Annotated in this window: 59 protein-coding genes, 2 tRNA genes and 2 pseudogenes (2 of these 63 running past the window's edge); 58 read left to right on the top strand and 5 right to left on the bottom strand. The window is 61.0% G+C overall.

Annotated elements, in window-relative coordinates:
• From BMON_RS00735 to BMON_RS00685, 14 genes are all read left to right on the top strand, one after another.
• Nucleotides 1-329 carry the 3' portion of a MerR family transcriptional regulator gene (locus BMON_RS00735; RefSeq protein ID WP_033513477.1) on the top strand. It extends 31 nt beyond the left edge of the window, so only the last 329 of its 360 coding nucleotides appear in the window; the start codon falls outside the window, past its left edge; its stop codon occupies nt 327-329.
• Nucleotides 326-616 (top strand): hypothetical protein, encoded by a 291-nt coding sequence (locus BMON_RS00730; RefSeq protein ID WP_033513475.1) that lies wholly within the window; start codon nt 326-328, stop codon nt 614-616. Before BMON_RS00735 ends, BMON_RS00730 begins: the two co-directional genes overlap by 4 nt.
• On the top strand, nt 597-1,010 hold the full coding sequence (locus tag BMON_RS09795; protein ID WP_152595812.1) for a GIY-YIG nuclease family protein: 414 nt from the start codon (nt 597-599) through the stop codon (nt 1,008-1,010). Before BMON_RS00730 ends, BMON_RS09795 begins: the two co-directional genes overlap by 20 nt.
• Nucleotides 1,011-1,568: 558 nt before the next feature.
• Nucleotides 1,569-1,847 (top strand): hypothetical protein, encoded by a 279-nt coding sequence (locus tag BMON_RS00725; RefSeq protein WP_033513474.1) that lies wholly within the window; start codon nt 1,569-1,571, stop codon nt 1,845-1,847.
• The gene (locus tag BMON_RS00720) at nt 1,831-2,658 is read left to right on the top strand and encodes a hypothetical protein (RefSeq protein ID WP_033513472.1); all 828 of its coding nucleotides are present in this window, start codon (nt 1,831-1,833) and stop codon (nt 2,656-2,658) included. The genes BMON_RS00725 and BMON_RS00720 overlap by 17 nt, the downstream gene beginning before the upstream one ends.
• Nucleotides 2,655-2,876: a hypothetical protein gene (locus BMON_RS00715; protein ID WP_033513471.1), complete on the top strand. Its 222-nt coding sequence runs from the start codon at nt 2,655-2,657 to the stop codon at nt 2,874-2,876. The genes BMON_RS00720 and BMON_RS00715 overlap by 4 nt, the downstream gene beginning before the upstream one ends.
• Entirely contained in the window at nt 2,873-3,256 is a 384-nt protein-coding gene (locus tag BMON_RS09790; RefSeq protein WP_152595811.1) for a hypothetical protein, read from the top strand. Before BMON_RS00715 ends, BMON_RS09790 begins: the two co-directional genes overlap by 4 nt.
• The gene (locus BMON_RS00710; RefSeq protein ID WP_033513470.1) at nt 3,253-3,543 is read left to right on the top strand and encodes a hypothetical protein; all 291 of its coding nucleotides are present in this window, start codon (nt 3,253-3,255) and stop codon (nt 3,541-3,543) included. The genes BMON_RS09790 and BMON_RS00710 overlap by 4 nt, the downstream gene beginning before the upstream one ends.
• The gene (locus BMON_RS09785) at nt 3,540-3,692 is read left to right on the top strand and encodes a hypothetical protein (RefSeq protein ID WP_156098605.1); all 153 of its coding nucleotides are present in this window, start codon (nt 3,540-3,542) and stop codon (nt 3,690-3,692) included. Before BMON_RS00710 ends, BMON_RS09785 begins: the two co-directional genes overlap by 4 nt.
• A 193-nt stretch (nt 3,693-3,885) precedes the next feature.
• A complete protein-coding gene (locus BMON_RS00705) occupies nt 3,886-4,647 on the top strand; it encodes a hypothetical protein (protein WP_152595810.1) in 762 nt (253 codons plus the stop codon).
• Between the two features lie 361 nt (nt 4,648-5,008).
• Nucleotides 5,009-5,212 carry a hypothetical protein gene (locus BMON_RS00700; RefSeq protein WP_033513468.1) on the top strand — a complete coding sequence of 68 codons (204 nt, stop codon included), beginning with the start codon at nt 5,009-5,011 and terminating at the stop codon, nt 5,210-5,212.
• A gap of 115 nt (nt 5,213-5,327) precedes the next feature.
• A tRNA-OTHER gene (locus BMON_RS00695) sits at nt 5,328-5,398 on the top strand.
• A 380-nt stretch (nt 5,399-5,778) separates the two neighbouring features.
• On the top strand, nt 5,779-6,000 hold the full coding sequence (locus BMON_RS00690) for a hypothetical protein (protein WP_033513466.1): 222 nt from the start codon (nt 5,779-5,781) through the stop codon (nt 5,998-6,000).
• 27 nt (nt 6,001-6,027) lie between these two features.
• The gene (locus tag BMON_RS00685) at nt 6,028-6,252 is read left to right on the top strand and encodes a hypothetical protein (RefSeq protein WP_033513465.1); all 225 of its coding nucleotides are present in this window, start codon (nt 6,028-6,030) and stop codon (nt 6,250-6,252) included.
• 66 nt (nt 6,253-6,318) lie between these two features.
• On the opposite strand, the gene BMON_RS00680 is transcribed toward BMON_RS00685, so the two are convergent.
• Nucleotides 6,319-6,561 carry a hypothetical protein gene (locus BMON_RS00680; RefSeq protein WP_033513464.1) on the bottom strand — a complete coding sequence of 81 codons (243 nt, stop codon included), beginning with the start codon at nt 6,559-6,561 and terminating at the stop codon, nt 6,319-6,321.
• A 604-nt stretch (nt 6,562-7,165) separates the two neighbouring features.
• Between BMON_RS00680 and BMON_RS00670 the strand changes: the two genes are divergently transcribed.
• The 21 genes from BMON_RS00670 (at nt 7,166) to BMON_RS00565 (ending at nt 28,696) form a co-directional block, all read left to right on the top strand.
• Nucleotides 7,166-7,699, top strand: coding sequence for a hypothetical protein (locus tag BMON_RS00670; RefSeq protein ID WP_033513462.1), 534 nt, complete (start codon nt 7,166-7,168; stop codon nt 7,697-7,699).
• Nucleotides 7,700-7,707: 8 nt separating this feature from the next.
• A complete protein-coding gene (locus BMON_RS00665; protein ID WP_237745268.1) occupies nt 7,708-9,375 on the top strand; it encodes a hypothetical protein in 1,668 nt (555 codons plus the stop codon).
• Nucleotides 9,344-10,810, top strand: coding sequence for a phage portal protein (locus BMON_RS00660; protein ID WP_081882721.1), 1,467 nt, complete (start codon nt 9,344-9,346; stop codon nt 10,808-10,810). Before BMON_RS00665 ends, BMON_RS00660 begins: the two co-directional genes overlap by 32 nt.
• Complete coding sequence (locus BMON_RS00655) at nt 10,770-11,711, top strand: hypothetical protein (protein ID WP_237745267.1); 942 nt, start codon at nt 10,770-10,772, stop codon at nt 11,709-11,711. The genes BMON_RS00660 and BMON_RS00655 overlap by 41 nt, the downstream gene beginning before the upstream one ends.
• An 85-nt stretch (nt 11,712-11,796) precedes the next feature.
• Nucleotides 11,797-12,351, top strand: coding sequence for a hypothetical protein (locus BMON_RS00650; RefSeq protein ID WP_152595809.1), 555 nt, complete (start codon nt 11,797-11,799; stop codon nt 12,349-12,351).
• A gap of 18 nt (nt 12,352-12,369) precedes the next feature.
• Nucleotides 12,370-13,341, top strand: a complete 972-nt coding sequence (locus BMON_RS00645; RefSeq protein ID WP_033513458.1) for a major capsid protein — start codon at nt 12,370-12,372, stop codon at nt 13,339-13,341.
• Complete coding sequence (locus BMON_RS10090; RefSeq protein ID WP_161786347.1) at nt 13,338-13,514, top strand: hypothetical protein; 177 nt, start codon at nt 13,338-13,340, stop codon at nt 13,512-13,514. The genes BMON_RS00645 and BMON_RS10090 overlap by 4 nt, the downstream gene beginning before the upstream one ends.
• Before the next feature lie 7 nt (nt 13,515-13,521).
• Nucleotides 13,522-13,968 (top strand): Gp19/Gp15/Gp42 family protein, encoded by a 447-nt coding sequence (locus BMON_RS00640; protein ID WP_033513456.1) that lies wholly within the window; start codon nt 13,522-13,524, stop codon nt 13,966-13,968.
• Nucleotides 13,969-13,978: 10 nt separating this feature from the next.
• A complete protein-coding gene (locus tag BMON_RS00635; protein WP_052122241.1) occupies nt 13,979-14,416 on the top strand; it encodes a DUF6093 family protein in 438 nt (145 codons plus the stop codon).
• Between the two features lies 1 nt (nt 14,417).
• A complete protein-coding gene (locus BMON_RS00630; protein ID WP_033513454.1) occupies nt 14,418-14,789 on the top strand; it encodes a hypothetical protein in 372 nt (123 codons plus the stop codon).
• Complete coding sequence (locus BMON_RS00625) at nt 14,786-15,178, top strand: hypothetical protein (protein ID WP_033513452.1); 393 nt, start codon at nt 14,786-14,788, stop codon at nt 15,176-15,178. The genes BMON_RS00630 and BMON_RS00625 overlap by 4 nt, the downstream gene beginning before the upstream one ends.
• 72 nt (nt 15,179-15,250) lie before the next feature.
• Nucleotides 15,251-15,763: a phage tail tube protein gene (locus tag BMON_RS00620; RefSeq protein WP_033513450.1), complete on the top strand. Its 513-nt coding sequence runs from the start codon at nt 15,251-15,253 to the stop codon at nt 15,761-15,763.
• A 97-nt stretch (nt 15,764-15,860) separates the two neighbouring features.
• Complete coding sequence (locus tag BMON_RS00615; RefSeq protein ID WP_033513449.1) at nt 15,861-16,349, top strand: hypothetical protein; 489 nt, start codon at nt 15,861-15,863, stop codon at nt 16,347-16,349.
• A 107-nt stretch (nt 16,350-16,456) separates the two neighbouring features.
• Complete coding sequence (locus BMON_RS00610; RefSeq protein ID WP_033513448.1) at nt 16,457-16,717, top strand: hypothetical protein; 261 nt, start codon at nt 16,457-16,459, stop codon at nt 16,715-16,717.
• 4 nt (nt 16,718-16,721) lie between these two features.
• Complete coding sequence (locus BMON_RS00605) at nt 16,722-20,006, top strand: phage tail tape measure protein (protein WP_051917685.1); 3,285 nt, start codon at nt 16,722-16,724, stop codon at nt 20,004-20,006.
• 2 nt (nt 20,007-20,008) lie between these two features.
• On the top strand, nt 20,009-21,433 hold the full coding sequence (locus tag BMON_RS09095; RefSeq protein WP_051917684.1) for a phage tail family protein: 1,425 nt from the start codon (nt 20,009-20,011) through the stop codon (nt 21,431-21,433).
• Nucleotides 21,434-21,493: 60 nt separating this feature from the next.
• The gene (locus tag BMON_RS00590; RefSeq protein ID WP_033513446.1) at nt 21,494-22,429 is read left to right on the top strand and encodes a hypothetical protein; all 936 of its coding nucleotides are present in this window, start codon (nt 21,494-21,496) and stop codon (nt 22,427-22,429) included.
• On the top strand, nt 22,426-26,604 hold the full coding sequence (locus BMON_RS09090) for a collagen-like triple helix repeat-containing protein (RefSeq protein ID WP_156098604.1): 4,179 nt from the start codon (nt 22,426-22,428) through the stop codon (nt 26,602-26,604). Before BMON_RS00590 ends, BMON_RS09090 begins: the two co-directional genes overlap by 4 nt.
• Before the next feature lie 97 nt (nt 26,605-26,701).
• The gene (locus tag BMON_RS00575) at nt 26,702-27,112 is read left to right on the top strand and encodes a hypothetical protein (protein ID WP_033513443.1); all 411 of its coding nucleotides are present in this window, start codon (nt 26,702-26,704) and stop codon (nt 27,110-27,112) included.
• 111 nt (nt 27,113-27,223) lie between these two features.
• Nucleotides 27,224-28,447 (top strand): GH25 family lysozyme, encoded by a 1,224-nt coding sequence (locus BMON_RS00570; protein ID WP_033513441.1) that lies wholly within the window; start codon nt 27,224-27,226, stop codon nt 28,445-28,447.
• 9 nt (nt 28,448-28,456) lie between these two features.
• A complete protein-coding gene (locus BMON_RS00565) occupies nt 28,457-28,696 on the top strand; it encodes a phage holin (protein ID WP_033513440.1) in 240 nt (79 codons plus the stop codon).
• A gap of 95 nt (nt 28,697-28,791) precedes the next feature.
• Here the strand turns inward: BMON_RS00565 and BMON_RS09780 are convergent, their stop codons facing one another.
• Nucleotides 28,792-28,956, bottom strand: coding sequence for a hypothetical protein (locus BMON_RS09780; protein WP_156098603.1), 165 nt, complete (start codon nt 28,954-28,956; stop codon nt 28,792-28,794).
• A 44-nt stretch (nt 28,957-29,000) separates the two neighbouring features.
• Between BMON_RS09780 and BMON_RS09775 the strand changes: the two genes are divergently transcribed.
• Both BMON_RS09775 and BMON_RS00560 read left to right on the top strand, forming a co-directional pair.
• A complete protein-coding gene (locus BMON_RS09775) occupies nt 29,001-29,261 on the top strand; it encodes a hypothetical protein (RefSeq protein WP_152595806.1) in 261 nt (86 codons plus the stop codon).
• Nucleotides 29,262-29,359: 98 nt separating this feature from the next.
• Nucleotides 29,360-29,803, top strand: a complete 444-nt coding sequence (locus BMON_RS00560; protein WP_033513439.1) for a hypothetical protein — start codon at nt 29,360-29,362, stop codon at nt 29,801-29,803.
• A gap of 407 nt (nt 29,804-30,210) precedes the next feature.
• Here the strand turns inward: BMON_RS00560 and BMON_RS00555 are convergent.
• Nucleotides 30,211-30,283 (bottom strand) — tRNA-His (locus tag BMON_RS00555).
• A gap of 644 nt (nt 30,284-30,927) precedes the next feature.
• On the opposite strand from BMON_RS00555, the gene rpsL reads away from it, so the two are divergent.
• From rpsL to gmk, 10 genes and pseudogenes are all read left to right on the top strand, one after another.
• A complete protein-coding gene (gene rpsL, locus BMON_RS00550) occupies nt 30,928-31,299 on the top strand; it encodes a 30S ribosomal protein S12 (protein WP_033511931.1) in 372 nt (123 codons plus the stop codon).
• 5 nt (nt 31,300-31,304) lie between these two features.
• Nucleotides 31,305-31,774, top strand: a pseudogene (gene rpsG, locus BMON_RS00545) (30S ribosomal protein S7).
• Between the two features lie 28 nt (nt 31,775-31,802).
• On the top strand, nt 31,803-33,932 hold the full coding sequence (gene fusA, locus BMON_RS00540; RefSeq protein ID WP_033511934.1) for an elongation factor G: 2,130 nt from the start codon (nt 31,803-31,805) through the stop codon (nt 33,930-33,932).
• Between the two features lie 170 nt (nt 33,933-34,102).
• Nucleotides 34,103-35,302: an elongation factor Tu gene (tuf, locus tag BMON_RS00535; RefSeq protein WP_033511939.1), complete on the top strand. Its 1,200-nt coding sequence runs from the start codon at nt 34,103-34,105 to the stop codon at nt 35,300-35,302.
• 204 nt (nt 35,303-35,506) lie between these two features.
• Nucleotides 35,507-36,070 (top strand): elongation factor P, encoded by a 564-nt coding sequence (efp, locus tag BMON_RS00530; RefSeq protein ID WP_033511940.1) that lies wholly within the window; start codon nt 35,507-35,509, stop codon nt 36,068-36,070.
• A 15-nt stretch (nt 36,071-36,085) separates the two neighbouring features.
• Nucleotides 36,086-36,631: pseudogene (gene nusB, locus BMON_RS09375) on the top strand (transcription antitermination factor NusB); the annotation flags it as partial.
• A gap of 246 nt (nt 36,632-36,877) precedes the next feature.
• Complete coding sequence (gene carA, locus BMON_RS00520; protein ID WP_033511941.1) at nt 36,878-38,098, top strand: glutamine-hydrolyzing carbamoyl-phosphate synthase small subunit; 1,221 nt, start codon at nt 36,878-36,880, stop codon at nt 38,096-38,098.
• Nucleotides 38,091-41,477, top strand: a complete 3,387-nt coding sequence (carB, locus tag BMON_RS00515) for a carbamoyl-phosphate synthase large subunit (protein WP_033511943.1) — start codon at nt 38,091-38,093, stop codon at nt 41,475-41,477. Before carA ends, carB begins: the two co-directional genes overlap by 8 nt.
• A gap of 71 nt (nt 41,478-41,548) precedes the next feature.
• Nucleotides 41,549-42,406, top strand: a complete 858-nt coding sequence (pyrF, locus tag BMON_RS00510) for an orotidine-5'-phosphate decarboxylase (RefSeq protein WP_237745278.1) — start codon at nt 41,549-41,551, stop codon at nt 42,404-42,406.
• A complete protein-coding gene (gene gmk / locus BMON_RS00505; RefSeq protein ID WP_407711947.1) occupies nt 42,393-43,037 on the top strand; it encodes a guanylate kinase in 645 nt (214 codons plus the stop codon). Before pyrF ends, gmk begins: the two co-directional genes overlap by 14 nt.
• 35 nt (nt 43,038-43,072) lie before the next feature.
• On the opposite strand, the gene ilvD is transcribed toward gmk, so the two are convergent.
• Entirely contained in the window at nt 43,073-44,929 is a 1,857-nt protein-coding gene (gene ilvD / locus BMON_RS00500) for a dihydroxy-acid dehydratase (RefSeq protein WP_033512176.1), read from the bottom strand.
• 170 nt (nt 44,930-45,099) lie between these two features.
• Here ilvD and rpoZ point away from each other — a divergent pair, with 170 nt between their 5' ends.
• The 5 genes from rpoZ (at nt 45,100) to fmt (ending at nt 51,288) form a co-directional block, all read left to right on the top strand.
• Nucleotides 45,100-45,384, top strand: coding sequence for a DNA-directed RNA polymerase subunit omega (rpoZ, locus tag BMON_RS00495; protein WP_033511946.1), 285 nt, complete (start codon nt 45,100-45,102; stop codon nt 45,382-45,384).
• Nucleotides 45,385-45,675: 291 nt separating this feature from the next.
• The gene (gene metK / locus BMON_RS00490; protein ID WP_051917682.1) at nt 45,676-46,929 is read left to right on the top strand and encodes a methionine adenosyltransferase; all 1,254 of its coding nucleotides are present in this window, start codon (nt 45,676-45,678) and stop codon (nt 46,927-46,929) included.
• 34 nt (nt 46,930-46,963) lie between these two features.
• Complete coding sequence (locus BMON_RS00485) at nt 46,964-49,204, top strand: primosomal protein N' family DNA-binding protein (RefSeq protein ID WP_033511948.1); 2,241 nt, start codon at nt 46,964-46,966, stop codon at nt 49,202-49,204.
• Between the two features lie 225 nt (nt 49,205-49,429).
• A complete protein-coding gene (locus BMON_RS00480; protein WP_033511950.1) occupies nt 49,430-50,134 on the top strand; it encodes an HAD family hydrolase in 705 nt (234 codons plus the stop codon).
• A gap of 158 nt (nt 50,135-50,292) precedes the next feature.
• Entirely contained in the window at nt 50,293-51,288 is a 996-nt protein-coding gene (gene fmt, locus BMON_RS00475) for a methionyl-tRNA formyltransferase (RefSeq protein WP_033511953.1), read from the top strand.
• A 13-nt stretch (nt 51,289-51,301) separates the two neighbouring features.
• Here the strand turns inward: fmt and serB are convergent, their stop codons facing one another.
• Nucleotides 51,302-51,910 carry a phosphoserine phosphatase SerB gene (gene serB, locus BMON_RS00470; protein WP_033512179.1) on the bottom strand — a complete coding sequence of 203 codons (609 nt, stop codon included), beginning with the start codon at nt 51,908-51,910 and terminating at the stop codon, nt 51,302-51,304.
• Between the two features lie 224 nt (nt 51,911-52,134).
• Here serB and BMON_RS00465 point away from each other — a divergent pair, with 224 nt between their 5' ends.
• From BMON_RS00465 to BMON_RS00440, 6 genes are all read left to right on the top strand, one after another.
• Nucleotides 52,135-52,821, top strand: a complete 687-nt coding sequence (locus BMON_RS00465) for a DedA family protein (protein ID WP_123644842.1) — start codon at nt 52,135-52,137, stop codon at nt 52,819-52,821.
• 101 nt (nt 52,822-52,922) lie between these two features.
• Nucleotides 52,923-54,446, top strand: a complete 1,524-nt coding sequence (arc, locus tag BMON_RS00460) for a proteasome ATPase (protein ID WP_237745277.1) — start codon at nt 52,923-52,925, stop codon at nt 54,444-54,446.
• Nucleotides 54,443-56,080 (top strand): depupylase/deamidase Dop, encoded by a 1,638-nt coding sequence (gene dop / locus BMON_RS00455; RefSeq protein ID WP_081882718.1) that lies wholly within the window; start codon nt 54,443-54,445, stop codon nt 56,078-56,080. The genes arc and dop overlap by 4 nt, the downstream gene beginning before the upstream one ends.
• Nucleotides 56,081-56,177: 97 nt before the next feature.
• The gene (locus tag BMON_RS00450) at nt 56,178-57,008 is read left to right on the top strand and encodes an inositol monophosphatase family protein (RefSeq protein ID WP_033511957.1); all 831 of its coding nucleotides are present in this window, start codon (nt 56,178-56,180) and stop codon (nt 57,006-57,008) included.
• A gap of 66 nt (nt 57,009-57,074) precedes the next feature.
• Nucleotides 57,075-57,272, top strand: coding sequence for a ubiquitin-like protein Pup (locus tag BMON_RS00445; RefSeq protein WP_033511959.1), 198 nt, complete (start codon nt 57,075-57,077; stop codon nt 57,270-57,272).
• Nucleotides 57,272-57,671 carry the start of a proteasome accessory factor PafA2 family protein gene (locus BMON_RS00440; protein ID WP_033512184.1) on the top strand. 1,160 nt of this gene lie beyond the right edge of the window, so 400 of the gene's 1,560 nt are visible here — the first part of the coding sequence; it begins with the start codon at nt 57,272-57,274; its stop codon lies beyond the right edge, outside the window. Before BMON_RS00445 ends, BMON_RS00440 begins: the two co-directional genes overlap by 1 nt.

The following is a 57,671-nucleotide window of genomic DNA, read 5'->3' as shown; positions in this document are numbered from 1 at the left end:
GCCGTGTCCTCACCCAACCGGTGGCCGACAGCACAGGCCGATGGCCCTACGAGACGGAAGTGCAGCACATCGACCCGCAGGTGCTCGACTTCATGCTCACCGACCCGGGATGCATCCACTACATTGACGTCTGCCGGAAGCCCAGGGGCATGAACGCCACGCAGGCAGCCGCCTACATGCACATCAGCATCGACAGCATGTACTACCGGATCGAAGCGGGTACCGGGCCACGCATGACCAATCGGCATCCACCACGATTCGACCACCGGGATCTCGACCAGTGGCTCGACCAGGAGTACCTGGAACAGGCAAAGAAGGGAAAAACATGAATGCAAATGATTGCAGTATACCGGCCGAAGTCACCATCACAACCAACACCGGAAAGCCCAAAACGATATTCGTCTGGCTGGATGTCTTCGGGATTGAATTCACCTCGCTGGTAGTGTTCGCGGACCTCATGGCGCAGGCCTACTGGTTCGCCCTCATGGTGACGATATCGACCGTCTACTGGGTTTGGAGACTGGGGCACGACCTCAAGGACTTCCGGTGGACGGTAACCGAACGGAAGTACACAGCGCCAAGGAAAGGAGAGAACCATGAGGATACGGACGATTAAACCGGAATTCTGGCGCAGTGATGATATCGATGCGTTGTCCGTGTTTGACTGCTATTCAGGACCGCTCCCATCACAGCGATCTTGCGATGAATTGATTCCAACTAAGTACGCTCGTGGGTTTGTGTATTTTGCTTTTTGCGGCGACGAACTTTCTTATATAGGGAAGACCTGGCATGTGAAAGACAGGCTGGATAAGCACAGACGCAAGGCGTGGTGGCATCTAGTTACATGGCTTGAGGTAGTTGGTTTGGATGCAAATGATTTTTATGAGACCGAAATTCGAGAAGGATTTCTCGAGGCTCTTTGTATCGCCAATCTCAACCCATCACGGAATATTTTAAGGCCCAAGCACTATATGAATAGGGAATTGACGGTGACATATGGCAAGGATTAGGACAATCAAGCCTGAGTTTTGGCGGTCTCCATCCACTGCGAAAGCGTCTCCATGGGCAAGACTTCTTTATATAGCGATGTGGAATTGGGCTGATGACCACGGACGCGCGGAGTGGACTCCCATGGAGCTGATGTCATTCGCTTTCCCACACGACTCGGAATCACCGACGTTTATCACGGAATTTCCGCGCATACTCACGGAAGTTGCAAACACCTTCTCGGTGGAGTTCTACATCAACGATGAAAGGCGTTTCTACTCGATCACCCGGTGGGATGAGCATCAGAGGAACGAACGTCGCGCTTCGTCAAGGTTTCCAGCGCCTGACGACCCGGAATCGGCTCCAGACAAGGAGTTCTACGGCAATCACGGTTTTACCGACAATAGTCGCGGAGATTCCGCGCATACAGACGGTGGTTCAGCCTTGGAACAGGGGAACAGGGGAACAGGGGAACAGGGGAACAGGGGAACAACATACCCGCGAAACAAGTTTCGCGTTCTCGCTCGAAACTTCCCGACGACTGGACCCCGAAGCGATCCCACTACGAACTCGCAACCAAGATGGAATCCGAAGGCAAAGCGAAGGTTGATGTTGATGATCTGGCTGCCCAGTTCCGTGACACTATCGCCGCCACCGGCAACAAATACAAGTACAAGGATTTCGACAGGGCGTTCTCCACTTGGATCCGCAGGCACGCCGACGAACCGAGGCGGGGGAGACCTTTCGGCGTCTATCTCACCAAGACGCAGAAGGCTCAGGCCGAATGGGACGAGGACCGGCGCATCCACGACCAGCTGGCCGCGGAGGAAAGGATGACCCAACATGCTGTCGAAAACTGACTGCTGGGACCTCATGACCGCGATCAAGCACCTTGACCATCGGACGGCAGACCAGAACGACGCGATCCTCTTCGGCCAGATCATCAACCAGGCGTGCGGCCCGACGCTGTCTCAGTGCCTCGCCGCATTGGCTGAATGGCATACCCGGCATCATGACTTCGGGATGATAGCCCCGGAGGACATCGTCGAGATCATCAAAGCCCATCGTCCGAGCACCAGACTTTCGGAGGCGGAGATCGGTCGGATGCTGGAGCCGCTCGACCTGACGGCGTATGAACTCTGGGCGGCTCGGCGGTCGTTGATCGCGAACGTGGACCGTGGCATGCCAGCACGGCAGGCGCTTTCGACAGCCTTGGACATGTCTCGCGGACGTCAGCTTCCGTCGGCGCCGGCGAAGCCGAAGCGGACGCACACCCCCCCATTTCGCCGGCAGACTCGGCAAAGGGGACATCAACCAAATACTAGGAAAGGAACCAGAATGACAGGAACAGGGCACACGGAAGCCGCTGGACGGCAAAACAAGGCATATACGCCAACCACCGAGGAAGTGAGATCGCACTACGCCGCCCACCGTCTCGTAACGCTTGAAGGGGATGACAACGACCTGCCAACAAGCTACGTAGTCCGTCGACTTGACCAAGTTTACGGGCCAGAGTTCGACCGCTGGCTCCGAAAAGTGAAAGCCGAAGCATGGGGTGAAGGGCATGCGCGCGGTTGGATGGATGCCATGGAATCAGTCCAAGCCGATACGGCAGTAAGCAGAGCTCTCGCCGGAGTGAGTCCCAACCCCTACGAAAGCGAGGAAGCATGAGCATCTTTCAACCATCGTTCGATGGAATCGCACCGGTGACGGATATCGAATTGGATCGGGCTTTCGACGTTTACGAAACCGATGAGAAATACCTGGCGATGGTCGGCAGCGCGAACACGATACCCGATTACCAGCCGCGGCAGGAAGCACTCAAACAAGCCTCAAGATACGCACTGCGAAAAGCAATCAACAACGTTCTGAAAGGACGAGAATCATGACACAGGAATACGAACCAATAGAAATAACCGAGAGCACACCGGAACCAGAGTGTGATGACACGTTTCTTCTGGATGTCCATGACGATTTTGGCAGAGGTCATTTTTGTGGAGTTATCGCAATCAACGTGGAAGGAGGTTGGATGACAACGGGTTCATCAAAAATATTTGATTGGGAACAGTTCAGGAAAGCATACGTCGGTTGGCGTATTCAGTCCTTCGCTGCTCATGATACTCAGATACGAGCAGAAGCGTGGGGTGAAGGGCATGCGCGCGGTTGGATGGATGGTGTGGAGAATGCCGAACCGGCATCTCCAAACCCGTATCGCAAAGAAAACTATCTCTATAAATCGAACGGTTTACAGCGTGAGGAGCAGCAATGAGTATCGCAACAGATGAAGCGGAGGAAAAGATCGAGCGAATTCCTTGTATCTATAATTCCGATGATTTGCGTAAAGCTTATGTTGCCGGTCGTACCGCTGAGCCTACCGAAGGGGAGATCGAGGCTGGTGCGATTGCGATATTCAGCCGGCTCACCACGTCAGCACATCATATGAGCCACGATGATTACGTTGCCGCCTGGCATTGCATCGCGCCGGAGCAGCGTGAGGAATTCATGGCGCAATCCAAAGCGGTGCTCGAAGCCGCTCGTAAGGCAGTATCGGAATGACCAAGCGTAACGAAACCCGCTACAACGAGGCGCAGGATGCCATGCGCGATGGTGCGGACGACGAGCAGATACGCCGTGACTACGGGTTCAGCCCACAGGTCATCGCCGCGCTACGCGCGACGTTAGAAGACAAGGGGCCGGAATTTTGAAAGATTACTGTTTCAATGAAATTCGCATTATCCATCACAGAAATGGTGAAACGCAGTTTTTGGCAGATGGCTATGACATGGCTTACGGGGTTGAATCCGGCAGTATAAAAATCGAACCTCCAGATTCTTCCTTCCCGTTGGCCAGGATTCATGTAACCCTTCTCGCCCGACACCTAGAAACCGAGGTTGTTGAATGATTACGACTCGACCTGTCATCGTCGGCTGCGCTTTGTGTGGTGCTGAGACTGCAGGAACGCAGGTTTGCGGCAAGTGCGTGACCAAGCTGTCGCACATGCTGCACCACTTGGCTGTGCGACTGCCTGACCTTCGTCAGATCGCGGCGAAGAAGGCGAGCGTCATGGTGCGCGAAAGCAACCACGGTTCTCGAACCGTCGCCCCCGTGCCGGTGAACGTGGGCGCATGGCAGTTGCAGCAGAATCTCATAGAATACGCCGTACAGCTCGGCAAGGCATTGGGACTGCACTTTGTCCGGGTGAACGCAGAAAGCCTGCTCAGTGTGGCATCACGACGCTCGCAGAAGCTCATGAGCCGAAACGACGCGGTGCAAATCTACAAGCTGGCCGAGAATTCCGTCCACAGGCTCGACAGACAGTTCGAACCACCGTCAGACCGAATCCTCATCGGCCAATGCGACCACTGTGGCGCTGGCATATGGTCAAGCGAAGACGATCTGGCGGCAGGCTGGCAGCCATGCACATGCGGCACGACCGTCAACATCCGGCAGATACAGGAGCAGCGCATGTTCAAACTCGCCATATCCGACGCTCAAGGCACAGCAGCAGCACTCAGCAAACTGTTGAAAGGATGCGGTGTTGATATCAAGCGGAAAACGATCAGCGAGTGGAAGCGACGCGGCATCATCAAGAGCGTAGGCAGTCAGGACAGCAAGCCAGTGTTCCTGCTCTGGGACGTGTGGCGAGCGTACACACGCTAACTGTGGACGTTATTTGCATTCGCCAACTGTGGACGCCATACTAGCTAAAGTTGGTTATTTTCATAGATGGACATACCAACACCCCCATAATTAGAGCCCGGCCATGTTTGAGCCGGGCTCACTTGTAAGTTACTCGAAGTTAGTCAAGCTCCTCGCAATCCTTGCAATGACGATAACCATTGTCACCAGACTGCTTGTTGTACCAAGGAATCTGCTTACCAGTAGGGCAATCGTCATGATCGTGATACACATCAGGATCACTGGGGTTACTTGAATAATATCTTGCGACCTTCATAATTCACCTCCTCTCCAATGAGGAATCCAACAGACAACAACTATAGCCCGAAAGGCAGGTGGCGTGATGCCAAAAGAAAAGTTCTACGAGTCGGATTATGAGCACCCGAAGGTCCAAGGAGACGACAACGAACCTGACCTAACCGTGCAATGGGGAGACGAACCACCCTACATCAAAGGAGCGATGACACTGAACAGTCGCTCCGCCATCAACCGCCTCATACGCAGCCTGCGCCGCGCGCGAAACCAGCAGTTCGGCAAAGACCAATAACCATTCTTGCCGTCATATAGCGGGCGGCAATATTCTTTCCGCACTGCTCCTCGACCGGTTGTCGACATACGCTCCTTGGCCTGGAGCATTCCGGTCATGCATAAGGCGGAAGGACTCCTCTGTAGCTCAACGGATAGAGCACGTAATGTTAGTGCGCGCGAGCGGGTTCGACTCCCGCCAGAGGAACGAATGATGCACGGTTAATGGATCCGAGTGCATCCCGTATAGGTTGATCGCTATGCGACTGCCCACCATTGGTGGGCACCACCATAATCCTCACTAGAGGTCAGGCACGCTGAAATGCGGTGCTCCCCGAGAGCATTCAAGCCTCTGCCCGCACATGTCGGTCGCACGGTGCGATGACGGTCTCCAAAACCGTCAGACTTGGTCCGACTCCAAGCCGACGTGCCATGGTTCTCGCGTATCAGGGATAACAGCTGGGTTGCCGAATGGCAGTAGGACGCAAGTCTTAGAATTCCTTCGCTCCCAAGTGAGAACCACACTCTTGCCTGGTGGACTTTACAACCTTTCCCCACCAGGCACCATACTTCACACGGAGGCACACGATGATGGCACCGCACACCGAGATAGAACTATCCATCACCGCCCCCGAAAGCGACGATGAACCGCTGTGCAGCTTCCACGTGAAGGTGCCGCTGCGCATCAAACCCACCACCGAACGCGGATACCAATACCAGACCGTCGAAGTCAGTGTGGACGAGACCAGCCTGCAACACCGCTTCCAACGAGCCACACAAGCATTCATGGACGCATTCGAAAAAGAGTAAACACTTCAAGACCGACGGAGGCAAGCGATGAACGAGGATGAAGCCGAAGCCTTCAGCGAGAAGATACGCAAAGCACTCGAACAGGTCCTGCCATACGGCACACCATTCGCCTTCGTATGCGACACCACGCCGCTCGAGGAAATCAACAGCGACGGCAACGGACGCATCAGCTGGGTATCACCTAAGACCCAAGCGCCATACGTCACCGTCGGACTCTTCAGCATGGGCGCAGACTGCTTCGACTTCGAATAACACTTGCCCTGCCTCGCCACAATCCCACAGCCCACACAGGCCGACGAGAGCAGGGCAACATTACATTCAACTCGGCCAGATCGTCGAGCCCTTTGACTCGGCCGCAGGCTCTGGTGTCTTGACCGGCTCCGGCTCCGACACTTTGCCCGGCACCACTTCCGGACCCTTCGGTTTCACGAGCAGACGGGACTCATTGATCCCATTCCTCACCGCCGCCTTGATGACGAAATACCCAACCACCAACCCCACCAACATGGCCACACCCATCACCAACGGCACCCACGAGTAATCCGGCTCCGAGTAATACATGACAACCCCCATTCAATAGACACACATGACAAGCACAGCATACCGCCGGAAAGGTCACGCCCATGCCCATGCGCCGATGCGCCTGGCCCAACTGCCCACAACTCGTACCAGTCGGACAACGCTACTGCCAACCCCACGCAACCATCCACGACAGGCAGCGCGGCACCGCCAAGCAACGAGGCTACGGCAAAGCACACCAAGCACTACGACAACAATGGGCCAACGCCATCGCACACGGACTCACACCAACCTGCAACCGATGCGGCCAACCAATCACACGCGGCCAAGCATGGGACCTCGACCACGCAGCAGACCGGCAACACTATCGCGGACCAGCACACGCTCACTGCAACCGCAGCGCAGGACAAGCAAACAGCACAAGAATGCGCGAACATTGGACGAAATAACACACTAAAAACCTAAAAACAAAAACAATTAACTTAAAAAGCATTCTCCGAAAACCAGACCGGAAAAATTCCGACGCACCCCCACCGGGGTGACCCCACCTGGCACCCTTCAGGACCGCCGGAGAGGTGGCTCGCAAGTGCGGAGGGTTCAAAGTTTTCGCAAGGACCGTTCTCGAAGCATGGAATGTGAGGTCAGCATGGCTCAGGGTGGCGCTCGAGCGCGTTCCGGTCCTGCGTTCGACCCGAATTCCGAGCGTTCCGAACGCATGGGCAGATCGTTGCTCCCTTTGGATGCGAAAGGATATCGCTATAAGCCACGCGCTTTCCCATTGAGCCGATACATCATCTGGGATTCCTATAAGGATGAGGATGGTTTCCATAAGGAGAAGGACAAGGATTCCACCGAAGCGTGGAATGAGCGCGAGCAGCAACTTTGGCGTGAACTTTGGAAGCTTCCGCAGGCTATTGCATGGCATATGCCGGAATATGCGTATCTGTTCAACACGGTTGCCTTGTACTGCCGTCAGTTCGTGATTTGTGAGTCTCCTGATGCGAAGGCGGCTGACCGTTCCACGTTGCAGCGCTACGCGGACACGATTGGCCTGACCCCGCAGGGTTTGCGGCTCAATGGTTGGCAGATTGTCGATCAGCAGACCAAGCCGAAATCTTCTGCTAAGGATTCGAAGATCATTCAGTTCCCAAGTGCACGGGACCGGTTCACTGATATTTAGGAGGCTTCATGGCGGTTGCGTCTTTGCCGAAGTCTCTGGGTTTCCTGTTCGCCGATTGGACGCAGTGGCATTGCGTTGTTCCTTCCGGCTATGACCTGAACAAGCCGTTTGTGCTGACTGGGTGGCAGCTGCGTAACGCCGTCGAGTTCTACCGTGTGAAAGAGGATACGAAGTTTAATGCTTCGAGGCCGTTGCAGGGTGCCGCCTTTCGTTGGCGTCGCGGACAGATCGTCGGCGGTCAGAAGCTTGGCAAGTCGCCTTTCGGTGCTGCAACCGCCTGTTTCGAGGGTGGTGGTCCTTGCGTGTTCTGTGGCTGGGCCAAGGGTGGCGAGGTGTACCGCTGCTCCGACTGGGGTTGTGGATGCGGGTTTGAATACCGCTATCAGCCGGGCGAGGCGATGGGCATGCCAAGGCGAACAGCCCTGGTGCAGTTGCTCGCCAACTCGGAGGAACAGACGGCGAACGTGTACCGCCCATTGCAGACGATGGTTCGTAACGGCAAGCTTGACGACTTGATGAAAGTGCGGGAGGGCTTCATACGCCTGCCTAACGGTGGCCGCATCGACCCAGTGACCGCGTCCGCACGCTCCAAGCTCGGCAATCCCGTGAACTTCGCCTTGTGCGACGAGTCTGGCGTGTACACGAAGCGTTCTGGCATGTTCGAGGTCGCCGATACCGTGCTTCGTGGCGTTTCCGGCATGGATGGCAGGATGCTTGAGCTTACGAACCCATGGGATCCGATGGATGCCTCGTTCGGGCAGGCTACCTATGAGAGTCGCTCGACCGATATTATGAAGTATTTTCCGCGCCATGATCCTGACCTTGACTTCACCGACAAGGATGATCGGCGCAAGATTCTCGAATTCGTGTATCAGGGAAGCCCCTGGGTGAATCTGGACAGTGTGGAGGCTACGGCTTCCGAGCTTCTTGAACGTGATCCGGCGCAGGCGAGACGTTTCTTCGGATGCGAGCTGGTTCAAGGTTTGGGCGCTTACATGCCCGAAGCTCTCTATGACGCAACCGAGAAGGATCGGCCAGTGCCTCCCGAGGGTTCTGAGATTTGTCTTGGCTTCGATGGTTCGCAGTCGGGGGATTGGACGGCGCTTCGAGCTGAGGCTGTTGACGGCTGGCGTTGGACTCCCACCTATGGTGCCGCGAAGCGCCCGTCGTACTGGAATCCGAAGGAATGGGAGGGTCGCATACCGCGCAGTGAGGTCGATGCGTGCGTGAGTGACATGTTCCATCATTACCGCGTGAAGCGCTTCTACTGTGACCCTCATCCATGGGAGACGCAGGTCGACGCGTGGAGCGAACGCTACGGCGAGGATGTGGTCGTCCAATGGCCTACGAATCAGCCTGGGCGCATGTACAACGCGCTTGTGAGATTCCGCGAGGATACGGCCGACAAGACGACATCCCATAGCCCCGATCTGACAGCGAAGCTGCACATGATGGCAGCTCGCATGGTTGCCAAACCCGGTGACAAATTCGTTCTAGGCAAACCGTCAGAGAATCAGAAGATCGATATTTCCATGGCTGACATCCTAGCCCATGAGGCTGCTTGCGATATGCGTGCCCTGGGGTGGGGCATGAATAGCAACAAGGTTTTCCTGCTTGGACAGACCACAAAGATTGGAGGTGCGCATGGAGGCGGTAACGGAGTTGTCTTCGGATGAATCTGCACTGATGCGACACTTGTATACAAGGCTTCAGACCTTGCGTAAGGTCCATGAGGATCTTGACAAGTATTATCGTGGCGAGCAGCACATCCAGACGATAGGCCTTGCCGTGCCGCCTGAGCTGCGAGTGTTCGAGTTTCCCCTGAACTGGCCTCGCGTCACTGTGGATACCGTGGTGCAGCGTCAGCATGTGCGCTCTTTCAGCCTTCCCGATGATCCAGATTCCAACGACTACCTGTCGGAGGTCTGGGAAGCGAACAACATGGATTCGCAGAGCGTCTTAAACCATCTGGAAACGCGCGTGCAGGGTCATGGATTTGTTTCTGTCGGCACCAACGAGGATGACACCGAACATCCGCTGATTACCGTGGAGTCATCCCGTTCGATGATCTCCGAGATCGATCCACGCACGCGAAAGATTACGGCAGCTCTACGAATCTACTACGATCCGTTGGAACGTGCTGCACCCACGGAGGCTACGCTCTACTTGCCTGATTCGACCATCTACCTGCAGCGCGTCAAGGGATGGCAGTGGGCTATAGAGGATCGTGACGACCATAAGCTGCATCGTGTGCCTGTCGTGCAGTTCCTTAACCGTCCCCGTGTTGGCAATTTCATTGGTGAATCCGAGATGAAGGATGTGCTCAAGCCCACGGATATGGCGGCTCGAGCGCTCATGGATTTGCAGGTTGCGATGGAGACTCATGCGGTTCCCGGTAAGTGGGCTACCGGCGTGAACAAGGATGATTTCATCGATGCGGCCACTGGCAAGATGGCGGCTTCATGGCAGGCGTATTACACGGCCATGACTGTCACACAGGATTCCTCTGCACGTTTCGGACAGTTCCAGGCATCGGAGTTGACGAATTTCAAAACGGTGATTGACATGCTTGCCGAACAGGTGAGTTCCGTGACCGGCCTGCCTATGCGCTACTTCGGACAGAACACGGCGAACCCTGCAGCCGAGGGTGCCATCCGCGCTGATGAGGTTCGACTCGTGAAGAACGTCGAGTTGAAGAACATGACCGATGGTGACTGTTGGGCTGACGTGATGGCCTTGGCCTACCGGTTCGGCAAGGGCGAGTGGCTTGACGGCAATCGGATCCGCACTGACTGGGATGACCCGAACACGCCTACATTCTCGCAGAAGGCGGATGCGATACAGAAGCTTGTCGCTTCTGGAATTCTCAGCCGTGAGGGTGCCTGGGACGAGCTTGGCTGGTCTCAGGCTCGCAAGGATTTGGAACGGCAGCGGTTCGATGAACTTGATGCGGCGCAGTGGGAGAATCTTTTGAAGCCGGAGGCTACGAGTGCGGACAATGGCGGGGCAGGAGATGCCCAAGGTGGCGGTATTGCAGGGCAGGTACCTGCGGTCGGTCAGCAACAGGGCAGTGGCGCAGATAGTCAAGGCGTGGCGGCAAAACCGGTCTGACGACTTCAATCAGGCTTACGCGGACGCTTACGCGCCCATGCTTTCAGCATTGGATTCAGCTCAGCAGGACGTGGCCGAATACATGGCTGACACAACACCAGATGTGATGCAAAGCCTGGGCAGCAAGAACATAGGTAGTGGAGAATTCGCGTTTGACACTTCAAGGCTTATCGGATGGGCTGGCAACGGGCAGAACACCTTCGTCAACCTATGGAGCAGCGTTCTGCTTGGCAAACAATCGGTAGCGAACGGAAATTCCTTGAATATGGCACTTTCCACCATTGAGAACAGTCTGGCGCTACGTTCGCGCACGGTCCTTGCCGACACTGCCCGAACTTCCTCGATGATGGCTGCGAAGGCGCATAGTTTCACGGCACACTATGTGCGTATGCTGACGCCGCCATCCTGCGGGCGCTGCGCGATCCTTGCCGGCATCCCTTCGGGGAAGAAAGCGTTCGAGCGGCATCCGCATTGTGATTGTGTAGCGGCATGGAGCACCGATGAAAGCGCTCTGGCCAAGCATTATGCGAACGCGACCGACTATCTGAACTCGCTGAGCTCTGAGGATCTCGCCAAGACGCTTGGATCACAAGCTAATGCACAGGCATGGCATGATGGTGCAGACCTGAATCAGCTGGTAAACGCCTACCGTAAGAGCGGGAACGTCCGACCAGCACAGCTTTACGGCAGATCCATTAAATACACGTCTGAGGGCACCACGAAGCACGGCTGGGCGTATTCCCGTATGAAACAGGCCGGATATGTCAAAGGGCATGTGGAATACGGTTCGAAATACTGGCGTGCCGACCGGCCCAGATTGATGCCTGAAAGCATCTATCAGATCGCAGGCAGCGATCACGCTCAGGCGATGAGACTTCTCAACAATTACGGGTGGCTGTAAACAGCCTCTCTTATCTAATTTTTACCGCTCGTGCGATGCGAGTGGCTTTTGCCATGCGATGTGGCGCAATCAACAAGGAGAAACTATGCATACACGTTGGAATTCTCTACGGCATGTCCGCATGATCGTCGCTGATGGCGGCGAAGGCGGAGGAGTTGCAGAAGATGGTCAGGGCGATCCTGAGCCAAAGCCGGACGAGAGCAACGCGGAACAGCAGGGCAACGAGTCCGAGAAGCTTGGCGAGAACGGGCTGAAAGCACTCAAGGCCGAACGTGAGGCGAACAAGGCCGCGAAGGCCAAGCTGGCCGAATACGAGGCTCAGATCCAAGCATTCAAGGACAAGGACAAGACCGAATCCGAGAAGGAAGCCGAACGGTTGCAGGCATTGGAGAAATCCAATTCCGAGAATGCGCTCAAGGCCTTGCAGTATGAGGTTGCCGCTGAAAAGGGTATCCCTTTGAAGCTCGCCACTCGGCTCAACGGTTCCGACAAGGATTCCATGCTCGCTGATGCAGATGAACTTCTTCCGTTGATTCAGCAAACCAAGCCGAATATTCCCAAACCCGACAAGAGCCAGGGCAGGGGTGGCAAGCCAAAGCCTGCGTCCCTGTCCGCCGCGATCGCCGGTCATCTGAAATAACCCTTAAGGAGGGTACAAATGGCAGTAACTTTGGCAGAAGCCAAGAACAATGCGCTCGAAGACTATGATCCCATGGTCATCGATGAGTTCCGCAAGAACTCGGAAATCCTTGATTCCCTCATCTTCGATGATGTGGTGAGCCCCGCTGGCGGCGGCGCGACGCTTACCTACTCATATCGTCGTCTCGCAACCCAGCCGACCGCTGCGTTCCGTGCGATCAACAGCGAATACGCACCGCAGGAAGTCACCACGCAGAAGTTTTCCGTCGATCTGGCGGTTCTCGGTGGCAGCTTCGAAGTCGATCGTGTGCTCGCCAACCTCGGACCGGAAGCTTCCGGTGCCATCGCATTGAACATCACGCAGAAGGTCAAGGCTGCGACCACTCTGTTCCAGGACACCGTGATAAACGGTGACATCGCCAAGAACGCGAATGCTTTCGATGGGTTGGATAAGGCGCTGACCGGTTCCAGCACGGAGGATAAAACCTCCAATCCGGATTGGACGGACATTTCGGACAACGGCTTCAAGATCCTCGATTCGCTCGACGCGTTCCTGAGCCTGCTCGATGGTGATCCGACCGTCCTGGTCGGTAACGCCAAGGCATTGGCAAAGGTCCGCGCCGCAGCACGTCGCACCAGCCAGTACGTCAAGGATCCCGTTGAGGATCTGGTCGGCGCGAACGGGCGCCCTGTCACTCGAGAGACCTATGGCAACATCCTGCTCGTGGACGCCGGAGCCAAGGCTGGTACTAATGATCCGATCATCCCCGTGGATCCGTCTAAGGGCACTTCGGATGTGTACGCCTACCGTGTCGGTCTGGACGGCTTCCATGGCGTCTCCGTTGCTGGTGGACAGCTCGTGCAGACTTGGCTGCCAGACTTCACCACTGCAAATGCGGTGAAGAAGGGCGAGGTCGAACTTGGCCCCATCGCCGTCGCGTTGAAGGCCACTAAGGCCGCCGCCGTTCTTCGCGGGGTGAAGGTGCAATGAGCTGGACGGTGAAGACCCCGGTCAAGGGCTTCACTGGCGATGTCGCAGGTGTTGATTTCCAAAATGGTGTCGGCACCTGCACTTCCGACATCTCGTATTTCCAACGTCATGGATACGAGATTACGGAAGACAAGCCAGCAAAGCCAAAGTCAACTGCCACAGCGAAAAAGTGAGGTAGCCATGCCAGACGATCCACTCGTAGCCCGATATGCATCCGTCGCCGATGTCGCTGCCGAACTTGGTGAGGATATCACCACTGACAGCGCACGGGGCAAGCAGATTCAACGGTGGCTCAACAGGGCGGAGCGCATCATCCGCGCTCGAGTGACCGAACTGGACGACTGGGCGAATGCCGATGGTGGCTACAAAGCTACCGTGAACGACGTGGAAGTCTCGGCCGTGGAACGCAAAGCCAGAAACCCTGACGGCATGCGTTCCATGATGACCCAGATCGATGATGGCAACTTCCAGCAGACGGTGGATGCCTCGAGGTCTACGGGCGAGATTGTCATCCTTGACTCGGAGTGGTCGCTGCTGCTGAGAAGCTCGTCCACAACGGCGTTCAGTGTAGTCGACAAGGCGCAGCCTGACGCATTCCCATTGCCTCACTACCCATTCGGCTACTAGGAAGGCGCATATGGACATTTCAAGCATGGTGCAGGCTGCCCTGCCGAAGATGCGTGCCAACGCCGAATCTCTCATGTCGGACTCGTTCGACGTGATGCGTCCGACTGGCAGGAATGTGGTCGATCCAGACACTGGCGTTGATTCGCCGGAGCTGGTGCTGTTCGCGCAGTCGAAGGGGAAGATCCAGACTGCCGGTGGCATCGCCTCGCAGGTGGTCACCGCATCCGGTGACAGCAGCAACGTGGGCGGCAACGTGCCCGTATGGAGCCTATACATCCATTTCCCGATGACACTCGTGGGTTTGCGGGAGAAGGATGTGGCAGTCTGCACGGCCTCAACCGATTCTGACATGGTTGGCAAGCGTTTCAGACTGGTGAACCTGCAGTCCGAAAAGACGCATGCCACCGCCAGACGGTGGAACGTACAGGAAATGCCCGAAGGAGACTGACATGGCACTCATTGACGTATCCCAAGTGAATGCGCTCGCCCAAAAGCTCGCGGCGGCACCATTGAAGAAACATGCATTGGTTGCTGCGGCGGTGAAGAAGGGCGCGCAGAACATCAAGGAAGCCATCCAGGAGGATGTACGGTCCTCATCCAACCCCGGATTCCGCCGCATCCCCATCCACTACGACATGAAATCCGAGGGCGTGCGCATCGAAGCCGACATCGGACCGGAGGAGGGTGGTGCCGGGTCTCTGGCCAACATCGCGTTCTTCGGCACGAGCCGTGGCGGCGGCGGCCATGAATTCTACGGTCACGGCGCTGACGAGCTTGACCCGACAGCCCAGTATGTGGCCAAGGCGGCCGAAGGACTGTGAACGGCTACGCTAGAGCACGCGCCGCCATCATCGGACTACTGCCCGACCTCAAAGGGTGGAAAGTGTACCCCGATGGCATAGCTACCGGTGCGAAACCGCCATGGGTCGTCGTGTCCATGAGCGAGGACGGGCGCGAACGCTCCGAAGGCGGACGGACCACGAACCATCTCGGCAAACTCGACATACGTGTTGTTTCCTTGTCGGAACTCGGCATCGGCATTGTATGCGACAAGCTCACCGAAGCGCTCGATGGTGCGCACGCCGACGGCGTGTCAGCGCTCATAGCGGATGTTGATTCTGGCGTGTACGCATCCGAACTCGTCGACACGGACTCCTCCACTCCGTACCTCATGCGGGTACTGACCTGGCGCACCGGATGGCCGGCATGACATACCGAACACGACGACAACCAACACAGGCTATGGCACAACGCCATGACCTCAACTATATAAGGAGCAGTAATGGCTAGTAATGTATCCGCATATCTCGAAGAGGGCGTCAAGTCCGTTTTCGTCAAGACGCTGGCGGACATGAAAACACCAAAGATCAGCGAATTGACCGGCGTTGGCGCGACCGAACTTTCGTTTTATATCGTGCCTAACGGCTGGAAGCCGACGCGCTCGCAAGACAGCATCGACGATGGTCGTGAGGGTACCGCGACGGTGGGAAAGATCCTAGGTCCGAAAAAGTTCGACAATGGCGAGGTTGAGGTGCTTGATAACGTCAACCGCAAAGATGCCGACAATGCCGCCGTGGTGACACTCACCGAGGGGACGCAGGGCTATATCGTACGTCGTCGCGGACCTGAGGCGTCTGTCGACTGGGCCGCCGGTGATGTGGTGTCCGTCTACAAGGTCGCGATTGGTATGAAGAACCCGGTGGCTCACGCTTCCAACGCGCGCCAGACCAGCACGATCAGCTTCGCGATCGACCCATCGTCACTCATTGAAACCGCCACGGTCGCCACCGCCTGACCAGCAACACTTCCCGCCGTATGGTCTCCCACTCTCCCATGCGGCGGGAACCTCTTTACCAACTTGAGAGTGCCTACTTTGAAAGAGCGTGGAAAACATGGGTATCACAGTAAACAAGCCTGGGAAAACCGTCGATATCGTCACCGACATGGTGGCATTGCAGTCCAGCGTCGACGCGGCCAACGACCTCAACCAGGCGCGTGCGGACAATAAATCAGCAACGGACATCCAGGCGAAGAAGGCAGCATTGAGGAAGCTGGTCGCCAAGGTCGACGAGTCGACCATCCGGATGCGCATCCATGGTCTGAACGCATCGAAGTGGAATATGATCGTCATCGCCAACCAGAGCGTCGAAGGCGACCGCATCGTCAAGGATTGGCCGAAGATGGTCGCCGATGCCATCCCGCAGATGCTCGAATCCGCTGTCTGGAAAACGTCCGGTGATGCCATCGAATTCGCTGACGGCGACCTCGCCGAACTGCTCGACAGTCTCACTGACGTGCAGACCATGGACCTCATCGTGGCAGTGCAGGAGCTCAACACCCCCACCGCCTCGGTCCCAAAAGCGGTCCGCGACCTGATCTAGCCGGTCGCCTCGCCGAACACCCCGGACTGGTCGAGGAACTCCGCTGCGCCCACGGGCTCGGCATCAGCTACAAACGTTTCCTCGGCTGGACCCCCACGCCCGGCGACATGGTCGAATGGGATGAGACGGAACGGGCATGGATGCTCGCCCTGCAAACCTACGAGACGGCCCGTAAATGTCCCGTGTGCGGCATGGACATCACGTTCTGCCACGACCAGGAGAAAGTGCACCGGGCATTCAAGGGTGCCGACGTGGAGACGTGTTTCGTCGGTGAGATGCGTGAACAGGCCATGCGCCGTTTCGCCGATAGCGGCGAAGTCAAGGCCCCCAACTCGCAGACCACGAAACTCAACATGAGAAACGGATGAAGTCATGGCACTGAACGAGAACATCGTCATCCGCCTCATGGCGGACACGTCGAACTACACGACCAAGATGCAGGCCGCCTCCACCCAAGCGGAGACCATGGCCAAGGCCATGGAAAAACCCATGACCACAGGTCAACGAATGGAGGCCGGCTTCACCAAAGCAGGCCTCGCCGTAGGGGCCCTCTCCGCCGCCATCGGCGTCGCCGCCGTCAAGAGCTTCATCGACTTCGACGCGAAAATGAGCGAAGTGGCGACCAACTCCGGTGCCACTGGATCCTCACTCAACGCGCTACGCGAAGCCGCACTCAACGCCAGCCGCACCACAATCTACAGCGCCGAGGATGCCGCGGACGCCATCAACGAACTCGCCAAAGCCGGCGTCAGCGTCACCGATATACTCGGAGGCGGTCTGCACGCCGCACTCTCACTCGCCGCCACCGACAACATGAGCGTCGGCGACGCCACCCAATACATGGCATCCGCCATGACCCAGTTCGGCCTCACCGGCAAACAGGCCGGACAGGTCGCCGACGCGCTCGCCGCCGGCGCGAACAAGGCGTTGGGCTCCGTGTCCGCCATGGGCGAGGCGCTGAGCATGGTCGGTAGTACATCCCACATGCTTGGCGCGAACATGCAGGAGACGGTCGGAACCCTGTCGGCCATGGCCCAAGAGGGCAACATCGGGTCCGAGGCTGGCACCGAACTGCGCTCCGCGCTGATCGGCCTCATGTCCCCGTCCAAGCAGGTCAAAAGCGAGATGGACAATCTTGGTCTGTCGCTGTACGACGGGCAGGGCAAGTTCGTCGGCATCGCCAACTTCGCCGGACAACTGAAGGACAAGCTCTCGAAGCTCACACCGGAGCAGCGCAACCAGGCCATGGGCGTACTGTTCTCGAATGCGGCCATGAGCGCCGCGAACACCCTCTACAAAGAGGGCAAAGATGGTATCGACAAGTGGACGAAATCCGTTTCACAGTCCGGATACGCGGCAGATATCGCAGCCAAAAAGACCGATAACTTCAAGGGCGACATGACGAAGTTCGTGCACACCGCCCAAGACGTCCTCATTGGTTTGGGGTCAGCCGCGAACGGACCGCTGCGCAGCGTCACCCAGAACGCGACCGACCTGTTGAACCTGTTCCGCAGCATGCCTGCATCATCCCAGCAGTGGGTGCTTGGCGCGGGTCTCATCATCGGCGCTACCGCCGGGTTGCACAAGATGTTCGGCGGGCTGACGGAGAGCACCAGCGGCTTCCAGCGTGGACTCGGACAAGTCGTGGACCCCATGACACGGTTGAAGACCGCTGCTCCACAGCTTTCCGCCGGACTGTCGATGCTCACCTCGGCGTTCCACGGGCCCGAGCAGGGCGTCGGTCTCATGGCCAACGGTCTGACTCGCGGGCAGACCGCCATGAGCGGTTTGAAAAGCGCCGGGGGCGGCCTCATGAGCATGCTCGGCGGGCCTTGGGGCATCGCACTCACCGGAGCATCCATCGCCGTAGGCATACTGGCGCAACGCCAACATGACGCACAGCAGCGCGCCAACGCCTACGCCGACGCGCTCGATAAGGGCAAGGACGCAGCCATGCAACTGCAGAAAAACATCGCGACCGGCAACAACATCTCATGGTCATGGTGGAACAAACAACAGACCGGTGCCGACGGTTTCGCCAAGGCACTCGACAAGGCCGGCATAAGCGCTAAAACATTCGCCCAGGCCGCTGCTGGGAATAAGATCGCACTGGCTCAATACAACGAGCAGATGGACAAACTGAAACTCGGCACGTCCGAACAAGTGACACTCGGTCAACACGTCAACGGCGTTTTCACGGAGCAGAAGAAAGCCATCGACGACTCCCGTGTCGCCGCTAAGGCACAGGCCGAAGCGGAAAAGGAGGAGACGAAGCAGAAGGTCGCCAACACCGTCGCCCAAGCCAATGGCACGAAAGCCGTGCAGGAGGGTGCGTCCGCCGACGAGAAGGCCGCTGACTCCAAGGATATCCTCGCCGAAGCATTCGGCGCAACCACCAAGGGGATTAGCGAGCAGGCCGCCGCCCTAGGCGAAGTGGTCGACGCTCTCAAAACCTACTACGGTTTCACCATTTCGGCATCCGACGCCGACATACAGCTGCACGATTCATTCGACAAGGCCACGCAAGCGGTCAAAGACAACGGTGCGATCCTCGACATCAACACGAAGAAAGGACGAGACAACCAGAGTGCGCTCAACGACATCGCCAAGGCCGCCATGAGCAGCGCCGAAGCCCATGCCCGCGCCGGTGATGCGGTCGACAAGATCAACCCAATCATGGAGGATGCCCGCAACCACTACATCGAAGCGGCGAAGGCCATGGGCAAGACCCCCGAGGAGGCCAACGCCATGGCCGACAGCGTGGGCCTGTCCGCCAAGGCCGTGCAGGACCTCACCGACCGCATTGCAGCCGCCAACGCCAAACCGCTGAAAATCTCCGACCAGGCATCCAAAACACTCGACGACGTCGGAATCAAAGCCAAATCACTACCAGACGGCAAAACCATCAAACTCAGCGGCGATAACAAGGAAGCACTGGAAGCGTTCGCCACCGTCAACGGTCTGAAAATCGATCCCAAGACCGGTACCCTTGATTTGAATAAGCAGCAGTTCGAGGTCGCTCTGGCGATTGCGAACGGTGCGAAGATCAATCCGAAGACCGGTGAACTGCTTGGAGACAACAGCGACCACTTCCGTAAGATCGCCCAATCCAACGGGTGGAAGATCGACAAGAAAACCGGTGTCATATCGGGCGATGATGGTCCATTCCGCGCGGTGAAAGGGAATGTCGATAAAGCGACCATCGGTAAGAAGACCGTGCAGGTGGGAGCCGATGCGAGTGGATTCTGGAGTACCGTGAACGGGATTCTCGGTCAGGTGTTCCACGTGAACGTCTCATCCGGGGGAAAGCACGCTTCGGGCGGCCTCATCAACGGCCCCGGCACCGGAACATCCGATGACATACCGGCGAAACTGTCGAACGGCGAGTACGTCGTGCGCGCAGCGGCTGTCAAACAGTATGGCGTCGAGATGCTCAACGCCATCAACTGGCAGCGGTATGCGACCGGTGGTCTTGTGAAGGCGTATCAGGCTACTCCATTGCCTACGAAGTTTGATTCAGGACAGGGCAAGGTTACGTATTTGCAGACGGTGAACATGAAGATGTATGGGACTGGTTCTTCCCCCGCCGACGCGCAACGTGCGGCCAGCAGAATCAGATCGAGTTCGAATGCACTGATTTCGATGAATGGGATGTGACCATGAGCCTGGTAAGAATCTATACGACATCTGATATCAGCCCTACCGTGTCACTGTATGGCGGCGCTGGCGACTATGAGATGATCCTCCGCTATCTGGATGGCTGGTATAGCACTCCGGACGCTAAGGTGAAATTGACGGAGCGCGCTTCGGGGGATGGGGCTCACGACGTGTCTGCAGAAGACATCATCTATGGGACGCGCACAATAGTCGTAGACTATCGTATTCTAACGGATAGTCGCACCAGGCTTCTCGCTCATGAAGGTTCTTTGCTGTCTCTCGCTCACCAGCAGGTGAGATTCCGCGTGACCGACGATGACAGCGATCTGTTTGCGTCCGGCTATGTGGATTCGGCTGTTAAGGATAAATCTCAGCAGAACCTTGCTCGGCAAACCGAGACTGGCACGCTTACCATCATCTGTCCGCGTCCTGAGCGTTTGGCGTGGAGTCCGTTGCAATCGCAGTTGTTTCCCGTGTCGGCGGTGCAGGGTGGGTTGCGGTATTCGACGGTTCACCGGTTGGTGTCAGCATGGACCGGAGCGGCAAACGCTTCCACCAGCACCCTGTCGCAGGGCGGGACGGTCGTGGCGACGAATCTCGTCACCAGCCCCAAGCCACTTGCGGCCGGATGGGCGCAAAGCGCTGTCACCATGACCGATACGCCTGATGGGTTGGCGGTCTCCGCGCAGAATGATAACGCCGATGAATACGCGGGAAACGCTAAGATTCCATGTAATCCTGACACGACGTATCATATCGTCGCGGATTTGGTTCGTAGTGATGGACCTACTAATAGCAACGGCCCACTTTTCGCTTATGAAAGTGATGCCCACGATAGAATACTAGCTACCCATATGAGGATCGGTGGCAGTGGACGTGGGGTGTTGCAAGCGGATTTCACAACAACACCTACTACCAGCTCTATCAGTATCCGCCTGTATGCCCCTCTTGATGTGACGCAGCAAACCGTATGGCGTCATATCGGGTTGTATACGGCTGCCGACTGGAATGCCATGCAGTCCCTCGGCATCGACTGGTTCGATGGGGACAGTTATCCGGTTCCTACTGGCAAGGGACTTTCCTATCCGTTGAATTATGGCACGGGTGGTGTCGCGTCGAATGTGGCGCTGCTGTTGAATCAGGGCAGTTCGAAAGCGTTCCCCGTACTCACGGTGACCGGCCCGTTCCCGAATGGCGTGCAGGTCCAGTGGGGTGGTAACGCCCTGCAGTATGACGGTGCGATAGGTGCCGTGCCGCTGATACTGGATTCGCGCTCGCAGACGGCTTCGATGGGTGGCGTGGACGTGAGCCGCAATCTTTCAAGGCGTGACTTTCCCGTGGTGCCTGCTAATGGTTCGGTGTCCCTACGTTTGATGAGCGCTGGTACCGGCTGGGTGACGGCCGTGTGCCGCGACACCTACATCTAAATCTCTCTTTTCAAACATTCATTGCCTCGCCTGGTGCGGGGCTTTTCATTTGGAGGCTCTATGACCACGGCTTTGGGCGTTGACGTTGACACGAATGGTAATGGCGTGGACCCATTGACGCATCGGCAGATCATCAAACGGCACTGGAACAACACTGGCATCATGGGCGGATTGACGGTTTCCGGACGTTCCGATCTGTATTATACGGTTTCGACTGGGGTGGCAGTGTGCTCGATGGGTGATGCGGACGGTTACACGGAGGCGTATTGGCCCGGTGGCAAGACTGAGAACACGGTGAGTGCAGGGGACGGAACCTACGCGCGCATCGACTCAGTGTATCTTCTTGCGAACACGGGCACTCCGGATAATGACGTGCATTGCCTGGCCTTACAGGGCACGCCATCGGCTTCTCCCGTGGCTCCCAAGCTGCCTGCGGGCGCTCTGCTGTTGAGGAATGTTACGATTCCCGCGGGAGCCTCTACGACGGGTGTGGGGTCGATCGGTGTTGATGTGCGGTATGCGATCCCATACGGAGCATCGGGGGATCTCCTGGGTGCGTTCACCAATACTGCTGACGCTTTTGGTTCGAGTACTGTTCGTGAATGGTATACGCAGGAGAGTGTTTCCATTTATGTCCCTACTGATCGCACGGTGGAAATCATATATCAGGCCACGTTCGCCAACGCTCATCAGGATAGGGGCAGGGACTTAGTAGGTGGTGGCTGGATTAGCTGGGGTGTTGCGGCATTATTGCTTGATGGTGTTGCAATCCCGCATTCGGGTACTGAATGGCAGGCTTCCAACGGCGTCTGGGAGTCGCATGAGATTCACAAGCTGGTTAAGGTCACTGCGGGCAGACATACGATTGCTGTCCGCAATGGTCTGATGAGTCATCAGGAGTCGAGCGGAATGCCGTATTTCAGATATTCAGATAATGGTGGCGTCTCCTATAAGGGGCGTGACCTGCAGGTCTGGGACAGGGGGCCGGACCAGTGAGCTGGAGGCACTATCTCACTGACGCGCGTACGGGAGAGTTGATTACACCGATTGATATTCCCTCGTTTTCGTGGGAGATGACGGTGGGTGATTTCGGTTTCACGACCACCAAGAAGAACCTGGGTGACGCGGATGCATCGAACCTGACGCTACCGTGGAGTGCGTTGAATGCGGACACTCCCGCCGAACGTGCTCACCTTCTGAGCATGGGGCGTCGGGCGCTCTGCTCCGCATGGGTGTATGACGGGGTGGCTGACTCTCGTGGTATGCCGATCATGTGGGGTGCGCTGGGGGAGCGTGAGGACACGTGGCTTGATACCACGTTCCCGATCTACTCGCCCATGAGTCTGCTCGACTCGCGATATGCGATCCGTGACGGCAAGTTCGTTGACACGAAATCCACGGACACGGTGAGTTGGACCGGATTGTCGCTGCGTGGGCTAGCCTCGAACCTGATCAACCTCGCGACAAACCAGAAAAACGGCGGCACGCTGCCGTTTGATTGCACGTATGTGAACGAGCCGGGCAATCATCAGCGCACGGATTACCAGGCGTGGAACGTGCAGAATCTCAATGTGAAAACATTGCTCACGAACATCGCGAACGTGCAGGGCGGCCCCGACATGACGTTCCGCCCCTACTGGTCGGATGACGGTCATGTGCGCTGCCGGTTCCTGGCCGGTTCCGACGCGGATGTCTATCTGGATATGGATCATGCGCCAATCGTGCTCAACAGTTTCCCCGGTGGCGGGTCGTTGGAGGATCTGACCATCAGCTACGCGCTGCCCTACCAGCGCGTGTACGGTACGGGTGCGGGCACCGACGCGAGCGTGCTCACCACGCTTGCCGAGGATCTCACGTCTATCACCGGTTCGATGGATCCGCCGATCCTGCGTGAGATGACTTACTCGGATTCCGACGCGGCGAATCTCGGTGTGCTCAAGCCCAAGGTACGGGCGGTGTTGAATGCCAACAAGGTTACATCGATGCAGTTCACGGGCAATATCGATGTCAACGACACGGATTCCAACGGCACGCTGCTTCACCCGCTTGGTTCGTTCTGGCCGGGCGAGGTTTTCCATCTTGACGTTTCCGGTTTCCCCACGCTCCCTGATGGGCGTTATGAGACTCGTCTCATGGAGATGAGTGGCGACCAGTCCAGCAAGGTCAAGCTCAAGTTCGATGTGATGGACGCACTTTTTTTAGGAGGTTTTCAATTGGCTTTTCACCCGGATATCACGCGCAAAGATAATGTGACAGTAGCGTTGGATACGGCGAACGCGGCGGTCAAGATCGCATCTCGTCAAATGACTGGTAATGCGGGAACGGTTGAGATTCCTAACTCCGATGGCACGTCCACGATCATGGGCGCTGGCGCTGGCGATACGGGGGTCGCGACATGGGTAGGGGATACGACTGCGCCGGGGAAGCCTCTCGGTATTACCGCCGAGTCGCATAATGGTGCGGTCTGGGTGTCATGGGATGGCACGTTGGATGGCGGTATTCCCGCCGATTTCGACCATGTGCGGTTTACGGCCGTGGACGGGTCGAAGACGGTGGCCATGGGACAGCTCAAGGCTGCCGGCAAGGTAACGGCTGCCGAACTCACCGCAGGGGACACGGTTACCATCACGGCTATCGCCTACGATGACGCGCATGCTGCCGATGGCTCGTCAGCACCTAACGCGTCAGTAGCGTCTGATCCCGTGACCGTGGTGGTGCAGAGCGCTGTTGATGCTTCTGAGGTGCGGAAGGCGCAGGCCGACGCACAGTCAGCTCTCGATAAGGCCGGCCAAGCCACAAGCGTGGCGCAGTCCTCCCAGAAGAATGGGGTGACGAGCTATGTGCCTCAGTATGCGCAGACTGCCGATCCGACGACTGCTCCCCCGACAGGGTGGAGTGAGACTGCGCCGGCATGGGTCGCTGGTAGATACATCTGGGTGCGTACCATTGTCACGTATGGCAGTGGCGATCACACCACCACTGACCCTGTGGTCATGACAGGCAATACGGGTGCTACGGGCGCGAAGGGTGATCCTGGTGCCCGTGGTGCTGATGGTACGCCGGGAAAGAATGGCGTCGGCGTCACGAGTACGACGGTGACCTATCAGCCCGGCACGAGTGGTACCACCGCGCCCGCCGGATCATGGAGCGTGTCGGTGCCTGCCGTCACCCCGGGTGACTGGCTGTGGACCCGTACCGTCTGGCAGTACACGGATGGCACGTCCGAGACAGCGTATTCCACCTCTCACATCGGCAGGGATGGCAATAGCGGTACCGATGGCGTGCCGGGAAAGGATGGAGTAGGTATCAGATCAAGCGTGATTTCCTACGCTTCTTCACCGTCAGGCACGTCGGCCCCGTCAGACGGCTGGCAGGCGACGCCGCCCAACGCTAGTGCTGGCATGTATGTGTGGACTCGCACCGTTTTCACGTATACGGATGGCATGAACGAGACCGCGTATTCGGTCGGGAAAATAGGAGATACGGGTGCTACGGGAGCCGCTGGCAGTGATGGCGTGAGCGTGAGCGCGATAACCCCATACTGGGCGCTGGGAACGTCTGCTCCGGCAACGCCCACAGTGGCTACACCGCCATCGCCATGGGTGCCGTCAGAGCCCGAGTATGCGCGTGACCAGAATCTATACACGACACGGAAAGTCACGTACTCCAACGGCCAAGTCTCCTACACGCCAGTGGTTCTCGATTCCTCGTATCAGTATTCCGCCGCTGCCGAAACTGCCGCGCAGTTAGCTAAGACTACGGCTGACGGTAAAAACAAGATATTCTCGGCAGCCAGCGAACCGGCACATACGGGGCTGGTGCCCGGTGACCTATGGTTCCAGTTGGACAACTCTAAGCATGTCACGGGAATCCAAGTGTGGAACGGCAGCGCGTTCGTGGATTATCTCGTTGTGGCTAACGAGATTCTCGTAGCAGGATCAGTGGGCACCACGCAGATCGCCAACGGTGCCATCACCACCGACCTACTCACCTCGAACGCGGTCACTGCAATCAAAATCGCGGCTCAAACCATTACCGGCGACAAGCTTGACGTGGGGAGCGTCGCTGCTGCCATCGTCACGTCCGGCCTGTTCCAGACCGCTTCCAGTGGTGCTCGAGTGAAAATGGATAGTTCAGGGATCACGGGATATGATTCCAAGGGTTCGACAACCTTCAGAATAGATGCTACGACTGGTGATGTTTCGATGATCGGAAAATTCTATTCAGGTGACAAGTCTGTTTCAAGGGTCATCATCGACAGCGACTATGACGATATTGGCATCCCGAATGATGCAAATATAAATGTAGATGGTTATATTGCGTTTGAAAGCCACTCATCCGAAAAATCACCTTTTATTGGCGGTATTCATGGGACTACGGCCGGAAACTATACTGGCTCGATAATGACCTCTGGAATGAAGGACTCCAAAAATCCCCAGGTGGCAAACGTGCAGCTTCAATCGCTTGGTGATGGAGCGGGTGCTCAGGGTGCTCTCGTATCGGCCATGGATGCAGATAACCTCGACAAAAATGTTGCGAGGGTCGACGTGCGCTCGGGTAAAGATGGGCAGTCGGCCACGCTCATGGCTTCCGGCGGAACAGGCAACGGCAAGTACGCCACCGTGGAGGCCCGTGTAAACTCCAAAGGTAATCCCTACGTTGCTATTGTGGCGACAGATATCTTTCAGATTGACCCGGTGACCAAAGAAGCAGTTGAAATACACTCTAACAAGCATGATTTGACGTCGAAGAAAAGATGCGTGTTCAACTGGGAAAACGATTGGACCGGCGTATCTACCAGTGGAGACGGTTATCTGCAAGGAACATTCAATTTCAGCATGTCAAGCGGATGGTATCTTGTCGAAGCATACATACGCACCAACGGTGCCGGCAAGGAATACCACCTCGACATGAACGCCTTTAGGCCGGACGGCACGATCATGGACACTTGGCTGATGAACTTTCCCATGCCATCGAAAGGCATTGGTAACATGGTTTGCTCGCAGATGGTGTATGTGGAGGATAGTGATGATGGCATCAACATTTCCGGGAAACTTTACTCACGCGATTATGACAGCAAACCTGAACTGTTCACCGGCCTCGACGCCAGGTGGTCCCTCTTCTCTCCGAAGCGAACACTGTCACAGTATTTCCGCATATTCGCCATGTAACCGCCATGAACCACAGACACGAAGAGGCGTCCGAGAATGACATCAGTGGGCCGGTGGCACGTTCATCTTCCCGGACACGTTAACCTGATAGGAGTTCATGGTGGCGCAATGGATATCATCCCTCGACAAGGACGTCACGGTCGCCCTCATCGGCCTGATCGGCGTGGTGGTGGGGGGACTCGTGGCGGGCGTGCTCAACATCGTGGGAGCCCACCGAGGCAACCTCGCGCACGCCTACAATGAGCTCGCGTCCGCGCAGGGCAGGATGCAGGAGGAGATCGACAAGCAGGACGATAAACTCAAGCGCCTGTTCGCCGATAACGACCGCCTGCGCAAGGAGGAGCACCGGTTCGAGGACCGGGATCTGGAACGTACCCGCTATCTCCGTGAGCTCATGCACTGGCTCGACGGGTTGTGCCAGTCGGGTGAGATCGCGTACACGAGGGATCACCCGAAACCTCACTTGCCGGACGGCATGCGCCCCGAATTCCCACGGCTCGACAGCTGACCCACGGCAACCATTCCAAGACATGCCACCCCAGATCGGGGTGGTTTTCGTATATCAGGAGGCAATATAGTGTTTTCCAATCATGCACGGCATAGGCGAGAGCCTAGGCCCATGCGCAAACCGTTGGGTGGTGCGCTGCTCGCGCTGACCATGCTCATCGCACCCAGTATCGCGCAGGCGGACAGTGGCGTCGACGTGTCGAATTATCAGGGTTGCGTCGCCCAGCAGCGTGCCCGCACCGCCAAGGACAACGGCGTCGCGTTCGCGTTCGTCAAGGTGTCCGAGGGACTTGGTTTCACCGACGGCGTGGCGGACTGTTCCCTCACCGGGTTCGCGCAGGTGGGCGTGCGTCGCGCCGTCTACCATTTCGCCCGTCCCGAATACGGCAACAGCGCGGACCAGGAGGCCGACTGGTTCCTGTCCCAGACCAAGGGGTATGTCGGCCAGGGCATCCTGCCGGTGCTCGACTGGGAGCCGGGAGGCGGCCAGAAGAGCAACGTCGCGTGGGCGAAACGCTGGCTCGACCGTGTCGCGGCCGCGTGGGGCACCAAGCCGTTGATCTACATGTCCGCGAGCACTATCGGCATGGCCGACTGGTCGAGCGTCGCGAACGCCGATTATGGCCTGTGGGTGGCGGGTTATCCGCGCGGGTATGCGGGCGAGCGTCTGCGCGACCCCGGTGCCGTGCCCTACAGCGTGGCTCCGTGGGGCTTCGCGGCAGCCTGGCAGTATTCATCCTCGGGCAATGTGCCGGGCATCGGCAGCGCCGTTGACGTCAACTGGTTCTACGGCACCGCCGCGACCTGGGCGAAGTACGCCAACGCGCCCATCGACACGGTGACCCACCCGGCCACGTCGACGCCGCCCGCCCATGTGGCCCCGGTGCAAACGACCACCACGCCCACCGGTGACGCGAACGCTTTGGCGACGGCGGTCATCCAGGGATTGTACGGCAATCAGCCCCAGCGTCAGAAGCTGCTCGGATCCCGGTATGCGGAGGTCATGGCCATCGTCAACCGCCGTCTCAACGGTGCCGTCACGTCGAGTGGCTCGTATGTGGTGCGTTCCGGCGACTACCTGAGCAAGGTGTGGCCCCAGACATGGCCCGCCATCGCCGCGCTCAACGGGTTGAGGCCACCGTACACGATCTACGCGGGCCAAACACTGCGCACGAGCGGCGGTGCGGCGGCATCCTCCGGACGTCGGTACACGGTGCGGTCCGGCGACACCCTCGGTGCCATCGCCCGCCGTCTCGGCGTACCCATAGGAGCCATCCACGGCTACCGGTCCGGTAACCCCAACCTCATCTACGTCGGCGAAACCATCGCCTACTAAGGAGCAATCATGACAGATGAAACAACCAACACGACCGAGGGTCCGCAGGGCCTCCTGCCCGACCACGTGTATGACGTTTTGAAGTGGGTGGCGATCATCGTCATGCCCGCCCTCGCCACGTTCATCGTCGGACTCGGCGGCATCTGGTCGATCCCGTTCGCCGGCCAGTTGGCCGCCACCATCACCGCGGTGGGAGTGCTCCTCGGCGCACTGCTCGGTCTGAGCTCGGTCAAATACAACAGCAGGTAACATCGTGCCGTTAGTGACCGTTTCAGCTAAAAACGCAAGTCGAGCGCCCTCACTTCCTACGGGAGGTGGGGGCGTTTTTCGCGTTTAGGACGATATCAATTCTCAAGATGGCGGAGCGTTTCCATCTCCCAAGCCTCCCGGTGCACTACCGCATGCAATCGGACCAGCGTCTCCTCCGACAACAGACCATCCGAATACAGCCGCTGGCAGGCCGCGTCGAAGGCGTTCAGGTCGTGGTGGAGGACATCGGTGTCGGTCATACCGATAGCGTATCAGAGTGACGGCGTTGCCATACGATGGGGGTATGAGCGGTTATATCCCGGATGATGCGGCCATGAGCCATGAGCCGGAGCCATGGAAACGGGAGCGAATCATCAGACGCAGGACGATGAACCGCATGCAGGCACGCAAGGATGCGCTGCTGGACCTCCTGGCGTCACCATTGCCCGACACCGAACGCAGCCATCTGACATCCGAGCTGGCTGATCTGAGGTATGACATCAGCGTGCTCAGATACGGTGCCACCGATTACATGTGGGAGGAGATGCGGACGAAGTGGCGGTGATCAGGAATCCAGTCTGCGCAGGATGTTCGCGAGCATGATAACGGAAGTGGCGGTAGTCTTGTTGTGGTTGTGTTTCTTGTCTATGGAAGGGTTCTGATATGTCTTTGGAGCATGAACAATTTGCAGTAAGGATTGATGTTCCGCAGGTCGGTTTTATGGCGAGAACGCAGGCCGATGGTCTTAGACGGATGGGTGTTGAGATTGAGGAGGGGGTTGAGGCTGGGCAACGTAATGCTGCGTATACGATTTGCGAGAGTGATGGCGATACGCCGGTCGAGGTTGTCTTCCTGACTGAGAATTCGAAGAATCTGGATTTGGTTTCTGTTGCTCCAACAGGCAGGTCGTTCATATTGGAGCACTGGGATGGTGGGCGTGATGCGAGCAGTATCGGGAATCGTCGGTATACCTTCGCCCGCTCACGCGAACGCGCGCCATATGAATATGTCGGTGATTTCGCCATAGCGGCCCTGTTCCACCATGAGGTCCAGAACGACGAGGAAGACGTTACGGAGACGATCGCGCTTTGGGAGCGGAAGAACTGATCACGGCCCCTGTGCGGCCTACTTCTTCCATTCGATTTGTGCGAGATTCAGTGACGAGTCGAGTGTTTCCATGGCGTTGAGTCGTTCCGTGATGTCGGCATGACGATAATGTTCCACCATGGCTATGCTGCTATGCCCGACGATCTGCATGATCAACCCAACATCGACACCTCCTCCGAAAGCAGCCCATCATCGTAAAGCCGTTGGCAGGCCGCATCGAAAACAGCCAAATCGTGGTGCAGGACATCGGCGTCAAGCATGACCACAGGATAGCAGGCGAGGGGCGGTCTTCAATTTTCCGCGCTGCATCTTGGTATACACTTGGTGTACACCTTTCCGCGAAAACAACGGCTAAACGGCTATGAGAAAACCCCTGCAGGCCTTGCGGCTGTAGGGGTTTGGAGCGGGGTGGATAACGCGGTTCGAACGCGCGACCTTCTGAACCACAATCAGATGCTCTACCTGCTGAGCTATATCCACCATGGCGGCGACGTGGTTACCCACATTCGCACAACAGACGATTACTATACACGATGTTCTAGAACGCCACGCCGTGGCAGGTGTCGGAGTGGAGAAAGCCGCGAGTGTCCGCGGAAACGGGGAACCACGAACTGCGATATGGCGGCGGGGTGACAGGGGTGTGACGGCGGGGTGACAGGATGGTTGGCCCATCGGTGGTGGCGATCAGTTGCCTATTATCTCGTATCTCGTGGGTGGCGATCTGCAGGTGATGTGACGGCGATGGTGTGATCATCGAGTGGGTGAGGGGCGAAGCCGTCGGCTATTGCCCATCAATCCGTCGTCTTCACATCAACCCGCCGTCACCGCACCGACCCGCCGTCACTGCACCAACCGGCCATCACCACACCAATCCGCGCAGACACGGCGCAGCTGGTCCGGGGTCATGGTATTGTTAATGGTTGTGTGTGCCAATGGTGCCTCTTATGTGATAGGGGTGCGCATGGGGATATCCCGCCATCCGGCGAGGACGTGCAGTGATGTGCGTCGGAGGAGAGCGGGCCATCGGGCCGGTGGACTGTGGCTTCTGAACCGATTATCGGAACAGTGGGTCGCGGTGCTGCGGCTTCACGAACAGAGGATACCAACGAATCGGAGATCAGAAGTTGCCTACTATAGAACAACTTGTCCGCAAAGGACGTACGGCAAAGTCGAAGAAGTCCAAGACTTTGGCGTTGAAGGGAAGCCCGCTGCGCCGCGGCGTGTGCACCCGTGTTTACACCACCACCCCGAAGAAGCCGAATTCGGCATTGCGTAAGGTCGCCCGTGTGCGCCTGAGCTCGGGCATCGAAGTCACCGCCTATATCCCCGGTGAGGGCCACAACCTGCAGGAGCACTCCATCGTGCTCGTGCGCGGCGGCCGTGTCAAGGATCTGCCCGGTGTGCGTTACCACATCGTGCGCGGAGCCCTCGATACCCAGGGCGTCAAGGATCGCAAGCAGGGTCGTTCCCTGTACGGAGCAAAGAAGGCGAAGTAAGAGATATGTCACGTAAAGGACCCGCAAAAAAGCATCAGCTGCTTCCCGATCCCATCTACAGCTCGACCGTAGTGGCTCAGCTCATCAACAAGATTCTCCTCGATGGCAAGAAGGCCATCGCGGAGGACATCGTGTACTCGGCCCTTGAGATGGTCAAGGACAAGACCGAGCAGGAGCCGGTGACCGTGCTCAAGCGCGCGCTGGACAACATCCGCCCGAGCCTCGAGGTTCGCTCCCGCCGCGTCGGCGGCGCGACCTACCAGGTCCCCGTCGAGGTCAAGCCGAACCGCGCCAACGCGCTGTCGCTGCGCTGGCTGACCGACTTCTCCCGCAAGCGTCGCGAGAAGACCATGTCCGAGCGTCTCGCCAACGAGATCCTCGACGCCTCCAACGGCCTAGGTGCTCGGTGAAGCGTCGCGAGGACACGCACAAGATGGCCGAGGCCAACAAGGCCTTCGCCCACTATCGCTGGTAATCCGAGACAAGAGAGCTGAGGAATACTCATGGCACTAGACGTGCTTAACGACCTCAATGAGGTCCGCAATATCGGCATCATGGCTCACATCGATGCCGGTAAGACCACCACCACCGAACGCATCCTGTTCTACACGGGCAAGAACTACAAGATCGGTGAGACCCACGACGGTGCGTCGACGATGGACTTCATGGCGCAGGAGCAGGAACGTGGCATCACGATCCAGTCCGCCGCCACCACCTGCTTCTGGAACCGCCAGACGCATGATCCGGAACAGAAGTTCCAGGTCAACATCATCGACACCCCCGGCCACGTGGACTTCACGGCCGAGGTGGAGCGCTCCCTGCGCGTGCTCGATGGCGCCGTTGCCGTCTTCGACGGCAAGGAGGGCGTCGAGCCCCAGTCCGAGACCGTGTGGCGTCAGGCCGACAAGTACAGCGTCCCGCGCATCTGCTTCATCAACAAGATGGACAAGCTCGGCGCCGACTTCTACTATTCGGTCGACACCATCAAGTCCAAGCTCGGGGCCGTCCCGCTCGTCGTCCAGCTGCCGATCGGCGCCGAGAACGACTTCAGCGGCGTCGTCGACCTGATCCGCATGAAGGCGTACGTCTGGAACGACGTCTCCGGCGATTTGGGCGCGCACTACGACACGACCGACATCCCGGCCGACCTGCAGGACAAGGCGGTCAAGTACCGCTCCGAACTGCTCGACGCCGTCGCCGAATCGGATGAGACGCTCCTCGAGAAGTACCTCGAGACCGGCGAGCTCACCGAAGACGAGATCCGTGCCGGTATCCGCAAGCTCACGGTCACCCGTGAAGCCTACCCGGTGCTGTGCGGCTCCGCGTTCAAGGACAAGGGCGTGCAGCCCCTGCTCGACGCGGTCATCGACTACCTGCCCAGCCCAGAGGACGTGCCCTCGATCGTCGGATTCGACCCCAGCGACGAATCCGTGGAGATCGACCGCAAGCCCACCATGAGCGACCCGTTCTCCGCCCTGGTCTTCAAGATCTCGACGCACCCGTTCTACGGCAAGCTCGTCTTCGTGCGCGTCTACTCCGGTTCCGTCAAGCCCGGCGACTCGGTGCTCGACTCCACCAAGGACAAGAAGGAGCGCATCGGCAAGATCTTCCAGATGCACGCCGACAAGGAGAATCCTGTGGATGCCGCCGAAGCAGGCAACATCTACACCTTCGTGGGTCTCAAGAACGTCACCACCGGCGATACGCTGTGCGATGACAAGCATCCGATCTCGCTCGAGTCCATGACCTTCCCCGATCCCGTGATCGAGGTCGCCGTGGAGCCCAAGACCAAGGCCGATCAGGAGAAGATGAGCCTGGCGCTCGCCAAGCTCTCCGACGAGGATCCGACCTTCCAGGTCAAGAGCGACGAAGAGTCCGGCCAGACCCTGATCTCCGGCATGGGCGAGCTCCAGCTCGACATCATCGTCGACCGTATGCGTCGTGAGTTCAAAGTCGACTGCAACGTCGGCAAGCCTCAGGTCGCGTACCGCGAGACGATTCGCAAGCCCGTTATGGACCTCGTGTACACACACAAGAAGCAGACCGGTGGTTCCGGCCAGTTCGCGAAGGTGCAGATGAACTTCGAGCCCTTGGGCCCGGAGGCGGGCGAGCCTTACGAGTTCGTCAACGAGGTCACCGGCGGCCACATCACCAAGGAGTTCATCCCCTCGATCGATGCGGGTGTGCGCGAGGCCATGGAGACCGGCATTCTCGCCGGGTTCCCGGTCGTCGGCGTCAAGGCGACCGTCACCGATGGTCAGATCCACGATGTCGATTCCTCGGAGATGGCCTTCAAGATCGCCGGTTCCATGGCGTTCAAGACGGCGGCCCCCAAGGCCAAGCCCGTCATCCTCGAGCCGATCATGGCCGTCGAGGTCCGCACCCCTGAGGAGTACATGGGTGAGGTCATGGGCGATCTGAACGCCCGCCGTGGTTCCATCCAGTCGATGAACGACGCCACCGGTGTCAAGGTCATCGATGCGAAGGTGCCGCTGAGCGAGATGTTCGGCTACATCGGCGACCTGCGTTCCAAGACCCAGGGCCGCGCGATGTTCACCATGCAGATGGACTCGTACGCCGAGGTCCCCAAGGCCGTCGCCGAGGAGATCATCAAGGCGCAGCGGGGCGAATAACACGCCTGCCACGCAGGTGGCGCCTGTCTCCAGTCAGCGCTAATATCTGTAGCGCTGACTGGGTTTAGGGCACGCTGTGGCACGTAACCCAGAAACCCAGTACAATGTAGCGGGAGCCTGGTGCCTAGGGCACGGGCGAACTACGAAACGTCCAGGAGGACAAAAAGAACATGGCAAAGAAAAAGTACGAGCGCACCAAGCCGCATGTCAACATCGGCACCATTGGCCACGTGGATCACGGTAAGACGACCCTGACCGCCGCCATCTCGAAGGTGCTCCACGAGGAGTACCCCGACCTGAACCCGGAGTATGACTTCGATCAGATCGATGCCGCTCCCGAGGAGCAGCAGCGCGGTATCACGATCAACATCGCGCATATCGAGTACCAGACGGAAAAGCGTCATTATGCGCATGTCGACTGCCCCGGCCACGCCGACTTCGTCAAGAACATGATCACCGGCGCCGCTCAGATGGATGGGGCGATCCTCGTGGTCGCCGCCACCGATGGCCCGATGGCCCAGACCCGCGAGCACGTTCTGCTCGCCCGCCAGGTCGGCGTGCCGAAGATCATCGTCGCGCTGAACAAGTGCGATATGGTCGACGACGAGGAGCTCATTGAGCTCGTCGAAGAAGAGGTCCGCGACCTGCTCGAGGAGAACGGCTTCGACCGCGACTGCCCCGTCATCCGCACCTCCGCCTACGGCGCACTGCACGACGATGCCCCGGATCACGAGAAGTGGGTCCAGAGCATCAAGGATCTCATGGATGCCGTCGACAACTACATCCCGACGCCTGTCCACGACCTGGACAAGCCGTTCCTGATGCCGATCGAGGACGTCTTCACGATCTCCGGCCGCGGCACCGTGGTCACCGGTCGTGTCGAGCGCGGCAAGCTGCCGATCAACACCAACGTCGAGATCGTCGGCATCCGTCCGACCCGCGCGACCACCGTCACCTCCATCGAGACCTTCCACAAGCAGATGGACGAGGCCGAGGCCGGCGACAACACCGGTCTGCTGCTGCGCGGCATCAACCGTACGGACGTCGAGCGTGGCCAGGTTGTGGCCGCTCCCGGTTCCGTAACCCCGCATATGAAGTTCGAGGGTGAGGTTTACGTGCTGACCAAGGATGAGGGTGGCCGTCATTCGCCGTTCTTCTCCAACTACCGTCCGCAGTTCTACTTCCGCACCACCGACGTCACCGGCGTCATCACGCTGCCGGAAGGCGTCGAGATGGTTCAGCCCGGCGACCACGCCACCTTCACCGTTGAGCTGATTCAGCCCATCGCCATGGAGGAAGGCCTGACCTTCGCCGTCCGTGAAGGCGGCCGTACGGTCGGCTCCGGTCGTGTGACCAAGATCATCGACTAGTTTCGGCTGGTATGCGGGCGTCGCCGATACAAGGCGTCCGCACTTCCGCACCGGCCGTCAGGTCGGTTCGGGGGAGTGATCAATCGGCATAGGCAAGGGGATTCGGTTCATGTAACCGGGTCCCCTTTCTCTATGCGTCATGGCATAATAAGCGGGACAATCGAGCATTGTCTGCATTTTCACAGAAATAAAGGGTGACTTTACGTGGCACAAACTACCAATGACATCAAGAACGGATCGGTGCTGAACCTCGACGGACAGCTGTGGACCGTGACCAAGTTCCAGCACGTCAAGCCCGGCAAGGGGCCGGCTTTCGTGCGCACCACCATCAAGAACGTGCTCACCGGCAAGATCGTCGACAAGACGTTCAACGCGGGCATGAAGATGGAGTTCGAGACCGTCGACAACCGCACGTTGCAGTATTCCTACGAGGACGGCGACAGCTTCGTCTTCATGGATATGACCACGTACGACCAGGTGAGCATCCCCAAGGACATGGTGGGCGAGCAGAGCAAGTTCCTGCTCGAGGGCACCGACTGCATCATCAGCTTCCATGACGGCAACCCGCTGAGCGTGGAACTCCCCGCCTCCGTGATCCTCGAGGTCACGCACACCGAGCCCGGCGTACAGGGCAACCGTTCCAACGCGGGCACGAAGCCCGCCACGGTGGAGACCGGCGCTGAGATTCAGGTTCCGCTCTTCGTGGGTGAAGGCGAGCACGTCAAGGTCGATACCCGCGACGGGTCATACCTCGGACGTGAGAACTGATCGGGGATCCGAACCATGGCACGTTCCACAGCTCGTAAACGGGCGCTGAACACGTTGTACGAGGCCGACGAGAAGGGACAGGACATCCTGTCCCTTCTTGCTGAGCGCATCGCCCACCCCGGGGCACAGACCCCGTTGCCGGATTACGCGATCACCATCGTGCGCGCGGTGGCCAAGTACCTGGTCACCCTGGACCGCGCGTTGGCCGATCATTCCAAGGGTTGGAACATCAAGCGCATGGCCGTGGTCGACCGCAATATTCTGCGCATCGCCGCTTGGGAGATTCTCGGCAACGACGAGGTCCCCGACAAGGTGGCCATCGACGAGGCCCTGGGCCAGGCCAAGACCCTGAGTGACGACGAGTCGCTTTCCTTCATCCATGGCGTACTCAGTGCATTGTGCGCGGACAAGGATCAGTACGATCTCGAGGCCGAGGCAGCCGAACGCGCCAGAATCGCGGCCGAGAAAGCGGCGGCGGAAAAGGAAGCGGCCGAGCAAGCCACTGCGGAGCAGGCTAAGGCTGACCAAGAGAAGGCCGAGCAGGCTGAAACAGCGCAGACTGAAACAGGGCAGGCTAACGCAGAGCGGACAAGCGCCGGGTCGGAACCGGTTGACGTTCCTGGCCCCGTTCCCGTTGCCGCCACGGACAACGTTCCCGGCATTGATACCGATACCGATACCGATACCGATACCGATACGACTGTTCCCCCGCTAGCTTCCGCATAGCGGTCCGGCGGCGTTTCGGCCGGGCCGCGAGTCCCAATCGGACGATAGTCTTGGCCGTAAGGCCGGAGGGAAGGGATCATCGTGAATCTCACAGACGCAGCATTGAACAGCTATACGCCGGAGGATGCCGTACTCATCCTCGAGGACGGACAGACATACATCGGTGATCCGTACGGGGCCCGGGGCGCCACCTTCGGTGAGATCGTCTTCTCCACCGGCATGACCGGATATCAGGAGACACTTACCGATCCGAGCTACGACCGGCAGATCGTGATCCAGACGTTTCCGCATATCGGCGACACCGGGGTCAATGACGAGGATCCGGAGTCGTCACGCATCTGGGTGTCGGGCTATGTCGTCAGGCAGCCCAGTCCCATCGCCAGCAACTGGCGGTCCACCCGAACCCTCGACGACGAACTCGACCGATACGACATCGTGGGCATCAGCGGCATCGACACCCGCGAACTCGTACGTCACCTGCGCTCCGCAGGCGTGATGCGGGCGGGCGTCTTCAGCGGGGACGCGCTGCTCGATCCCGAGACCGGTGCCGTGCGGCCCATCAATGTCCTGCTGGCGCAGGTCAGGGACACCCCCAAGATGCAGGGCAGGCGTCTGTACGATGAGGTGAGCACCGACCAACCCTATACGGTGGAACCTTCGGGAGAGTATGAGGGCAAGGATCCGCTGTTCACCGTCGTCGCCGTTGATCTGGGACTCAAGATGATGACGCCGCGACTCATGTCGCAACGCGGGTGCCGGGTGCATGTCGTGCCTTCGAACGTCACCCTGGAGCAGATCGAAGTCCTCCACCCGGACGGCGTCTTCTTCTCCAATGGCCCGGGCGACCCCGAACAGGCCGGTCCCGTGGTCGAGCTGCTGCGCGAGGTGCTCGCGGCCGGGCATCCGTTCTTCGGCATCTGCTTCGGCAACCAGCTCTTCGGCCGGGCGCTCGGCTTCGGCACCTACAAGCTCAAGTTCGGCCATCGCGGCAGCAATCAGCCCGTCAAGGACATGACCACCGGCAAGGTGGAGATCACCACCCACAATCACGGCTTCGCCGTGGACGCGCCCATCGGCGAGACCGTCATGAGCCCGTATGGGGATGGCAAGTTCGGCCGGGTGTTCGTGTCGCACATCGATCTCAACGACGATGTGGTCGAGGGGCTGCAGTGCGTCGACATCCCCGCCTTCTCCGTCCAATACCATCCAGAGGCGGCCGGAGGGCCGCACGACGCCGCCTATCTCTTCGACCGTTTCGCGGAGCTCATGGGCTCCGAACAGGGAGGACACCGCAATGCCTAAGCGCAACGACATATCATCCGTTCTGGTCATCGGCTCCGGGCCGATCGTCATCGGTCAGGCGGCGGAATTCGACTATTCCGGCACGCAGGCTTGCCGAGTGCTGCGCGAAGAGGGCGTACGCGTCATCCTCGTCAACTCGAACCCGGCCACCATCATGACCGACCCCGAGATGGCGGACGCGACCTACATCGAGCCCATCGACACGGCCATCCTCGAGCGCATCATCGCCAAGGAACGTCCAGATGCGCTGCTCCCGACCCTGGGTGGGCAGACCGCGCTCAACGCGGCCATCGAACTGGGCAAGGCAGGCGTACTCGAGCGCTACCACGTCGAGCTGATCGGCGCTTCCCTCGAGGCCATCAACCGAGGGGAGGACCGCGAGAAATTCAAGGTGGTCGTGGACGCCGCGGGCGGCGAGTCCGCACGGTCCGAGGTGGCCCACACCATGGAGGGCGTCGACAAGATCGTCGAGAAACTCGGTTTCCCCGTCGTCATACGCCCGAGCTTCACCATGGGCGGCCTCGGCTCGGGCATCGCCCATGATCCCGAGGAGTTGCACCGCATCGCCAGCGCGGGCATCCACTATTCGCCGACCGATGAGGTGCTCGTCGAAGAGGGGATCGAAGGCTGGAAGGAATACGAACTCGAGCTCATGCGGGACGCCAAGGACAACGTCGTGGTCGTCTGCCCGATCGAAAACGTCGACCCGGTCGGCGTGCACACCGGCGATTCGATCACCGTCGCACCTACCTTCACCCTGACGGACCGCGAATACCAGCGCATGCGCGACATCGGCATCGCCATCATCAGGGGCGTAGGCGTGGAGACCGGCGGATGCAATATTCAGTTCGCCATCAATCCCAAGACCGGACGCATCATCGTCATCGAGATGAATCCGCGCGTCTCGCGCTCCTCCGCTCTGGCCTCCAAGGCCACGGGCTTCCCCATCGCCAAGATCGCGGCCAAGTTGGCGCTGGGCTACACGCTCGACGAAATCCGCAACGACATCACCCAATCGACGCCGGCCAGCTTCGAGCCGACCATCGACTATGTGGTCACCAAGATTCCGCGGTTCGCCTTCGAGAAGTTCCCCGGAGCCGATCCGCTGCTCACAACCTCCATGAAATCCGTCGGCGAGGCCATGGCCTTGGGCGGCAACTTCCAGGAGTCGCTGGGCAAGGCCATGCGTTCCATCGACAAGCGCCATATGGGCTTCAACTGGGATGGCGAGAAACCCGACACCGACGAGGTGAACGGTCTGCTGGAGCAGATGCGCACGCCGACCGAGCATCGCTACCTCCAGGTCCAGCGGGCCCTGTGGGGAGGCGCCAGCGAGGAGCAGATCTTCGACGCCACCAAGATCGACCCGTGGTTCATCCGTCAGTTCGCGCTGATCAACGAGACCGCGATGCTGGTGAGGAACGCCGAAACCCTCTCGCCGCGCCTGTTGCTCAAGGCCAAGCGTGCGGGACTGTCCGATCTGCAGATCGCCGGCCTGCGCCGCTTGGGCGACGAGGGCGAGAACGTGGTGCGCGAACTGCGTTGGAGCTACGGCCTGCGTCCCGTGTACAAGACCGTGGACACCTGCGCCGCCGAATTCGACGCCGTCACGCCGTACTACTATTCGTGCTACGCCGATGAATCAGAGCTGCGCCACCGCGAGCGCGAGGCCGTGATCATCCTGGGTTCGGGCCCCAACCGCATCGGCCAGGGCATCGAATTCGACTACACCTGCGTGCACGCCGTGCAGGAGCTGGGCAAGGACTATGACACGATCATGGTCAACTGCAATCCCGAGACCGTCTCCACCGATTACGACATGTCCGACCGGCTCTATTTCGAGCCCCTGACGTTCGAGGACGTCCTGGAGATCTACGAGGCGGAATGCCGCATGGGTCCGGTCAAGGGCGTCGTCGTTCAGCTCGGTGGGCAGACCCCGTTGTCCCTGGCCGCACGGCTCAAGGCCGCCGGCGTGCCCATCCTCGGCACCTCCCCGGAGCACATCGACCTGGCGGAGAACCGCGAGCTCTTCGGAGAGGTCCTGCGCAAGGAGCATCTCAACGCGCCCCGGTACGGCACCGCCCAGAACATGGACGAGGCCCGCGAGGCGGCCCACCAGATCGGCTACCCGGTCCTGGTCCGCCCGAGCTACGTGCTTGGCGGTCGTGGCATGGAGATCGTCTATGACGACTCCCAGCTCGAGACCTACGTCAACCGCGCGCTCAACGAAGCCAAGGCCGACACCGTCGTCTCCGGACGGCTGCCGTCGCCGCTGCTCATCGACAAGTTCCTCCAGGACGCCATCGAGATCGATGTCGACGCCCTCTTCGACGGGAAGGAACTGTATATCGGCGGCATCATGGAGCATGTCGAGGAGGCCGGTGTGCACTCCGGCGACGCGGCTTGCACCCTGCCGCCCAGCACCCTGTCGGACGATCAGATCAACCGGCTGCGCAAGGCCACCTACGCGTTGGCGCAAGGCTGCGGCGTGCGCGGATTGATGAACGTCCAGTACGCCTTCATGGCCAACACCCTGTACGTCATCGAAGCCAATCCGCGTGCCTCGCGTACCGTGCCCTTCGCCTCGAAGGCGACCGGCGTGGCGCTCGCCAAGGCGGCGGCCCGGTTGCTGGTGGGGGAGACCATCGCCGATCAGCGGCGTCGGGGACTGCTGCTGCCCAAAGAGGACGGCGGTGTCATCCATCCCGGACAGCAGGTCGCCGTCAAGGAATCCGTACTGCCGTTCAAACGCTTCCGCACCCCCGTCGGCAAGACGGTCGATGTGCTGCTTGGACCGGAGATGCGCTCCACCGGCGAGGTCATGGGCTTCGACCGTGATTTCCCGCACGCCTTCGCCAAGAGCCAGCTGGCCGCCTATTCCGGTGGTCTGCCGACATCGGGCACCGTGTTCCTGTCGGTCAACGACACCGATAAGCGCCAACTGCCGCTGATGGCGGTGCGTCTCATCGAACTCGGGTTCACCATCTGCGCGACCGAAGGCACCGCTTCGGTGCTGCGGCGTTATGGGATCGACTCGAAGATCGTCGACAAGATCTCGACGCGCGTGGACACGGATCCCGACACCCCGCCGTCCATCGAACACGCTCGTGGCAGCATCGGCAAGAACGTCGTCGATCTCATCGAGGATGGCGATATCGACATGATCCTCAATACGCCCAACTCCCGTGGTTCACGTTCGGATGGCTATTCGATCCGCGTCGCCGCCATCGCGGCCGACCTCCCGCAGTTCACCACGATCACCGAGTTCTCCGCGGTGCTGATGGCCATCGAGGCGGTCAAGAACAACGACTACCAGATCATGAGCATCCAGGAGCACGCTCGCCAACTGTTCGCCATGGACCAACAGGACGCCGCATGATGGACGACCACGAGAGCATACCCGCCTCGGCCTCGGTTCGGGGTGATTTCGGCAGACGCCTGGCGCTGTCGATGGCGGAATACGGGCCGTTGTGCGTAGGCATCGACCCGCATCGGCGCATGCTCTCCGATTGGGGATACGAGGCCAACGCCCGAGGCGCCGAGCTGTTCTCCATGCGCATGCTGCAGGCGACCCGGGGACGGGCCGCCGCGGTGAAGTTCCAGACGCCGATGTTCGAACGCTATGGGTCCAAGGGCTTCGAAGCGTTGGAACGAGTGTTGTATGCCGCGCGCCAGATGGACGTCATCACCATCGTGGACTGCCTGCACGGCGGGCTGGCCACGACGATTTCGGCTCTGGCCGACGCCTACTTCCATCCCGATTCCCCGATGCTGGCCGACGCCATCACCCTGCTGCCCTATTACGGGGCACGCTCGATGGGCGGACTCATCCACGAAGCGCTGGACTATGGAAGGGGCATCTTCATCGCCTCCCTCACCTCGAATCAGGAGGGGGCCAGCCTGCAGACCGCCATACGGCAGACCGGCGACTATCAGGGCAAAACCGTGGCGTACGGCATCGCCAGGCATGCGCAGCAGTATAACGACGGCATACCGGGCATGGGTTCGGTGGGATTGATCATCGGGGCGACGATCGGGCATTGGCTGCACGATTCGTCCCTTGATCTGGGCGGTTTCACCGGCCCCATCCTCTCCCCGGGATACGGGTGGCAGGGCGCCGAAGCGAAGGACCTCGAGGCGGTGTTCAAGGGCACCAAGGGCAACGTGCTGGTGACCGTATCGCGGTTCATCGCGGCCCACGGCCCCGATATCGCGCAACTGTCCCAGGCCACCGAGAACATCTCGTTGGATATCAGGGAGGCGCTGATGAGCACGAATCAGGAAGGTGATGTGGATGTGCAGCGGTGAGATGACAGACGGGGCGAATCGCGGGCAACGACGCGGAACCGGACGTCTCATCGTCCTCACCGGCCCCACTGCGGTGGGCAAGGGGACGGTCGAGGCCGCGCTCAGGGCGAAGCACCCGCAGGTGTGGGTCTCGGTGTCCGCAACGACCCGCGCCCCCCGCCCGGGCGAGATCGACGGCACGACATACTGGTTCATGGATGAAGCCGAGTTCGAGGCCAAGGAGGCGGCAGGGTATTTCCTCGAAACCGCCGTCGTGCACAACATGGCCCATTACGGTACGCCGTTGCAGCCGGTCCTCGACCATGTGGCCGCCGGAATCCCGACGATTTTGGAGATCGATCTGCAAGGAGCCAGGCGAGTCAGGCACGAGGCCGAGCGCATGGGTCTCGACGTCGTCTATGTGTTCCTGGCGCCGCCCAGCTACGATGAGCTGGTCCGCCGACTCGTGGGACGCGGCACCGAGAACGAGGAGCAGCGCCGCAAGCGCCTGCTCACGGCCCGCGAGGAACTAGCGAGCGAGCACGAATTCGATGTCACGATCGTGAACAGCACCGTTGAGGCCGCCGCCGATGAGCTCTGGGACGTCATCGCCAGGGAGTACGGCCTCCCGGCCACGGATCCGGCGCGCTGAGCATCAGGCGAAGACGACGATGTCGGATATGGCGATCACGCGAGTCCGGAGAGCTTGTTGATGAGATCGGGGTCGCGGGTCGCGCCCTTGTCGGCGGAGCGGGCGAAGGCGGCGTAGGCCTTGAGCGCCAGCGACACCTTCCGGTCGCGGTGCGCGACGTACCCGTCCCCGGCCTCCAGTTCGGCGCGACGCTGGGCGAGCTGTTCGTCCGAGAGATCCACGTCGATGCGACGGTTGGGGATGTCGATGACGATGGTATCGCCGTCGCGGATGAGGGCGATCGGTCCCTTGCTGGCGGCCTCCGGCGCGACGTGCCCGATGGCCAGACCCGATGAGCCGCCGGAGTAGCGGCCGTCGGTGATCAGCGCCACGTCCTTGCCGATGCCCTTGCCTTTGACGAAGGAGGTCGGGTAGAGCATCTCCTGCATGCCCGGACCGCCCTTGGGGCCTTCGTAGCGGATGACGAGCGCCTGACCACGCTTGAGCGTGCCGTTGAGAATGACCTCGACGGCCTGTTCCTGCGATTCGACGATGAGTGCGGGGCCGCGGAAATGCCAGATCTCCTTGGGTACGCCGGCGGTCTTGACGACGCAGCCGTCGGGCGCCAGGTTGCCGCGAAGCACGGCCAGACCGCCCTCCTCGACGGCCGGATGCTCCAGGTCGTGGATGGCGCCCTTGACGCGATCGGTGTCGAGCGAGTCGAACAGGGTCTCGTGCGTCCACGGATCGGGGGACTTGATGCCGCCGGGCGCCGCATGGTAGAGCTTCTTGGCCTCATCGATGCAGTTGGGGCGCATGATGTCCCAATCGTCGAGCTTCTTCTCGAGACTGGGATAGTCGATGGAGTGCACGTCGCGGTGCAGTTTCTCGCCGCGATCGAGTTCGCCGAGGATGCCGCAGATGCCGCCGGCGCGGTGGACGTCGGCGATCTCCCACGGTCCCGACGGGCTGGCCTTGCAGATGCAGGGGACGGTGTGGCTGATGCGCTCGATGTCCTCGAGCGTGAAGTCGACGTCGGCGCTTTGGGCGGCCGCGAGGATGTGCAGCACGGTGTTGGTCGAACCGCCCATCGCCACGTCCATGGTCATGGCGTTCTGGAAGGCGTGACGCGTCGCGATGTTGCGGGGCAGCACCGACTCGTCGTCCTCGTGATAGCAGCGGTTCGCCAGCTGCACGATCATGGCTCCGGCCTTCTCGAACAGCCGCTTGCGGTAGGCGTGCGAAGCCAGGACCGTGCCGTTGCCGGGAAGCGCCAGTCCCAGCGCCTCGGTCAGGCAGTTCATGGAGTTCGCGGTGAACATACCGGCGCACGAACCGCAGGTGGGACAGACCGAGGTCTCATAGGCGAGCAGATCCTTGTCCGAGACGTTGTCGTCGGCGCTCGCGTACATCACGTCGATGAGGTCGGTGCTCTTCGTGGTGCCGTCCGACGTCGTCGTCGTACCGGCCTCCATGGGGCCGCCCGATACGAAGATCGTGGGAATGTTGAGACGCAGGGCCGCCAGGAGCATGCCCGGCGTGATCTTGTCGCAGTTGGAGATGCAGATCAGGGCGTCGGCGCAGTGCGCGTTGACCGAATATTCGACGGCGTCGGCGATCAGGTCGCGGCTGGGCAGCGAGTAGAGCATGCCGGTGTGTCCCATGGCGATGCCGTCGTCGACGGCGATGGTGTTGAATTCGCGGGGGATGCCGCCGGCCTTCTTGACCGCTTCGGAGACGAGGCGGCCGACTTTGTTGAGGTGGACGTGTCCCGGCACGAATTCGCTGAACGAATTCGCGATCGCGACGATGGGCTTGCCGAAATCGCTGCCATCGACACCGGCCGCCCTGTAGAGTGCCCGAGCGCCGGCGAACATCCGGCCTTTCATGAGTTTCTCTGATCGCATGTGCATGGTCTCATTCAAATGCCTGACCCCGTGGGGTGTGTGACGGCGGTCACATAATGGAATCATCGCGCGGCATCGCCGTCCACAGCGGGGCGCCCCGGATATCGCGGCGGCCTACTATACTGGCACCGGTAACAGTCTAGTATGACTGCATTCGAGATTTGGGAGACATAGTTATGGCATTTGGCACCGAGCCGCATCCTCAGGGATTCGCGAACCCCACGATCGACGATCTCATGGAGCACGCCGATTCGAAATACGCGCTGTCCATCTTCGCCGCGAAGCGCGCCCGCCAGATCAATTCGTATTTCACCCAGCTCAACGAGGGGCTGCTGCAGAACGTCGGACCGCTGGTCGAGTACAAAAACCAGGAGAAGCCGCTGTCCATCGCGTTCCGCGAGATCAACGAGGGCCTGCTCGAGGAGACCTTGGGCGAGGACGATCTGTCCGAAGGCAACTGAGCGTCGGGCCATCGATTGGCTGCGGTCTGAGTGCCCTGCGTGGGTGCTTGGTTGTGGTCAATGGCGGTGGTCGATGACGGCAGTCAATGAAGTGTGCGTCGTCGTGTGACGACGTCCGTATGACGCCCCGGTTGGCTCGATCGTTGCGGTGGTTCGTGTATCCGTGGGATATGCGGGTCGCCGGCGTACGGTCGGCGACACCGGGGCGCAGTCATGGATGAGGAGCCCCGCACGGCGTCGATCGGCACGTGATCGCCGAAGTCGGAACGGCGGAATATCGAACGAGAGGGTATGGGCATGGAACGTAGGTTGATTTCCGCGGAGTCGGTGACCGAGGGGCATCCGGACAAGATCTGCGACCAGATCTCCGACGCCGTGTTGGACGACATCCTGCGTCAGGACCCCCATTCCCACGTAGCCGTGGAGACCTCCGCCACCACGGGCCAGTTCCTCGTCTTCGGCGAGGTCACCAGCGAAGGGTACAGCGATATCCAGCACATCGTGCGCGACGTCGTGCGCACCATCGGCTACACCAGTTCCGATATCGGCCTCGACGCCGATTCCTGCGGCGTCCTCGTCGCGCTGAGCGAACAGAGCCCGGAGATCAACCAGGGGGTCGAGCGGCTCGACCGTGCACGCGAATCGACCGCCTCGCGCGAGGAACGCTACGCGTCCCAGGGGGCGGGCGACCAGGGCGTGATGTTCGGCTATGCCTCGGACGAGACCGACGTGCTCATGCCACTGCCCATCTACCTCGCCCACCGTCTCGCCTTCCGCCTGGCGCAGGTGCGCAAACAGGGCATCGTCGATCATCTCCGGCCGGACGGCAAGACCCAGGTGACCATCGAATACGACGACGATGACCATCCCGTGCGCGTCGACACCGTGCTCATCTCGACCCAGCATGATCCGGACGTCACGCAGCCGTGGCTCGAGCGTCGGTTGCGCGATCACGTCATCGCACCCGTCCTCGATGAGGTCTGCGGCGAAGCGGTCAGGCACGACGATTTCCGGGTGTTGGTCAATCCGACCGGTTCCTTCGTGCTCGGTGGTCCCGCGGCCGATGCCGGGCTGACGGGGCGCAAGATCATCGTCGATACCTACGGCGGTGCGGCGCATCACGGCGGCGGCGCCTTCTCCGGCAAGGATCCGAGCAAAGTGGACCGTTCCGCGGCCTACGCCGCCCGGTGGGTGGCCAAGACCATCGTCGCGGCGCATCTGGCGCACAAGGTCGAGGTACAGATCGCCTACGCCATCGGCGTGGCAGAACCGGTGAGCGTCAACGTGGAGACGTTCGGGACGCAGATCGGCGACGCCACCCGCGAACGCATCCAGCGCGCCGTGCGCGATGTGTTCGATTTAAGGCCCGCGGCGCTCATCGACGAACTCGATCTGTTGCGTCCGATCTATCGCAAAACGGCCACCTACGGCCATTTCGGACGTGAGGACCCCGACTTCACCTGGGAGCGCACCGACCGCGTCCCCGCCCTGCTGCGCGCCTTCGCGGCGACCGCAACGACGGGGGATGGGGCTCGGGACCGCTGACGCGACGGCCCGGTGTGGCCTAGAATCGTGAACCATGAGCGAGATCGACGCCGAGCAACCGGCCTTCGAGGGGATGGCCCCGCGCCGTCGCCGGAGGAAGGCCGCCCCGGCGCGCGAGCCTGCCGCCGATCTGCCGATAGCCAGCGTGGTGCTGGATGTGCAGGCGACCCACCTGGGGTCCACCTTCGACTATCTCGTCGATGAGAGCCAGTCGGACGCGGCGATTCCGGGCACGCTCGTACGGGTGCGGTTCGCGGGCCGCCGGGTCAACGGGATCATATGGGAGCGTTCGGCGCAGTCCCCGGTGCCCGGATCCTCGTTGCGTTTCCTCGAACGGGTGGTGACGCCGCATGTGCTCGTCGGCGAGGATATGCGCGGCGACATCTCTGCCATAGCCGATGCCTATGGGGGGACGAGGGCCAACATCCTGCGGCTGTCCCTGCCCTCACGCGTCGCGCGCGTCGACAAGGAACCGTTGTGGCGCCGGGCGGGGGAGGATACGGCGGCCGCACGATACGGTCGGACGAACCCGGGGGGGCACGCCGCCCTCGACGCCGGGTTACGATCGCTGGCGCAATCATACGAGCACGTTGCGGCGCTCACCGATGCCATCGAATCGCGTCGGCACGGTGCCTTCGTCATGGATATGCTGCCCGGTCAGGCGGCGTGGGCCGACGATCTGGCCGTGCTCGCCCTCGACGCCATGGCCCATGGCCGATCCGCCGTTCTCGTCATGCCCGGCATGCGCGAGACCATGCTGGTGTGCCGTGCTCTGGGGAGGCTGGGGTTGAGTGAATTTACGGCCGGCGACCCCGTACGTAACGCGGTGCGCGGCGATTACCTCATGCTCGCCGCCTCGTTGCCTCCGGATCGTCGGTACCGTGCCTACTGCGCCGTGGCGAGCGGTGCGGTGGGTTGCGTGGTCGGTCCACGGGCCTCGATGTATGCGCCGGTACGGGAGCCCGCGTTCTTCGCCATTCTCGAGGACGCGGCGTATCAGCATGCCGACGGGATGATGCCCTACGCCCAGGCGCGCGGCGTACTGCGTCTGCGGGCGGCGCGTCATCAGGGGGTGTTCCTCGCCCTGGCCAACGCCCGCAGCGTCGTGAGTGAGCGTGAGGTGGGCATGGATGCCGCGGATGCGACGCCGGTGAGCGGTCCCAGCGTCGCCGTGCACCCGTTCGCCGCCGTGGTCAGGTCACGCGCGCCGTGGACACGGTGGCTCAACCGCGCTGAGCTGACACGGCTTGTGGATCCCACGGTGGGTGCCCGCGTCCCGCATTTCGCCGTGCGCATCCTTAAGGAGGCCCTGGACGAGGGGCCGGTGCTGCTCTCGATACCCCAGGACGGCGTCGAACAGCGGCTCGGCTGCACCCGATGCCACCGCCAGGCTCGGTGCCGTCGCTGCACCGGGCCGCTGGTGCGCTCATCCGGCGCGGTGCCCCGATGCGGATGGTGCGGCGCGGCGGCCGTGCACTGGCGCTGTCCGCACTGCGGCAACGACCGCATGCATATGGTGCGTGTCGGTGCCGCCGGAACCGCGCAGGAACTGCACGGGTTGTTCGGCGATGCGCCGATGGTGCTGTCCGGGCCGAGTCAACCGGGCGGCATCGTGTCCAGCGTGCCGAACCGGTCCATGCTCGTGCTCGCCCCTCCAGGGGCGGAACCGTTGGTCCAGGCCGATGACGGGATCGGGGTCGGATACCGGGCCGTGGCGATCCTTGACGCCTGGACCAGTCTCTATGCCCGGGGAGTCGACGCCCGCATCGACACACTGACGAACTGGATGAGGGCCGTGTCCTTGTGCCTGCCGCGCAACAGGGGCGGTCAGGCTCTGCTCATCGGCGAAAGCGATCCCGTGCTCGCCCGTTCGCTCGTGCTGTGGGACAGCCCGCAACTTGCCGCGCACGAACTCGATGAACGCGCACAGACCGCCCTGCCCCCGGTGCTGCCCTGCGCCTGCATCTGGGGGCGGCGGGACGCCGTGACATGGCTGCTGCACGAGGTGGGTGCGCTCGATGGCACGCATGCCACCGTCGGCGAGGGCGAGGCCGCAATGCCCGCGGTGCTGGGGCCGGTGCCGATCGCACCGCCCGTGACCATGGACGCGCATGAACTCGAGGAGACCCGTGACCGGGTGAAGGCCGTGGTCCGCGTCGAACCCGGCCGTCGCGCCCCCTTCGCCATCGCCCTGCGCGACGCCGTGGCCCGGCACGTGGCCACACGGACCCCGGGGGAACTGCGCTTCCAACTCGATCCGAAGGATCTGCTGTGAGGCCCGGTACGCTGCGGATACGGGCACCGCATCCGCAGGTCGCATGGGCCGTCACGTCGCGGTGGCATGGAACGATGATGCCACGGTGACGGCGTGCGGACCGTCGGTGCCGGGCAACGGCCCGGTTGCCTACGGCCGTCCACGGCCGCGCGGCGCTGTGGGACGGTGGAACCATATGGGACGATGGAACGATGCGGGATGCACGCAACGCGAAGGAGGATGGCGATGAAGGGTTGGCCCGGAGAACCGGATATGACGTACGACGTGATGGTGGCCGAGGGGGACGCCGCGTCCGCCGAGGGCGATCCGGTGCGTGATGTGATCTTCGATTTCGGCAACGTGCTTCTGTACTGGGATCCTGCCGCCGCTCTCGTGCCCCGCTACAGCCCGGCGCACATCGAGCGCTTCCTCGACAACGACATATCGGGGTTCTACGACGCCAACGACCGTATGGACGCCGGCATGACCCGGGATGAGGGCGTCGCCTGGATGCGCCGCACCCATGGGGATGAGTGGGCCGACATGATGCGGTATTACCTCGACAACTTCGAGGATTCCCTCACCGGTCCGGTCCCGGGCGCGCGTATGCTCGTGCATGACCTGAAGGCCGCCGGTCTGGGGGTGTGGGGACTGTCGAACTGGGAGCATGACCTCTTCGCCGTCGCCCGGGAGCAATGCCCCCTCATCGGGGAGCTGGACGGGACCGTGGTGTCCGGGTTCGTGCGGCTGCGCAAGCCCGACCGCGCCATCTACGAACGCGCGCTGCATGATTTCCGCATCGCCGCGGATACCGCCGTGTTCATCGATGACAAGGCGATGAACGTCATCGGCGCGAATCGGGCGGGGATACGCGCCATACGATTCCGTGACCCGACGCGGCTGCGTGCGCGGCTCATCGACGCCGGCGTGCCGATTCCGGCGGTCCGGTGATCGGTACGCCACGCGGTGGCTCCGGCATCCGGTGGCGCCGTACGCTGGGCCCCATCGCACAGGGCAGCGGTCCCCGGTGTCCCCGTACGCAATATTCCCACAGTATTCAGCATGTTGATCGATGCCGTCTATCGGCGCATCGATCGGGAAGGATCATCATGATACGTCTCCTGTTCGCCGGAACCCCCGAGGTGGCCGTGGCGCCGCTGCGGGCCCTCGCCGATGACGATGAGCATTTCGAGGTCGTCGCCGTGCTGACCCGGCCCGATGCGCCCCGAGGTCGCGGCAGGAAGCTTGAGCCGAGTCCCGTCAAGTGTCTTGCCCTCGAACTGGGCATCCCCGTGCTGGAAGGCGACCCGAACGAGCCCGCGTTCCTCACGGAGCTCAAGGCCAGCGGCGCCCAGGCCGCGGCGGTCGTGGCCTATGGCAAGATCCTCAAGGAGCCCGTGCTCGAGGCACTGCCCATGGGCTGGTATAACCTGCATTTCTCCCTGCTGCCGCAGTGGCGCGGGGCCGCTCCCGTGCAGCGCGCCATCTGGGCGGGGGACACCCTGACCGGGGCCACCGTCTTCCGTATCACGAAGGGCATGGATTCCGGTCCGATCCTCGCGCAATCGACCTTGGAGATCGGCCCCCATGACACTTCCGGTGTGGTGCTGGATCGTCTGTCCCAGGACGGATCGCATCTGCTCGCTTCGACGCTGCAGGCGATGGCCGAGGATCAGATCCGGCCGGTCGACCAGCCGCAGGGCGCATACGAGGTCGCCAGGAAGATCGGCGTCGAGGACGCCCACATCCGATTCGATGTGCCGGCCTTCGCCGCGGACCGTCAGATCCGGGCCTGCACGCCCGAGCCGGGCGCGTGGTGCGTGCTCGACACGACGGATGCCGCCACGGCGCTGGATGCGACGCCTGCATCGCCTTCGGGCGAGACCCTGCACGTGTTGGAGGCCAGGCCGGCCGATGCCACACGGCCCGAGACGCCGACGCATCTCGAACCCGGGCGGCTGTCGATCGGCAAACGGCATGTGTGGGTCGGGACCGCGTCCGAACCCTTGGAACTCATCACCGTCAAGGCGCAGGGCAAGCGTGCCATGGCGGCCGCGGACTGGGCGCGTGGAGCCCGGTTGCCAGACACGGCGACCTGCCGATAGATCGCCGCCGACCTCAGGACAGCAGCGTCATCACCTGCATGAGGTCGGGTGTCGTGATGGAGTGGTCCGCGTGCTCGCGGACCACCGGTTTCGCGCAGAACGCGATGCCCAGCGCAGCCTGACGGATCATGGGGATGTCGTTCGCGCCGTCGCCCACCGCCACGCTCTGCCCCGGTTCCAGGCCGTCCTCGCGCATCCAGCGTTCGAGCGCCTCCCGTTTGGTCTCCTTGGTGACGATGTCGCCCAGCACCCCGCCGGTGAGCGCGCCATGGGAGACCTCCAGTCGGTTGGCGATCCAGTGGTCCAGGCCCAGGTGGTCGGCCAGGCGGTCGACGATCTCATGGAAACCGCCTGACACCACGCCGACCTTCCACCCGTGGGCATGCAGCGTCGCGATCAGGTCAAGCGCCCCCGGGGTGACATGCACCCGTGCGAATACGTCGTCGAACACCGAGACCGGCAGCCCTCGCAGCAAGCGCACCCGGGCTCGCAGGGACTGGGAGAAATCCAGTTCCCCGCGCATGGCGCGGGCCGTGATGGCGGCGATGCGCTCACCTGCGCCGGCCGCATCGCCCAACAGATCGATGACCTCCTCGCGGATCAGGGTCGCATCGACGTCCATGACCAGGAGACCCGGTTTGCCGAGACCCGGTTTGCCGAGACCCGGTTTGCCGAGATCGGGTTTTGTGTGATCGGGTTCGGCCGAATCCGATGTGACGGGAGACGGCCCGGCGGGATGCGTGGTTCCCCCTGCCGCCTCCAACTCGGGGTCGTTCTTGTCAAGAGCTTGCGCAGTTCGTGAAGACATGCTCTCGATTCTCCGTAGCCATTGCGACAATGGCCCACATGCAGATTCTCACCATCGCCGCCGAGGCGGTCCCGGCGTGCACCACCGCCCAACCCGGCATCATCGGAACCATCACCAACTGGCTGGTGATGCTCATGGACCGTATCGGCGGCGTAGGCGTCGCGCTCGCCATCGCCATGGAGTCGGTGTTCCCGCCGATCCCCAGCGAGGTGATCCTGCCGCTCGCCGGATTCTCCTCGGCGCGCGGCACGATGCCGTTGGCCGTGGCGATCGTGAGCGCCACCATCGGGTCGCTGGCCGGCGCGTGGGTCCTGTACGGTCTCTCACGGTGGATAGGGCTGGAGCGCATCCAGCGCGCCGCTGATGTGATACCGGGGGTGTCGCGCAAGGACATCGACTCCGCGGATCGATGGTTCGCCAAGTACGGCGCCTGGTCGGTCCTGTTCGGGCGTCTCGTACCGGTCGTGCGCTCCCTCATCTCGATACCCGCCGGATTCAACCGGATGAACCCCTGGGTTTTCAGCGGGTGGACGGTGCTGGGTTCGGCGATCTGGAACAGCGTGCTGGTCGGTGCCGGCTACCTGCTGGGTGACCGTTGGTGCTCGATGCTGGGCGTGCTCGGCGCGGTCGAGGACGTCGTGATCGGGGTCTTCATTCTGGTACTGCTCTTCCTTCTGGTGCGTTGGGTGCGTAATCTGATGGTGAGGACGGGAGATCGACGGTGAACGACGGCAAGAGCATGGCACGGCATATCGAAGATGACAATCGCGGCGGCGACGTCTGGCTTGATGCTCACGGACACGCGGATGACGGCCTGCGCGACCTTATGGCCCGCAACGATCGGCTGGCGGACAAGAACCACGCGCTCGCCGAGGCGCTGACCCGCGCCGGAGCGGAGCTCAACAAGGCCAAAGCGCAACTGGGGCAGATGGCCCAGCCCCCCATGACCTTCGGCACCATGGTCAGGGTCGCCGGCTCGATGACGGATGCGATGGGCGTGCGTCAAGCCAGCGCCGAGATCGTCACGGGCATGCGCCGGATGGTGGTTCCGGTGGCCGCCAACGTGAATATCGCGAGACTGGCCTGCGGGGCGACCGTCATGCTCAACGAGAGCATGGTGCTCGTCGAACAACGTGGCGTCGACGACTCGGGGGCGATCCGCCAGATCCGTCAGGTGCTCGGCGATGGCCGACTCGTGGTGTCCGACGCCTCCGGCAACGCGATGCTGGTGCGCCGTGCCGCAGGACTCGAATCGGTGACGCTGTCGCCGCTCGACCGCATCATCGTCGATGCCTCATCGCGCATCGCCCTTGAGGTGCTGCCCAGCGAGGACGTGGCCGATCTGGTCCTCGAGGAGACCCCGGACGTCACCTTCGACGACATCGGGGGACTGCAGCAGCAGATTGGCAGGATACGGGACGCGGTGCAACTGCCGTTCGTCCACCGTCGGCTCTTCGAACGCTATGGGTTGAAGGCCCCCAAAGGCGTGCTGCTGTACGGTCCCCCCGGCAACGGCAAGACGCTCATCGCCAAGGCCGTGGCCCACGCCCTCGCCCAGGGCAACGCCGCCGGATCCGGTGTCTTCCTCTCGGTCAAGGGTCCCGAACTGCTCAACAAGTTCGTCGGCGAATCCGAACGGCTCATCCGCATGATCTTCCGGCGTGCGCGCGAGCGGGCGGCATCCGGACGCCCCGTCATCGTGTTCATCGACGAGATGGATTCGCTGTTGCGCACCAGGGGCAGCGGTGTGTCCAGCGACGTGGAGACGACCATCGTGCCGCAGTTCCTCACCGAGCTCGACGGCGTGGAGTCGTTGGACAATGTGATGGTGATCGGGGCCTCGAACCGCATCGACATGATCGATCCGGCGATTCTGCGCCCCGGCAGGCTCGACGTCAAGATCCGCGTGGATCGGCCCGATCACGAGCAGGCCGTCCAGATTCTGCGCCACTATCTCACCGACGACCTGCCCCGCGATCCGGGCGTGGACGTCGGGACGCTGGTCGAGGCCCTCGGCGAGGACATCTACCGTCACGACGAGACGCGGCACATCGCCGATCTGGGCGACGATCGCGGAGGGTGGACGAGGCTGTACCTGTCCGACATCGTGTCAGGCGCCATGTTGAAGAACGTCGTCGATCGGGCCAAGACCAAGGCGGTGAAGGCCTCCATCGAGTCCGGACGGGACATGGCGCTCGCCGCACCCATGCTTGCCGAGGCGGTCGAGGACGAATACCGGGAGAGCGCCGCCGCCATACGCGACGTCGATCCCGTGCAGTGGTCACGCGTCAATAATCTGGCCGGAGGTCACGCCGTGGCCCTACGGCCCGCGGGGGAGGAGCGGCGGTGAGCGTGCGTCGCGTGATGGGTACCGAGACCGAATACGCGGTCTCCTGCCCCGCTGATCCCCATGCCAATGCGGTCCGGCTGTCCTCGGCGGTCGTCTCAGGAGCCGCCGATCCGCGGACGAGCCATATCCGCTGGGACTATCGGCAGGAGGACCCGGTCAACGATGCCCGCGGGCATCGCCTGCCGCGCTCGCAGGTGCGCCCCGACATGCTCACCGATGCCCCGCAGCTGCAGATCACCAACGTGATGGCACCCAATGGGGGCCGCATCTACGTCGATCACGCCCATCCCGAATACAGCGCTCCCGAAACCCTCGATCCCTTCGAAGCGGTGCGCTACGACCGGGCCGGCGACGTGCTCATGTTGCATGCGGCGAACGCGGCCTCGCGTCGAGCGGGCACGCGCATCGCCCTGCACCGCAACAACGCCGACGGCAAGGGGGCGAGTTGGGGCACCCATGAGAACTACATGATGCGGCGTTCCGTGCCGTTCGACCTGGTCGCGTCCCTGCTCACCGCCCATTTCATCTCACGGCAGATCTACGTGGGCTCGGGGCGTGTGGGCCTGGGTGAATCGAGCGAAACGCCGGGCTTCCAGCTCAGCCAACGCGCCGACTTCATCCACGTGCCGATCGGCCTGCAGACGACTTTCGACCGACCGATCATCAATACCCGTGACGAGCCGCATAGCGGACCGGCGTTCCGGCGCGTCCACGGCATCGTCGGCGACGCCAATCGCATGGACGTGCCGCAGGCGCTCAAGCTGGGGACGACCAGCATGGTGCTGTGGCTGCTCGAGTCCGGGCAGGAGCATGGCATCGACCTGGCGGGGCTGTTCGGACGGCTGATGCTGGAGGATCCGGTCGCGTCGATGCATGTCGTGTCCCACGACCTGGGACTCGGCAGCGAACTGCGGCTCGAGGGCGGCGGGACCACCGCCGCATGGCTCATGCAGGTCGAGCTGATGAAGGCCGTGCAGACGATGGGCGCGCGCATATACGACACCGACTCGCGCGGCGAGCCGCAATGGCCCGACGACGCCACGCGCAGGGTGATGGCGATGTGGCGTGGTGCGCTCAAGGACGTGGCCACGATCCGGCATGCCGACGACGAGACGAGGCTGCACCTGACCGACGAGGCCTCCCGGGTCGAATGGCTCCTCAAATGGCAGCTCATGGAGCGGCTGCGGCGCCGCCTCGGCACGTCATGGGGCGACATGCGCCTTGCGGCCTGCGATCTGCGATGGGCGGCGCTCGATCCACAGGAGTCGATCTTCCCCACGGTCCAGGGCCGTACCCAGCGGCTGTGCGATGATGCCCGGCTTCGTGAGGCTTGCTCGCAGGCGCCCGAGGGGACGCGTGCCTGGTGCCGCGCCGAACTGCTGCACCGCGTTCCCGAACGGTTGGTGGCCATGTCGTGGTCGCATGTGACTCTGCGGGACGAGACCGCCGACCGGGGTATGGTCACCGTGGACATGTCGGATCCGCTCGGATACACGCGCGTCCTCTGCACCGAGGATGATATTCGCGATGGAAGCGGCGCCCGTGACGGATGCGACGCCCCCGCACGGGATGATCGCGATGCGCGCGGCGACGACGTGATGCCGCTGGTGCGCGACATCGTCCGGCGGCGGTAATGCGACACAGGTAGGATAATGCGTGATAACCCGCGGCCGAGGTAACCTCGCGGAGCCGCGGTCTGGAATGATGATGATGCATGGGAACGGAGTGGGTATGAACCTCAGGGAGTTGGCGTTGAAGGCTACGGCCGTGGCGGAGGATGCGGGCAGGCATGCCTTGCAGGACCAGCTCAACCCCCACGACCTCGACGTCTCACGCGTGCCGGACAGGAAGACGGGATTCTCGTCCGACACCGACGCCACGCTGGTGCGCTTCGTGGAGAACCGACTGACCTATATCGACGGGTTCCAAGGGTTCTGGGAATCCAGACCCGAGACGAGTGAGCCGGGGGACCGGTACTGGTGCGTGGGCAAGGTCGACGGCGCGATCAACTTCGTGCGCAACATGTCGGAGTGGGCCGTGACGATCTCCCTGTTCGAGTTCAACGAGGAGGGGCACGCCGAACCGGTTGTCGGCGTCGTGCACGCGCCGGCGCTGGGTCTGACCTACGCCGCGGCGAAAGGGCAGGGCGCCATCCGCATCAGGCACACCGCCGTGGGGGCGCAGCGCGAAAAGATCATGCCCTCGACCGTGGCCGAACTCGAGGGTTCCGTCGTCTGCTACGGCATGTCGTATTTCCCGGAGGAATCGAAGCGGGCGCTGCATGTGGTGGCCCAGATCGCCGGGAAGCCTTCGGACATCAAGCGCATCGGACCGTCGTCCCTTGATTTGTGCAAGGTCGCCGACGGTACGTACGACGCCTATTTCGAGCCGCATCTGCACAAGTGGGATGTGCCCGCCATGTCCGCGGGGGCCGTGGTCGTCTGGGAATCGCAGGGCACGCTGTGCCAATGGAACAACGATCCGATCCACTGGCGTCAGGAGAACGACATCGTCGCCTCGAACGGTCTGATCGGCGATGAACTGCAACGGTATCTGCATTAGATCCGCGATGGAAACGCGTCGGCGTGGGGTCCGTGCCCATGCCATCTAGGGAATCGAGGTTGGCGTATGCCACAGCAACTCAGCAGAGGCGAAAGCTCCCGGTCCGATCGGCAGCACGAGCAGGAGCAGGACGCTCAGGAGCGACGCGTCGTCACCGAGACGCAGGATGACGCTTTGGATTCGGTTCTCGACGACATCGAAGCCACGTTGGAGACCAATGCGGAGGAATACGTCAGGAGCTTCGTGCAACAGGGCGGGGAATGATGCCGCAACTGCGTGAACGCGCCGAAGGCCCCGCCCGCCCCCGCTCCGTGCATGCGGACGACTTCGCGCGCATCTTCGGCATCGAGACCGAATACGGGGTCAGCGCGACCGGTGCCGGCGTGGAGTGCCCATCGCAGGAGGTCGCCTCGGCGATGTTCCGCCCCGTGGTGTCACGGTCCCGTTCGTCGAACGCCTATCTGGCCAACGGCGCTCGCCTGTATCTTGATGTGGGGTCGCATCCGGAGTACGCCACGGCCGAGGCACGCGACCCGCGCACGGCCATGATCCAGGATGCGGCGGGCGAGGCCCTCATGCGCAGTCTGGCGATGCAGGCGCAGGAGGCATTGCGCACACGTCATGGCGCCGGACTGCAGGTGCATCTGTACAAGAACAACGTCG

This window comes from Bifidobacterium mongoliense DSM 21395 (assembly GCF_000741285.1).
GTDB classification, from domain to species: Bacteria; Actinomycetota; Actinomycetes; order Actinomycetales; family Bifidobacteriaceae; genus Bifidobacterium; species Bifidobacterium mongoliense.
The sequence above is the reverse complement of the archived record's forward strand: the minus strand, read 5'-3'. Positions and strand labels throughout refer to the sequence as shown.

Coding starts and splice junctions, on each gene's coding strand:
- BMON_RS00730 (WP_033513475.1), top strand. CDS start 326: ATGAATGCAAATGATTGCAGTATACCGGCCGAAGTCACCATCACAACC.
- BMON_RS09795 (WP_152595812.1), top strand. CDS start 597: ATGAGGATACGGACGATTAAACCGGAATTCTGGCGCAGTGATGATATC.
- BMON_RS00725 (WP_033513474.1), top strand. CDS start 1,569: ATGGAATCCGAAGGCAAAGCGAAGGTTGATGTTGATGATCTGGCTGCC.
- BMON_RS00720 (WP_033513472.1), top strand. CDS start 1,831: ATGCTGTCGAAAACTGACTGCTGGGACCTCATGACCGCGATCAAGCAC.
- BMON_RS00715 (WP_033513471.1), top strand. CDS start 2,655: ATGAGCATCTTTCAACCATCGTTCGATGGAATCGCACCGGTGACGGAT.
- BMON_RS09790 (WP_152595811.1), top strand. CDS start 2,873: ATGACACAGGAATACGAACCAATAGAAATAACCGAGAGCACACCGGAA.
- BMON_RS00710 (WP_033513470.1), top strand. CDS start 3,253: ATGAGTATCGCAACAGATGAAGCGGAGGAAAAGATCGAGCGAATTCCT.
- BMON_RS09785 (WP_156098605.1), top strand. CDS start 3,540: ATGACCAAGCGTAACGAAACCCGCTACAACGAGGCGCAGGATGCCATG.
- BMON_RS00705 (WP_152595810.1), top strand. CDS start 3,886: ATGATTACGACTCGACCTGTCATCGTCGGCTGCGCTTTGTGTGGTGCT.
- BMON_RS00700 (WP_033513468.1), top strand. CDS start 5,009: ATGCCAAAAGAAAAGTTCTACGAGTCGGATTATGAGCACCCGAAGGTC.
- BMON_RS00690 (WP_033513466.1), top strand. CDS start 5,779: ATGATGGCACCGCACACCGAGATAGAACTATCCATCACCGCCCCCGAA.
- BMON_RS00685 (WP_033513465.1), top strand. CDS start 6,028: ATGAACGAGGATGAAGCCGAAGCCTTCAGCGAGAAGATACGCAAAGCA.
- BMON_RS00680 (WP_033513464.1), bottom strand. CDS start 6,561: ATGTATTACTCGGAGCCGGATTACTCGTGGGTGCCGTTGGTGATGGGT.
- BMON_RS00670 (WP_033513462.1), top strand. CDS start 7,166: ATGGCTCAGGGTGGCGCTCGAGCGCGTTCCGGTCCTGCGTTCGACCCG.
- BMON_RS00665 (WP_237745268.1), top strand. CDS start 7,708: ATGGCGGTTGCGTCTTTGCCGAAGTCTCTGGGTTTCCTGTTCGCCGAT.
- BMON_RS00660 (WP_081882721.1), top strand. CDS start 9,344: ATGGAGGCGGTAACGGAGTTGTCTTCGGATGAATCTGCACTGATGCGA.
- BMON_RS00650 (WP_152595809.1), top strand. CDS start 11,797: ATGCATACACGTTGGAATTCTCTACGGCATGTCCGCATGATCGTCGCT.
- BMON_RS00645 (WP_033513458.1), top strand. CDS start 12,370: ATGGCAGTAACTTTGGCAGAAGCCAAGAACAATGCGCTCGAAGACTAT.
- BMON_RS10090 (WP_161786347.1), top strand. CDS start 13,338: ATGAGCTGGACGGTGAAGACCCCGGTCAAGGGCTTCACTGGCGATGTC.
- BMON_RS00640 (WP_033513456.1), top strand. CDS start 13,522: ATGCCAGACGATCCACTCGTAGCCCGATATGCATCCGTCGCCGATGTC.
- BMON_RS00635 (WP_052122241.1), top strand. CDS start 13,979: ATGGACATTTCAAGCATGGTGCAGGCTGCCCTGCCGAAGATGCGTGCC.
- BMON_RS00630 (WP_033513454.1), top strand. CDS start 14,418: ATGGCACTCATTGACGTATCCCAAGTGAATGCGCTCGCCCAAAAGCTC.
- BMON_RS00620 (WP_033513450.1), top strand. CDS start 15,251: ATGGCTAGTAATGTATCCGCATATCTCGAAGAGGGCGTCAAGTCCGTT.
- BMON_RS00615 (WP_033513449.1), top strand. CDS start 15,861: ATGGGTATCACAGTAAACAAGCCTGGGAAAACCGTCGATATCGTCACC.
- BMON_RS00610 (WP_033513448.1), top strand. CDS start 16,457: ATGGTCGAATGGGATGAGACGGAACGGGCATGGATGCTCGCCCTGCAA.
- BMON_RS00605 (WP_051917685.1), top strand. CDS start 16,722: ATGGCACTGAACGAGAACATCGTCATCCGCCTCATGGCGGACACGTCG.
- BMON_RS09095 (WP_051917684.1), top strand. CDS start 20,009: ATGAGCCTGGTAAGAATCTATACGACATCTGATATCAGCCCTACCGTG.
- BMON_RS00590 (WP_033513446.1), top strand. CDS start 21,494: ATGACCACGGCTTTGGGCGTTGACGTTGACACGAATGGTAATGGCGTG.
- BMON_RS00575 (WP_033513443.1), top strand. CDS start 26,702: ATGGTGGCGCAATGGATATCATCCCTCGACAAGGACGTCACGGTCGCC.
- BMON_RS00570 (WP_033513441.1), top strand. CDS start 27,224: ATGCGCAAACCGTTGGGTGGTGCGCTGCTCGCGCTGACCATGCTCATC.
- BMON_RS00565 (WP_033513440.1), top strand. CDS start 28,457: ATGACAGATGAAACAACCAACACGACCGAGGGTCCGCAGGGCCTCCTG.
- BMON_RS09780 (WP_156098603.1), bottom strand. CDS start 28,956: ATGACCGACACCGATGTCCTCCACCACGACCTGAACGCCTTCGACGCG.
- BMON_RS09775 (WP_152595806.1), top strand. CDS start 29,001: ATGAGCGGTTATATCCCGGATGATGCGGCCATGAGCCATGAGCCGGAG.
- BMON_RS00560 (WP_033513439.1), top strand. CDS start 29,360: ATGTCTTTGGAGCATGAACAATTTGCAGTAAGGATTGATGTTCCGCAG.
- fusA (WP_033511934.1), top strand. CDS start 31,803: ATGGCACTAGACGTGCTTAACGACCTCAATGAGGTCCGCAATATCGGC.
- tuf (WP_033511939.1), top strand. CDS start 34,103: ATGGCAAAGAAAAAGTACGAGCGCACCAAGCCGCATGTCAACATCGGC.
- carB (WP_033511943.1), top strand. CDS start 38,091: ATGCCTAAGCGCAACGACATATCATCCGTTCTGGTCATCGGCTCCGGG.
- pyrF (WP_237745278.1), top strand. CDS start 41,549: ATGGCGGAATACGGGCCGTTGTGCGTAGGCATCGACCCGCATCGGCGC.
- gmk (WP_407711947.1), top strand. CDS start 42,393: ATGTGCAGCGGTGAGATGACAGACGGGGCGAATCGCGGGCAACGACGC.
- ilvD (WP_033512176.1), bottom strand. CDS start 44,929: ATGCACATGCGATCAGAGAAACTCATGAAAGGCCGGATGTTCGCCGGC.
- rpoZ (WP_033511946.1), top strand. CDS start 45,100: ATGGCATTTGGCACCGAGCCGCATCCTCAGGGATTCGCGAACCCCACG.
- metK (WP_051917682.1), top strand. CDS start 45,676: ATGGGCATGGAACGTAGGTTGATTTCCGCGGAGTCGGTGACCGAGGGG.
- BMON_RS00485 (WP_033511948.1), top strand. CDS start 46,964: ATGAGCGAGATCGACGCCGAGCAACCGGCCTTCGAGGGGATGGCCCCG.
- BMON_RS00480 (WP_033511950.1), top strand. CDS start 49,430: ATGAAGGGTTGGCCCGGAGAACCGGATATGACGTACGACGTGATGGTG.
- fmt (WP_033511953.1), top strand. CDS start 50,293: ATGATACGTCTCCTGTTCGCCGGAACCCCCGAGGTGGCCGTGGCGCCG.
- serB (WP_033512179.1), bottom strand. CDS start 51,910: ATGGACGTCGATGCGACCCTGATCCGCGAGGAGGTCATCGATCTGTTG.
- BMON_RS00465 (WP_123644842.1), top strand. CDS start 52,135: ATGCAGATTCTCACCATCGCCGCCGAGGCGGTCCCGGCGTGCACCACC.
- arc (WP_237745277.1), top strand. CDS start 52,923: ATGGCCCGCAACGATCGGCTGGCGGACAAGAACCACGCGCTCGCCGAG.
- BMON_RS00450 (WP_033511957.1), top strand. CDS start 56,178: ATGAACCTCAGGGAGTTGGCGTTGAAGGCTACGGCCGTGGCGGAGGAT.
- BMON_RS00445 (WP_033511959.1), top strand. CDS start 57,075: ATGCCACAGCAACTCAGCAGAGGCGAAAGCTCCCGGTCCGATCGGCAG.